Origin of the sequence: Streptomyces sp. NPDC048297 (assembly GCF_043201585.1) — a bacterium.
Classification (GTDB): domain Bacteria; phylum Actinomycetota; class Actinomycetes; order Streptomycetales; family Streptomycetaceae; genus Streptomyces.
In genome coordinates, this window is sequence record NZ_JBICZA010000004.1 from 1 (window position 1) to 57671 (window position 57671).

50 protein-coding genes and 1 pseudogene (1 of these 51 running past the window's edge) are annotated in these 57671 nt (G+C 70.8%); 22 read left to right on the forward strand and 29 right to left on the reverse strand.

All coding sequences use genetic code 11. The annotated features are described in order from the left end of the window. Positions 1-409 (forward strand): transposase (locus tag ACGFYV_RS05170; RefSeq protein WP_393876985.1); only part of this gene is annotated, 409 nt, incomplete at its 5' end. On the opposite strand, the gene ACGFYV_RS05175 is transcribed toward ACGFYV_RS05170, so the two are convergent. After that, a complete protein-coding gene (locus ACGFYV_RS05175) occupies positions 398-586 on the reverse strand; it encodes a hypothetical protein (protein ID WP_393876986.1) in 189 nt (62 codons plus the stop codon). The two genes, ACGFYV_RS05170 and ACGFYV_RS05175, sit on opposite strands and share 12 nt — an antisense overlap. 543 nt (positions 587-1129) lie before the next feature. On the opposite strand from ACGFYV_RS05175, the gene ACGFYV_RS05180 reads away from it, so the two are divergent. The 4 genes from ACGFYV_RS05180 to ACGFYV_RS05195 all read left to right on the forward strand — a co-directional run bounded on the left by ACGFYV_RS05180 (position 1130) and on the right by ACGFYV_RS05195 (position 5842). Next, complete coding sequence (locus ACGFYV_RS05180) at positions 1130-1897, forward strand: STAS/SEC14 domain-containing protein (protein WP_393876987.1); 768 nt, start codon at positions 1130-1132, stop codon at positions 1895-1897. A 354-nt stretch (positions 1898-2251) separates the two neighbouring features. Continuing rightward, on the forward strand, positions 2252-2452 hold the full coding sequence (locus tag ACGFYV_RS05185) for a hypothetical protein (protein WP_393876988.1): 201 nt from the start codon (positions 2252-2254) through the stop codon (positions 2450-2452). 326 nt (positions 2453-2778) lie between these two features. Next, the gene (locus ACGFYV_RS05190; protein WP_393876989.1) at positions 2779-5130 is read left to right on the forward strand and encodes a heavy metal translocating P-type ATPase; all 2352 of its coding nucleotides are present in this window, start codon (positions 2779-2781) and stop codon (positions 5128-5130) included. Positions 5131-5365: 235 nt separating this feature from the next. Continuing rightward, positions 5366-5842: a hypothetical protein gene (locus tag ACGFYV_RS05195; RefSeq protein WP_393877267.1), complete on the forward strand. Its 477-nt coding sequence runs from the start codon at positions 5366-5368 to the stop codon at positions 5840-5842. Between the two features lie 154 nt (positions 5843-5996). Here ACGFYV_RS05195 and ACGFYV_RS05200 read toward each other — a convergent pair whose 3' ends face one another. Continuing rightward, positions 5997-6164, reverse strand: a complete 168-nt coding sequence (locus ACGFYV_RS05200) for a hypothetical protein (protein ID WP_393876990.1) — start codon at positions 6162-6164, stop codon at positions 5997-5999. Positions 6165-6870: 706 nt separating this feature from the next. On the opposite strand from ACGFYV_RS05200, the gene ACGFYV_RS05205 reads away from it, so the two are divergent. Further along, entirely contained in the window at positions 6871-7440 is a 570-nt protein-coding gene (locus ACGFYV_RS05205; RefSeq protein ID WP_393876991.1) for a carbonic anhydrase, read from the forward strand. Positions 7441-7490: 50 nt separating this feature from the next. Here ACGFYV_RS05205 and ACGFYV_RS05210 read toward each other — a convergent pair whose 3' ends face one another. Beyond that, a complete protein-coding gene (locus tag ACGFYV_RS05210) occupies positions 7491-8231 on the reverse strand; it encodes a GNAT family N-acetyltransferase (protein WP_393876992.1) in 741 nt (246 codons plus the stop codon). A 153-nt stretch (positions 8232-8384) separates the two neighbouring features. On the opposite strand from ACGFYV_RS05210, the gene ACGFYV_RS05215 reads away from it, so the two are divergent. Next, positions 8385-8918 carry a GNAT family N-acetyltransferase gene (locus ACGFYV_RS05215; protein WP_393876993.1) on the forward strand — a complete coding sequence of 178 codons (534 nt, stop codon included), beginning with the start codon at positions 8385-8387 and terminating at the stop codon, positions 8916-8918. A 343-nt stretch (positions 8919-9261) separates the two neighbouring features. Here ACGFYV_RS05215 and ACGFYV_RS05220 read toward each other — a convergent pair whose 3' ends face one another. From ACGFYV_RS05220 to ACGFYV_RS05265, 10 genes and pseudogenes are all read right to left on the reverse strand, one after another. Then, complete coding sequence (locus tag ACGFYV_RS05220; RefSeq protein WP_393876994.1) at positions 9262-9465, reverse strand: hypothetical protein; 204 nt, start codon at positions 9463-9465, stop codon at positions 9262-9264. A 12-nt stretch (positions 9466-9477) separates the two neighbouring features. After that, positions 9478-10791 carry an NADH-quinone oxidoreductase subunit C gene (locus ACGFYV_RS05225; protein WP_393876995.1) on the reverse strand — a complete coding sequence of 438 codons (1314 nt, stop codon included), beginning with the start codon at positions 10789-10791 and terminating at the stop codon, positions 9478-9480. A gap of 4 nt (positions 10792-10795) precedes the next feature. Next, positions 10796-12439, reverse strand: coding sequence for a proton-conducting transporter membrane subunit (locus ACGFYV_RS05230; RefSeq protein WP_393876996.1), 1644 nt, complete (start codon positions 12437-12439; stop codon positions 10796-10798). Beyond that, positions 12439-13116 carry a hypothetical protein gene (locus ACGFYV_RS05235; protein ID WP_393876997.1) on the reverse strand — a complete coding sequence of 226 codons (678 nt, stop codon included), beginning with the start codon at positions 13114-13116 and terminating at the stop codon, positions 12439-12441. The genes ACGFYV_RS05230 and ACGFYV_RS05235 overlap by 1 nt, the downstream gene beginning before the upstream one ends. Before the next feature lie 10 nt (positions 13117-13126). Then, positions 13127-13441: a hypothetical protein gene (locus ACGFYV_RS05240; RefSeq protein ID WP_393876998.1), complete on the reverse strand. Its 315-nt coding sequence runs from the start codon at positions 13439-13441 to the stop codon at positions 13127-13129. A gap of 11 nt (positions 13442-13452) precedes the next feature. Next, a complete protein-coding gene (locus ACGFYV_RS05245) occupies positions 13453-14082 on the reverse strand; it encodes a respiratory chain complex I subunit 1 family protein (RefSeq protein ID WP_393876999.1) in 630 nt (209 codons plus the stop codon). Continuing rightward, a complete protein-coding gene (locus ACGFYV_RS05250; protein ID WP_393877000.1) occupies positions 14082-14774 on the reverse strand; it encodes a hypothetical protein in 693 nt (230 codons plus the stop codon). Before ACGFYV_RS05250 ends, ACGFYV_RS05245 begins: the two co-directional genes overlap by 1 nt. Then, positions 14690-16114: a proton-conducting transporter membrane subunit gene (locus tag ACGFYV_RS05255; RefSeq protein ID WP_393877001.1), complete on the reverse strand. Its 1425-nt coding sequence runs from the start codon at positions 16112-16114 to the stop codon at positions 14690-14692. The genes ACGFYV_RS05250 and ACGFYV_RS05255 overlap by 85 nt, the downstream gene beginning before the upstream one ends. Next, positions 16111-16589 (reverse strand): annotated as a pseudogene (locus ACGFYV_RS05260) (NADH-quinone oxidoreductase subunit B family protein). Before ACGFYV_RS05260 ends, ACGFYV_RS05255 begins: the two are co-directional and overlap by 4 nt. Positions 16590-16935: 346 nt before the next feature. Next, positions 16936-17154, reverse strand: coding sequence for a hypothetical protein (locus ACGFYV_RS05265; protein WP_393877002.1), 219 nt, complete (start codon positions 17152-17154; stop codon positions 16936-16938). A gap of 90 nt (positions 17155-17244) precedes the next feature. Here ACGFYV_RS05265 and ACGFYV_RS05270 point away from each other — a divergent pair, with 90 nt between their 5' ends. Both ACGFYV_RS05270 and ACGFYV_RS05275 read left to right on the forward strand, forming a co-directional pair. After that, positions 17245-17487: a hypothetical protein gene (locus ACGFYV_RS05270; protein ID WP_393877003.1), complete on the forward strand. Its 243-nt coding sequence runs from the start codon at positions 17245-17247 to the stop codon at positions 17485-17487. A gap of 157 nt (positions 17488-17644) precedes the next feature. Beyond that, positions 17645-19138 (forward strand): MFS transporter, encoded by a 1494-nt coding sequence (locus ACGFYV_RS05275; RefSeq protein WP_393877004.1) that lies wholly within the window; start codon positions 17645-17647, stop codon positions 19136-19138. A gap of 17 nt (positions 19139-19155) precedes the next feature. Here ACGFYV_RS05275 and ACGFYV_RS05280 read toward each other — a convergent pair whose 3' ends face one another. The 4 genes from ACGFYV_RS05280 to ACGFYV_RS05295 form a co-directional block, all read right to left on the reverse strand. Next, positions 19156-19419, reverse strand: a complete 264-nt coding sequence (locus tag ACGFYV_RS05280; protein WP_393877005.1) for a hypothetical protein — start codon at positions 19417-19419, stop codon at positions 19156-19158. 104 nt (positions 19420-19523) lie between these two features. Continuing rightward, positions 19524-19982, reverse strand: coding sequence for a DUF6461 domain-containing protein (locus ACGFYV_RS05285; protein ID WP_393877006.1), 459 nt, complete (start codon positions 19980-19982; stop codon positions 19524-19526). A 225-nt stretch (positions 19983-20207) separates the two neighbouring features. Continuing rightward, positions 20208-21236 carry an amidohydrolase family protein gene (locus ACGFYV_RS05290; RefSeq protein ID WP_393877007.1) on the reverse strand — a complete coding sequence of 343 codons (1029 nt, stop codon included), beginning with the start codon at positions 21234-21236 and terminating at the stop codon, positions 20208-20210. A gap of 52 nt (positions 21237-21288) precedes the next feature. Beyond that, a complete protein-coding gene (locus ACGFYV_RS05295) occupies positions 21289-22911 on the reverse strand; it encodes an FAD-dependent oxidoreductase (protein ID WP_393877008.1) in 1623 nt (540 codons plus the stop codon). 263 nt (positions 22912-23174) lie between these two features. On the opposite strand from ACGFYV_RS05295, the gene ACGFYV_RS05300 reads away from it, so the two are divergent. After that, positions 23175-24479, forward strand: coding sequence for a cytochrome P450 (locus ACGFYV_RS05300; protein WP_393877009.1), 1305 nt, complete (start codon positions 23175-23177; stop codon positions 24477-24479). A gap of 75 nt (positions 24480-24554) precedes the next feature. Here the strand turns inward: ACGFYV_RS05300 and ACGFYV_RS05305 are convergent, their stop codons facing one another. Then, a complete protein-coding gene (locus tag ACGFYV_RS05305; protein ID WP_393877010.1) occupies positions 24555-25850 on the reverse strand; it encodes a PucR family transcriptional regulator in 1296 nt (431 codons plus the stop codon). 268 nt (positions 25851-26118) lie between these two features. Between ACGFYV_RS05305 and ACGFYV_RS05310 the strand changes: the two genes are divergently transcribed. The 3 genes from ACGFYV_RS05310 to ACGFYV_RS05320 all read left to right on the forward strand — a co-directional run bounded on the left by ACGFYV_RS05310 (position 26119) and on the right by ACGFYV_RS05320 (position 31021). Then, positions 26119-27573, forward strand: coding sequence for a class I adenylate-forming enzyme family protein (locus tag ACGFYV_RS05310; protein WP_393877011.1), 1455 nt, complete (start codon positions 26119-26121; stop codon positions 27571-27573). A gap of 108 nt (positions 27574-27681) precedes the next feature. Continuing rightward, entirely contained in the window at positions 27682-29508 is a 1827-nt protein-coding gene (locus tag ACGFYV_RS05315) for a DUF3556 domain-containing protein (protein ID WP_393877012.1), read from the forward strand. A 28-nt stretch (positions 29509-29536) separates the two neighbouring features. Further along, positions 29537-31021 (forward strand): phytoene desaturase family protein, encoded by a 1485-nt coding sequence (locus ACGFYV_RS05320; protein WP_393877013.1) that lies wholly within the window; start codon positions 29537-29539, stop codon positions 31019-31021. Between the two features lie 53 nt (positions 31022-31074). Here ACGFYV_RS05320 and ACGFYV_RS05325 read toward each other — a convergent pair whose 3' ends face one another. Continuing rightward, the gene (locus ACGFYV_RS05325) at positions 31075-32034 is read right to left on the reverse strand and encodes a G1 family glutamic endopeptidase (protein ID WP_393877014.1); all 960 of its coding nucleotides are present in this window, start codon (positions 32032-32034) and stop codon (positions 31075-31077) included. Between the two features lie 381 nt (positions 32035-32415). On the opposite strand from ACGFYV_RS05325, the gene ACGFYV_RS05330 reads away from it, so the two are divergent. Together ACGFYV_RS05330 and ACGFYV_RS05335 are read left to right on the forward strand one after the other, a co-directional pair. Beyond that, positions 32416-33045, forward strand: a complete 630-nt coding sequence (locus tag ACGFYV_RS05330; protein WP_393877015.1) for a DUF3887 domain-containing protein — start codon at positions 32416-32418, stop codon at positions 33043-33045. Positions 33046-33204: 159 nt separating this feature from the next. Continuing rightward, a complete protein-coding gene (locus ACGFYV_RS05335; RefSeq protein WP_393877268.1) occupies positions 33205-33858 on the forward strand; it encodes a DNA alkylation repair protein in 654 nt (217 codons plus the stop codon). Positions 33859-33908: 50 nt separating this feature from the next. On the opposite strand, the gene ACGFYV_RS05340 is transcribed toward ACGFYV_RS05335, so the two are convergent. After that, positions 33909-35021, reverse strand: coding sequence for an ABC transporter substrate-binding protein (locus tag ACGFYV_RS05340; RefSeq protein WP_393877016.1), 1113 nt, complete (start codon positions 35019-35021; stop codon positions 33909-33911). Positions 35022-35270: 249 nt separating this feature from the next. Next, positions 35271-36515: a GNAT family N-acetyltransferase gene (locus tag ACGFYV_RS05345; RefSeq protein ID WP_393877017.1), complete on the reverse strand. Its 1245-nt coding sequence runs from the start codon at positions 36513-36515 to the stop codon at positions 35271-35273. 202 nt (positions 36516-36717) lie between these two features. Here ACGFYV_RS05345 and ACGFYV_RS05350 point away from each other — a divergent pair, with 202 nt between their 5' ends. The 5 genes from ACGFYV_RS05350 (at position 36718) to ACGFYV_RS05370 (ending at position 45140) form a co-directional block, all read left to right on the forward strand. Continuing rightward, a complete protein-coding gene (locus ACGFYV_RS05350) occupies positions 36718-37383 on the forward strand; it encodes a nitroreductase (protein WP_393877018.1) in 666 nt (221 codons plus the stop codon). A 103-nt stretch (positions 37384-37486) separates the two neighbouring features. Further along, on the forward strand, positions 37487-39382 hold the full coding sequence (locus tag ACGFYV_RS05355; protein ID WP_393877019.1) for a hypothetical protein: 1896 nt from the start codon (positions 37487-37489) through the stop codon (positions 39380-39382). Further along, entirely contained in the window at positions 39379-42540 is a 3162-nt protein-coding gene (locus ACGFYV_RS05360) for an ATP-binding protein (RefSeq protein ID WP_393877020.1), read from the forward strand. The genes ACGFYV_RS05355 and ACGFYV_RS05360 overlap by 4 nt, the downstream gene beginning before the upstream one ends. A 257-nt stretch (positions 42541-42797) precedes the next feature. Then, positions 42798-44861: a C2 family cysteine protease gene (locus ACGFYV_RS05365; protein WP_393877021.1), complete on the forward strand. Its 2064-nt coding sequence runs from the start codon at positions 42798-42800 to the stop codon at positions 44859-44861. 9 nt (positions 44862-44870) lie between these two features. Next, entirely contained in the window at positions 44871-45140 is a 270-nt protein-coding gene (locus tag ACGFYV_RS05370) for a DUF6406 domain-containing protein (RefSeq protein ID WP_393877022.1), read from the forward strand. A 108-nt stretch (positions 45141-45248) separates the two neighbouring features. On the opposite strand, the gene ACGFYV_RS05375 is transcribed toward ACGFYV_RS05370, so the two are convergent. After that, a complete protein-coding gene (locus tag ACGFYV_RS05375; RefSeq protein WP_393877023.1) occupies positions 45249-46262 on the reverse strand; it encodes a metallophosphoesterase family protein in 1014 nt (337 codons plus the stop codon). A 259-nt stretch (positions 46263-46521) separates the two neighbouring features. Continuing rightward, positions 46522-48528, reverse strand: coding sequence for a DUF4157 domain-containing protein (locus tag ACGFYV_RS05380; protein ID WP_393877269.1), 2007 nt, complete (start codon positions 48526-48528; stop codon positions 46522-46524). Between the two features lie 646 nt (positions 48529-49174). Between ACGFYV_RS05380 and ACGFYV_RS05385 the strand changes: the two genes are divergently transcribed. Continuing rightward, the gene (locus ACGFYV_RS05385; RefSeq protein WP_393877024.1) at positions 49175-50149 is read left to right on the forward strand and encodes an SGNH/GDSL hydrolase family protein; all 975 of its coding nucleotides are present in this window, start codon (positions 49175-49177) and stop codon (positions 50147-50149) included. Positions 50150-50297: 148 nt separating this feature from the next. Here ACGFYV_RS05385 and ACGFYV_RS05390 read toward each other — a convergent pair whose 3' ends face one another. From ACGFYV_RS05390 to ACGFYV_RS05400, 3 genes are all read right to left on the reverse strand, one after another. Next, positions 50298-53021, reverse strand: a complete 2724-nt coding sequence (locus ACGFYV_RS05390) for a M4 family metallopeptidase (protein ID WP_393877025.1) — start codon at positions 53019-53021, stop codon at positions 50298-50300. A gap of 149 nt (positions 53022-53170) precedes the next feature. Further along, on the reverse strand, positions 53171-54445 hold the full coding sequence (locus ACGFYV_RS05395; RefSeq protein WP_393877026.1) for a hypothetical protein: 1275 nt from the start codon (positions 54443-54445) through the stop codon (positions 53171-53173). Between the two features lie 269 nt (positions 54446-54714). After that, positions 54715-55161, reverse strand: a complete 447-nt coding sequence (locus ACGFYV_RS05400) for a hypothetical protein (RefSeq protein WP_393877027.1) — start codon at positions 55159-55161, stop codon at positions 54715-54717. A 101-nt stretch (positions 55162-55262) separates the two neighbouring features. Between ACGFYV_RS05400 and sigJ the strand changes: the two genes are divergently transcribed. After that, the gene (gene sigJ, locus ACGFYV_RS05405; RefSeq protein ID WP_393877028.1) at positions 55263-56180 is read left to right on the forward strand and encodes an RNA polymerase sigma factor SigJ; all 918 of its coding nucleotides are present in this window, start codon (positions 55263-55265) and stop codon (positions 56178-56180) included. On the opposite strand, the gene ACGFYV_RS05410 is transcribed toward sigJ, so the two are convergent. The 3 genes from ACGFYV_RS05410 to ACGFYV_RS05420 all read right to left on the reverse strand — a co-directional run. Next, positions 56177-57124, reverse strand: a complete 948-nt coding sequence (locus ACGFYV_RS05410) for a rod shape-determining protein (RefSeq protein ID WP_393877029.1) — start codon at positions 57122-57124, stop codon at positions 56177-56179. The genes sigJ and ACGFYV_RS05410 overlap by 4 nt on opposite strands. Further along, positions 57121-57495: a TraR/DksA family transcriptional regulator gene (locus tag ACGFYV_RS05415; RefSeq protein WP_393877030.1), complete on the reverse strand. Its 375-nt coding sequence runs from the start codon at positions 57493-57495 to the stop codon at positions 57121-57123. The genes ACGFYV_RS05410 and ACGFYV_RS05415 overlap by 4 nt, the downstream gene beginning before the upstream one ends. Positions 57496-57586: 91 nt before the next feature. Beyond that, positions 57587-57671 carry the 3' portion of a TraR/DksA family transcriptional regulator gene (locus tag ACGFYV_RS05420; RefSeq protein WP_393877031.1) on the reverse strand. 230 nt of this gene lie beyond the right edge of the window, so 85 of the gene's 315 nt are visible here — the last part of the coding sequence; its start codon lies off the right edge, out of view; the stop codon is at positions 57587-57589.

Consider the following 57671-nt stretch of genomic DNA (forward strand, 5'->3'; position numbering starts at 1 on the left):
CGGCTCCCTGCACCGCAGACATCGGGCCGAGGAGTTCAAGAAGTTCCTGATCAAGCTCGACAAAGAGGTGCCTGCCACCCTGGACGTTCACCTCATCTGCGACAACTACGCCACCCACAAGACCCCCGCGATCAAGAAGTGGCTGCTGGCCCACCCCCGGTTCCATCTGCACTTCACACCGACCGGCTCGTCCTGGCCGAACCTCGTCGAGCGATGGTTCGCCGAACCGACCGACAAGCAGATACGGCGAGGCGTCCACCGGACCGTCCAAGCCCTGGAAAAGGACATCCGCAGCTGGATCGCCGCCTGGAACACCGACCCGAAGCCCTACGTCTGGACGAAGACCGCGGACGAGATCCTCGAACGCCTCGCCAGTTATCTGAACAGAATTCCCGACTCAGAACACTAGCATCCGTGGGTTCAGGGCGACCCGCGCGCCCTTCTTGTGACCCCACGGACTGGTCTTGGCCAGGTGCTCGTTGGCGGTGTCGACCAGGTTCTGCCGCGGGAGAGAGGCGCGGTCGCTGCCGCTCGCATGCGCACCCGCGTAGGTGATCCCCTTGTCGTTCAGAATGGCACGGGCCAACCGCGCCGACTCACTGGCCGGCTTCGGCGGGGCGTGGTGCCTTGCCGGCGTTCCGTGCTGCCCAGGGCCGGTGTCAGCTCCTGCGACGGCCCCAGTGGTGAGGGCAAAGGCGGCGGCTGTCACGGCGACTGCTGCGGCAGAGAGACGGTTGATTCGCACGGATTCTGACTCCTCCGGGTGGCGGATCTCGCCCCCAGAGAAGATCAGGACGGTCCTGCGATCCTCAAGGAGCGGAGGCGTCCTCCACTTGATCGAATGAGTTCCTCGTCAACCCGGTGCGCCGTTGCTTGGGCCAGAGGGGTGGGCACCGATCCACAGATATGCGGGTTCGGCCGGCTCCCTGCACGTCTCCGGCGTCCTCACCGCCGCCGCGCTCGTCAGGTCGGTACCGGCGATGTGGGGACCTTGCGGCGCATGGAAAGGGCGCGGTCGCGGAGAACTCGGCATCTTGTCACGATGGGATTCACGATGGGACGGCAGGGAGGGATGGCAGGAAAGCAGCGGTCTGAGTTGAGTTGATCTTGACAGTGAGAGGGGAACGGCATGCTGGAGAGAGCCCAGGACGTGCCCCCCGGGATCGACGCGATCAAGGCGATCGGCACGGTGACGAAGGACGACTACAAGGCGGTGATCGAACCGCTCATCGACGAAGCACGAAAGGAAGGCCGCCGCATCCGGCTCCTGTCGGAGATCGGCCCGGAGTTCCGGTCGTTCACCCCGGCCGCCGGGTGGGAGGATCTCAAGGTCGGGATCGGTGCCATGCGCCTGTTCGAGGGATGCGCGGTCGTCACCGACACCGGCTGGATCCGGGAGTCGACCGGGCTCACGAGCTTCCTGATGCCCTTTCCCGTACGCGTCTTCGGCGGCGAGGAGCGTGAGGAGGCCCTGCGCTGGCTCGTCTCCCTGCCCGAGGGGCCCGGCGTGTCCCACCAGCTCCTACCGGAGTCCAAGGTTCTCGTGGTCGAGGTCGAACTGCCCCTGCGCGCACAGGACTTCGACGCACTGGCGCATACCGCTGACAGCTGGCTCGCCACCCATGACACCCTGGCCGGTGTCGTGGTGCACGCGCGCGCCTTCCCAGGGTGGGAGAACATCGCAAGCCTGCTCCGGCATGTGCGCTTCGTCCGCGACCATCATCGAGTGGTCGGGAGGATCGCGCTGGCGGTCGACAGCAGGCTCGCCGGACTCGTGCCTCGCTTCGCGAACCACTTCGTCCAGGCAGAAGTACGGCAGTTCGGGTACGACGAACTCGACGACGCCGTCGCCTGGGCCTCGCATCCGCCCGACCGTAACCCCGCCGGTACGGATTGATGCGGCGGCCCACCACGGCCCCGGCGAACTGCCCGGCGCATGCCGGGCGCAGGTGAGGCGGCGGCGCGCACAGTTCGCCGGTCTCTTCGCGGCGACGCCGCTCGCCGCCTCCGCGTTCACCCTCCTCGCTTGCGCACCGGTACGGTTTCGGCATCCGGCCACGCTCCGACCGGCCGTGGTGGTCGTGCCTCGGCCCTTGGTGACGCCGAACGCGGGCACCGGTTTCACGCCGAGGGACTCCGCCGATGGTCCGGCCGTCCCTCGTGAGAGCCGATCGGCCCCGGTGTGCCGCACCGTTCGGAAGGGATGCTGGGTGAATCAGGGCCGTGGCCCGCGGACGGACGGAGGGGATCGATGAGCAAGCGCAAGCGGGCCGGGCGGGTGGCCGAACACGCCGACGGCGGCGCCCGGTTGCCGTCGCGGATCGCGGCCGCGCGGCCGACGGGCGGCTCGGCCCGTTGGAGTGCCCGCGGCACGGCCGGCGACTGGCTGCTGCTCCCCGGCGGCACATGGCGGCGCGTCGAGACGATCCGCGTGCAGACCCTGTTCGGCTGAAGTCGGGACGCGTCCCGTGGAGTGCCCGCTCTCACGCTACGGATGGCACGGTCGTCGTTCGGGGATCTTCGGTTGTGGTTCCCGGGGCGTCGTGGTCCTCGGGGGTACGGCAGCTCAGCTGCTCGGTCAAGCGGGGCTGAGCGGGTACGCGCGCGTCGGCGAGACGGAGAGGGGTACCCGGGCCGCGACCTCTGCTGTTCGGCACTGGCGGCAGGACCGTTCGTCCCCTGGCACGGGCCCGATCCACCGGGATGTGCCCGATCCACCGGGATGTGACGGACGGGAGCCGGGCCCCGGACAGCGGTGTCGGACGAACAGAAGGGGACATGAACCGTTCCGCCTTCGCCTCACAGCTCCGCTCCGTGACCGGAGCGCTCGCCCCGTCACGGCTGGAGTCCGCGCTCCTGGCCGTCACGGCAACGTCCCTGATCACAGGAGGTGCCGCCTGGCTCGCGGGCGACCACGGCCTCGCCGACCTCCTCTGGGGCCTGGGCACCCTGTCGGCGGTCCCACCCGCGGTGGGCTGGGTGGTCGCCGCTCTCCGCCACGGTCGTACGGGTGTCGACCTGATCGCGGTTCTCGCTCTCGGCGGCACTCTCGCCGTCCACGCATACCTGGCCGGTGCGCTCATCGCGCTGATGCTGGCCACCGGCCGCACCCTTGAGGCGGCGGCCCAGCGCCGGGCCTCGCACGATCTCCGTGCCCTGCTGGAGCATGCGCCCCGCTCGGCGCGCCGCCGGACAGCGGGCGGCGTCGCCACGATCGCGCTGGCCGACATCGCCGTGGGTGACCTGCTCGTCGTGAGTCCGGGCGAGGTCGTCCCGGTCGACGGGCGGGTGGAGGGCGACGCCGTGGCCGGTCTCGACGAGTCCGCGCTCACCGGCGAGTCCCTGATCGTCGAGCGTGCGGCGGGCGAGCCCGTCCGCAGTGGGGTGGTCAACGCCGGCGGTGCCTTCGAATTGCGGGCCACGGCGACCGAGCGGGACAGCACGTACGCCGGCATCGTGCGGCTGGCCCGGCAGGCGGGGGCCGAGTCCGCGCCCGTGGTGCGGCTGGCCGACCGCTGCGCGGCCTGGTTCGTTCCGCTCACCCTGGCAGTGGCGGGACTGACCTGGCTGCTCAGTGGCTCGGCGGTACGTGCGGTCGCCGTGCTGGTGGTCGCCACCCCGTGTCCCCTGCTGCTGGCCGCGCCGGTGGCCATCGTCTCCGGGATCTCCCGCGCCTCACGCCTGGGCGTCGTCATGCGCGACGGTGGAGCCCTGGAGAATCTGGGCCGGGCCCGTACTCTGCTGCTCGACAAGACCGGCACCCTGACCCGTGGCCGCCCCCGTGTCCTCGACGTGGCCGGCGCGCCGGGGTGGCAGCCGTCGGAGGTGCTGAGGCTGGCCGCGTCGCTGGACCAGTACTCGCCCCACGTCCTGGCCGAGGCGATCGTCGACACCGCGCGCAGACGGAAACTGGAGCTGTCGCTCCCCTCCCATGTCACCGAGGAACCCGGCCGGGGTGCCTCGGGCACGGTGGACGGGCGCCGGGTGTCCGTCGGCCGCTTCGGCGGGTGCGGGGCCGGGTCCGGGTCCGGCGCCCGCCAGGCCTGGGCGAGGGCAGCGGACAACCGCGCGCTTCTCGACGGCGCCGCCGTGGCCTGGCTGACCGTCGACGGCAGCCCGGTGGGTGCCGTGCTCCTGCGGGATCCCCTGCGCCACGACGCCCCACGCACCCTGCGCCATCTGCGGGCGGCCGGCATCGAACGGCTCCTGATGCTCACCGGCGACCGCCCGGAACCGGCCCACGAGGTGGGCGCCGTCCTCGGTCTGGACGACGTCCGCGCCGGGCTCGACCCGGCCGGAAAGGTCGCCGTCGTCCGGGCCGAACGCGAACGCGCGGTCACGGTCATGGTGGGCGACGGCGTGAACGACGCCCCCGCGCTGGCCGCCGCGGACGTCGGTGTGGCGATGGGCGCGCGCGGCTCCACCGCCGCGTCGCAGGCCGCGGACATCGTGCTGACCACCGATCGCGTGGACCGGCTCGCCGACGCCGTCCTCATCGCCGTACGGGCGCGGCGGATCGCCGTGCAGAGTGCCCTGGGCGGGATGGCGATGTCGCTGGCCGCGATGGGCGCCGCCGCCTTCGGCCTGCTGCCGCCCGCCGCCGGCGCCGTGCTCCAGGAGGCCATCGACGTCGCTGTCATCCTCAACGCGCTGCGCGCGCTGCGCGTGGACCAGGCCATGCGGCCGGCGCTGACACCCGCCGCCGAGGCGCTCGTCCACCGCTTCGCGGCGGAACACGACGACCTCCAGGACGTGCTCGAAGCGGTGCACAGCGCGGCCGACCGCCTCTCCGACGGTCCCGGCCCACATGCTCTCGCGGCCGTCGAGGAGGCGCACCGACTGCTCACCGAGCGCCTGCTCCCCCACGAGTACGCCGAGGAGCACGAGCTCTACCCCGCTCTCGCCGCCGCCCTCGGCGGCCCGGAGGCCACGGCCACCATGAGCCGGGCCCACACCGAGATCGAGCGCCTCTCCCGCCGCATCGCCACCCACCTGGAACTGGCCCGCGACGATGGCGCCCTCTCAGCCGGCCAGCTCGACGATCTGCGCTCCTGCCTGTACGGACTGCACACCGTCCTCCGCCTGCACTTCACACAGGAGGAGGAGAGCTACTTCTCGCTGGCCCAGTGAGCGCCACCTGCCGGGCTTGCTGCCGACGGCGCTCCTCAGGGAGGGGCGGCCAGCCCGGTGCAGTGCCCGGTCAGCCCCGGTGAGGCTTTGTCCACCCCTCCGGACGCCGGAGGCGACCGTCCTCCCGGTCCCACCGAGGTCTGGCCCCTCCTGCCAGGGCGTGTGCCGGAAGTCCTCTAGGTTGGCTGACGTGACTGGGCGGGGGCGGAGTTATCGATATGTCGGACCGGTCGAGCTGAAGGCTGCGGTCCTGCCTGGTGACGGCGGGCGTCGGGTCGGCTCGGCGGCTGACTTCGATGGCTGGATCGTGGAGCAATCGGCGGCGGAGCTGGTCGAACCGTTCATCTTCGTGGTCGGAATGGATGGTGTGCTCCGGCTGGCGCCGCGCCGAAGCGAGCACGTGGCCTGTGCTGGCGGAGACATGGTTCTGGGTGCCGACGAGATCAGCTTCATGCACGAGGCGGACCGGTGGACGGTGAGCGGGGTCAGCAATCAGTCCACCGGGTACTGCCCGGACGTCGGCTCCTGGCCGGAGGTCGCCTGTGCTTTGGACGCTGTTGGGCTTCGGCGGCCTTCCGGCTTCAGCCACGAGGTTGTTTTCCGGCGGTGTCCCGGCTGCCAGGAGCACAACATCGTGCGCGAGGACGACTTCGTCTGCGTGTTCTGTGGCAGCGATCTGCCCGCGACGTGGAACGTGGATCCCACCCCGTGACGGCCGAGGGTCAGTCACTCGTTGATGGCAGCGACGAGGACGGTGGCCTTGTAGCGGACGGCGAGTTTGTCGTAGCGCGTGGGGGCAGCACGGTGTCTCTCCCTGATCGCCTACGACCACTGATCACATCGGAATGACTCGTCAAGGCCGGCTGTCAGGTCTTGCGGTTGTGCCAGATCGCCGCGACCGGCGCGAGGACACGCTGAGCGACGCGGACGGCGACGCCCTCGAAGGTCCGGCCGCCGTGCTGTTCCAGGTAGAGCCGTAGCCCCGCGACGAGAAAAGGCGTCCCCCTCGCCAGTTCGCAGACGTTCTCACCCACGTCAATGTCCACCTGCGGCCGGGCGACAAGTTCGTCCAGGAGACGATCTACGCCCCAGATGGGGCCTGGTGCTGGCACCAGACCACAAACTGCGGTTCGTACGTCAGGGGCCCGGCCTACCGCTGCTACAGGGGTGCTCACGTGTACAGGGACTGGCTTCCGGTCGCCCTGTCGACAGGAAAGAAGGGGTACGTGGCGCGTCACTGCGTGATCGGCACCTTTGAGTAGGTTTCCACGTCGCGCGAACTGCTGATCGTCGCCGCGACGGTACAGCTCGTACAGAGGTTCCATGCCGCCCGAGAATTCCCAGTCCGGCACCGCTCCGGAGCGCCCGAGCCGACACACCCACCCGGTTGCACTGTCCCCTGGAACGTCCCTCAGTACCCGCCCGAACCCGCCTGTGGGCCGTCCGTGGCAACGTGACGCCCGCCCGCTTGCGCCTGCTCCGCGCCATCCCCACCACACTGAACAATTTCCCTGGTCAAGACACAGGGACGGGTCTGAGCGGGATCTAGGGGAACGACCGATGGACAGAGCAGGACGTCTGGATCGTAGAGCGCTGATCGCCGGCGGGCTCGCGGGCGCCACCGCCGCGCTCACGGGGTGCTCGTCGGCGGCGCGGGTCTCTCCGTCGGCGGCCACGACCGCAGCCGCAGCCACCGCTTCGCCTCGCCCGACCACACCCTCCGCGGCATTCACGAGACTGATGGAAGGCAACGCGCGCTGGGTGAGCGGAGACCTTCAACACCCGGACCGGGATCCGAACCGGCGTGAGTTCGTGGCCCAGGAACAAGAACCTTTCGGGTCGATCCTCTCGTGCATCGACTCCCGGGTTGCGCCTGAACTCCTCTTCGACACCGGGCTGGGCGACCTCTACGTGATGCGCACAGGTGGGGAGGCGGTCGGCCCGGTGGTCACCGGTTCCGTCGAGTACGGGCCCATGACCAGTGGCACCCCGCTCATCGTGGTCCTCGGGCATCAGCGCTGCGGCGCCGTCAAGGCGGCGTACACGTCCCTGCGTGACGGCAAACCCCTGCCCGGAAACCTGCAGGCGATCGTCGAGGCTCTGCGGCCGGCCTACCATCAGGCAGCCCGGGAAGCCGGCACGGACCCGGTCGAGACCATGGCCCGCGCCCAGGTCACGTTGACCGCCGCCCACCTGCGTTCCAACGCAGCCCTCGCACCCCTCGTGAGAAAGGGCGCCCTCGCCGTGGTCGGCGCCTACTATTCGCTCGTCACCGGCAAGGTGGAAATCCTCGGCGGCGCGCCTTCCTGAACCGGCGGGACGGGACCCGTGAAGGCGCCGGCGGAAGTGCCACCAGGCCTTCAGTGGTCCGTGACACGGGCGGCTGCCGCGGGGCGCCATGACAGGCCAAAGCCGCGGTAGAGGTGGACGGCGGCGGTGTTCCAGCTGTCCACAATCAACGCGGCCACGCCGTGCTCGGCGACGAGGCTGTCCAGGACGAAGCCGCACACGCCCGCGCCGATGCCACGCCCGCGTGCCTGTTGGGCGGTGGCGACGCCGGCCAGGAATCCGACGTGCGGTGCGCTCCAGGCGTCGGCGGCGCAGGCCAGCAGTGCTCCGGACTCGTCACGAGCGCCTGCCCAGCGGCGCACGCCCGACCGGCCGGGGCGGGCATAGGAGTCGGGAAACGCCTCATCCAGCAGTGCGGCGATGTCGGCACGATCCGACGCGGTCAGCCACGTGGCCGCGCCGCAGCGGCCCGTGGCCGTGTCGATCTGCATCCATCCGAAGGCATCGACGAACTCCAGTGCTGGAACCCGGGTCACGAGGTCACGGATCAGCTTCTCGTCACCGATGGGGCGGAACGTGGGACCGATCTGCGGCAGCACCGCACGGACCAGGACCGAGGCGTCCTCGGCAGGGCCGGTGAGGGCAAGCCGGTCGCGGCAGGACAGCCCCGGTGCCGCCACTGCCGTGGCCTCGCCCACGGAAAAAACACGCGTGCCGTGGGTCAGATCCGCGGCGGCCCACAGCAGCAACGCAACATCGCCCGCTGCGCTACGGACGTTACTCACGGAATGCAGCTCGCGCAGGTCGGCCATGAACGCAGGGTAGTCGCAGGGTAGTTGACGCGACGGTCAGTCGGACAGCGCTGTGTGCGGTGCGGGCGGCCTGGCGCCTTGCGGTTCCCGAATGGCAGCGCGAGCGAGTGCCGGATTACTGATCAAGCCCTCGCCTTCGGCACAATGGCCCGCATGACCGAGATCCGCACGCCCCGCCTCCTCCTCCGCGACTGGCACGACGACGACCTCGTGCCGATGGCGGACATCAACGCGGACCCGAGGGTCATGCGCTGGATCGACGACGGCTCGGTGCGCGACCTGGACAGCACCGCCGAGGACATCGAGCGGTGGGAGGAGGAGTGGGACGAGGAGGGCTTCGGGCTCTTCGCCGTCGAGCTGCTGGCCTCCGGCGAACTGATCGGCTTCACGGGACTGTCCGTGCCGGAGTTCCTGCCGGAGGTGATGCCCGCCGTGGCGCTCACCTGGCGGATCGGCTCACAGTTCTGGGGCCAGGGATACGCGTCCGAAGCCGCCCACGCCACACTGGAGTTCGCCCTCCAGGACCGCGGTCTGGACCGCGTCATCACCATCAACCGGGTGGGTGACAACGCCTCCGAGAACGTCATCCGCAAGCTCGGCATGGTGCCCGAACGGATGACGGAACACCCGGTGCACGGCTACCCGCTGCACGTTCACGCCATCGATCTCACCGAGTTCCAGGCATGAACCAGCCGAACCACTGACCGTACGACGTGGCGACGTGGCGACGTGGCGACGTGGCGACGTCACCCGCAGCGGACAGCCGCGAACTCCTGTTGCGCAGAGGTCAGCTCTCCCGTATGTGTCCTGAGGAGTCACACAGTCGATCGGCGCATCCTGTCGGAGCTGCTTGCCGGGCGCCAGAACCTCCCGAGGTGCTCTGGCCGCGGGGAGCCGAGCACAGAGCCTGGCACAGCGCCAAACGCAGAGCCGAGCAGAGAGACGAGCGCGGAGCCGAACACGGGGCCGGCGGTGCCGGATACCGACCGGCGGAGTGTTGAGGCAGGCGCCGGGGGCGGGCAGCCCTGGTTCAGAGGTCGTTGCCCGCGTAGGAGAGATTGAAGCTTTTGTTGGTCAGCGGGAAGTCCGGGACGATCGTGTCGGCCAGGGCGACGGGCAGGGCGGGCCAGTTGAAGAAGGACGGGTCGACGGGTTTGCCCCGGGCCAGGGTGCCGTCGGCGGCAAGTTCGACGCGGGTGGCGATGGTGCCGCGCCAGCCCTCAACCAGCCCCACCCCACTGCCGACTTACCCGCCCGGCGTGGGTGAGGGCGCCAGAACGGCGCGCGGGGCGGTGAGGCCGTCGGCCAGGTGCTCGATGAGGGCGAGGGAGGTGTCGATCTCCTCGGCCAGGTGCTCGATGAGGGCGAGGGAGGTGTCGATCTCCTCGGCGCGGACCAGGAATCGGGCGAGTACGTCGCCGCTGGTGTGCACGGGGACGTCGAGTTGTGTGCCGTACTCGGTGAACGGGTGGGCGATGCGGGCGTCGTTCGCCATGCCGCTGGCGCGGGCGACGTAGCCAAGACAGCCGATCTCCCGAGCGGCGCGGGTCTTCAGGATGGCCGTGCCGGTGAAGCGGTCGCGCACGGTGGAGTGGCCGAGGGCGAGGCCGGTGATCTCGCGGACGTCCTCGCCGATCGCCTTCAGGCGTCGTCCATCGGGTACGGACCGGAGCGCGGCGCCGCCCGGGACGACGCCGCCGCGCAGCAGCCGGTGGCCGGTGGTCTCCCGGTTGAGGCGCAGGAGTTGTTCGCGGATGCGCTGGGCGTGGGCGTGGGCGTTGAGGATGCCGTGTCCGACGTCGTTGCAGAGCATGCCGAGGTCGGCGACGTGGTTGTGGATCCGCTCCAGCTCCAGCAGGAGGGCGCGGGCGCGCCGGGCCTCGGCGGGTACGTCGGTACCGGTGGCCTCTTCGACGGCCAGGCAGTAGGCCAGGGCGTGGCCGACGGCCGTGTCGCCGCTGATGCGTTCGGCCAGCGGCAGTCCGGCGGCGACCGTGCGGCCCTGGAAGAGCTTCTCGATGCCTTTGTGTACGAACCAGAGGCGGGCCTTGAGTTTGAGGATGGTCTCGCCGACGACGGAGAACCGGAAGTGGCCGGGTTCGATGAGCCCCGCGTGGACGGGTCCGACCGGGATCTCGTGGACGCCGTCGCCCTCGACTTCCAGGAAGGGGTACGGACCCTCTTGTTCGCCGAAGGGCGGCGGGGGTCCGGCGTCCGGGTGCATGGGGTACCAGCCGCGGGGCCAGTGGAAGTGCCGTACGAGGCGATGGGGCAGCGGGTGGCCGAGGGGCACGATGCCGAACAGGTCTCGCATCTCGCGCTCGAATCTGCCTGCGGGGAAGGAGAGTTGGGCCAGCGTCGGCAGTTCGGGCCGGTCGGGGTCGAGGTGGACGTGCAGTTCGGTGCGGGTGTCGGGTGGGCCGGCGACGAACAGGTACACCACGCGGATGGCGTGCTCGTCGTGGTGGGCGGCGATCAGGGCGAGGCGGTGTCCGGTGGTCAGCAGTTTCTCGACGCGCCGTGGCAGTTCGGCGGTACCGGTCTCGTGCGTGGTACGCATGGCGTCAGTGGCCTCCGATCGCCTGGGCGGCGGTGTGCAGCAGGTCGGTGAGCGGGCCGAGGCCGACTCCCAGGGCGGCGCAGGCGGTCAGGCCCAGGGTGAGCGGCCAGACGGCGGCGGTCTCGCGCCCAATGGCGAGGGCGGAGGCGGGTGCGGGTGCAAAGGCGGGTGCGGGGGCGGGGCCGAGCAGCATGCGGGCCGTGCGGGCGGCGAGCGCGGCGAAGGCGACGAGCACCAGGAGCAGGGCCCCGGACGTGGCCCATGCCAGCCCGGTTCCGGCGGTGAAACCGGCGCGGGCGATGCCGAGTTCGGAGGCGAAGAGGCTGAACGGCGGGAAGGCCATGAGCGCCACCACCGCGAACCCGAACACTCCGCCCGGCCAGGGCGCTCGGGCGAGCAGTCCTCGGACGCGGCCGATCCTGCTGGTGCCGGTCAGGTGGAGGATGCGGCCCGAGGCGCAGAAGGCGGCCGACTTGGCGAGTCCGTGGCCGGCGATGTGCAGCAGCGCGGCGGACAGGGCCGGCGGGCTGCCGATCGCCGCGCCGAGGGCGATCAGGCTCATGTGCTCCATGGAGGAGTAGGCCAGCATCCGTTTGTAGTCGCGCTGGGCGAGCAGCGGCCCGGCGGCGAGGGCGAGGGTGAGCAGGGCGATCCCGGTGAGCAGGACCCGGGTGAAGTCGGCGCCCAGGGCGGCGTCGGCGATGAGCCGGTAGCGCAGGATCGCGGCGAAGGCGACGGAGAGCAGGACGCCGGACATGAGGGCGGAGACGGGTGCGGGGGCCTGGCTGTGGGCGTCGGGCAGCCAGGCGTGCAACGGGATCAGGCCGGCCTTGGCGCCGAAGCCGAGGATCACGAGCGTGATGCCGAGCCGGGTGACCGCCGGGTCGAGCTGGTCGGCGCGAGCGACCAGGGTGGGCCAGTCCAGCGCCCACGCCTCGGCGATGCCGGCCTGCCGGGCGGCGTAGTAGATGAGGACGGTGCCCAGGAAGGCCAGGCCGATTCCCGCGGAGCAGATCACCACGTACTTCCAGGCGGCTTCGACGGAGGTGCGGGTGCGGCGGTGTCCGACGAGGAAGGCGGTGACGATGGTGGTGGCCTCGATGGCGACCCACAGGACACCGAGGTTCGCGGTCACCACGGCCAGGCACATCGCGGCGAGGAAGGCCTGCACGAGCACGTGGTAGCGCCACACGGTGGTGCCGCTCGCCCGCCCGGCGGCGCGCTCACCGGCCAGGTACGCCGGGGCCGCCCCGCAGGCGATGAACGCGACGGCACCGATGACGAGCAGCATCCAGCCGGTCAGGGCGTCGGCGCGCAGCAGCCCCGAACAGGCGGAGACAGGGCCGTCGTCGAGGACCCGTGCCGCCAGCACGCTCCCGCACACGAGGATCGCCACGGGCGAGATCAGCCCCGCCCAGTCGGCCGGATTCCGCCGCGGGACCGGCGAGGGTTCCGCAACGGACTCCGGAGGGAGGGGCGTCCGGGCGCTCGACGCGGGCCGATCGTGTGCGTGTGTCCGGGCGTGCGGTGCTCGTCCCGCGGTCAGCGCGTACCCGGCCGCGACGACCAGCGGCGCGGCGGCGGGAGCGGCCAGAAGCAGCGTGGGGTTCATGAGCAGCATGGAGTTCATCAGCAGCGTGGAGTTCATCAGTCGTGCAGCTCCCGCAGGTCGTCGATGTCGGTCGTGCCGAACGCCTCCCGCACGCGTGTGGTGAGGATCTGCAGCACCAGCACCGCGAGCAACACATCGAAGGAGACGCCGAGTTCGACGATCAGCGGCACTCCGGAGGTGGACAGGAAGGCGGTGGCGGTGATGCCGTTGTCCAGCAGCAGGAAGCCGACCACCTGGGCCGGCGCGTGCCTGCGGGTGACCAGCACGAAGAAGCCGATCAGGACGACGGCCAGGCCCACCGGCAGGGCGCGGGTGGCCGGCGTCGGGTTCAGCTCGGTCAGCGGCCGGGCCACCACGTAGGCGAGCAGGGTCAGCAGGGCCGCGGTGAGCAGGGAGGCGGCGATGTTGACCAGCGGCCGGGTCTCGCGGACCTCCTCGCCGCCGCGGTCGGCGGCGAGCACGGTCAGCGCGCGCCGGATCAGGTACGGCAGCAGGCCCGCCCGCAGCGCGCCCACGGCGAGGCCCACGGCGATCAGGTCCCACCTGTCGTCGTGCGCGCCGAGCAGGACGGCGACGGCTGCCAGGGCGACGCCCTGGAGGGCGAACACCCGGACGATCGCGGTGAGTTCGCGCCGCCAGAGCACGAGCACGGCGGCCAGCAGGAAGGCGCCGCAGGCCAGGTCGAGGAGCTGGGTGTAGAGGCCGTCGCTCATGAGGCTCCGTTCATGAGGCTCTGTTGAGGAAGTACGAGGAGATCACCGCGAGCAGCGCCAGCAGGAAGGAACCGGCGAGCAGTTCGGGGACGCGGAGCAGCCGGATCTTGGCCCAGAACACCTCGGCCGCCGCCAGCACGGCTCCCAGTACGGCCGCTTTCACCGCGAACAGCGCCAGTGCCACGAGCAGGGCGGCCCAGGAGCCGCCGGTGGCGATGCCCCACGGCACGAACAGCGAGGACAGCAGCCCGAGCAGCAGGGTCAGCCGCATCTGCGCGCCGAGTTCGACGAGCGCGAGATCGGGTCCGGCGTACTCCAGGACCATCGCCTCGTGGATCAGGCCAGTTCGAGGTGGGTCGAGGGGTTGTCGACCGGGATCCGGCCGGTCTCCGCGAGCACCGCCACCGCGAGCGCGGCCACCGCCAGCAGCCCGGCCGGGGAGGCGAGGCGGGCCGGGGAGTGGACGGCACCGGAGACGATCGCGGGCATGTTGGTCGTCCCGACCGGTATCGACAGGGCGAACACCGAAAGCAGCAGGGCCGGCTCGACCAGGGAGGCGACGGTCATCTCCCGCGAGGCGCCCATCCCGCCGAACGCCGTACCGGAGTCCAGGCCCGCCAGAGCGAGGGCGAGCGTGCCGAGCGAGATCAGGGCGACCACAACGATCAGGTCCGCGTGCCCGCTCACCGGGGTGTCGGTGGACAGCAGCGGCACCAGCGCGGCGGCCACCACGGTGGTGCCGACCAGCAGTGCGGGGGCGATGCGGAAGGCGGGGCCCGTGCCCACCGGCGTGATGGGCTCCTTGCGCAGGAGTTTGCGCGTGTCCCGCCAGGGCTGGAGCACTCCGGCCCCGGCCCGCCCCTCCAGCCGGGCCCGCACCTGCCGCATCCACCCGGTCAGCAGCGGCGCGCCCGCCGCGACGACCACGACCTGGCCGACGACGGCCACGTATCCGATGGTGTTCATCACCAGCCCACCGCCAGAGCCGACAAGAGGACGACCAGCCCGGCGAAGCCGTAGCCGAGATACAGGTGCACGCTGCCGCCCGCGAGCCGGCGGGCCGCCTGCCCGGCCGAGGCCAGTGCCCGCAACACCGGCTCGTACAGGCGGTGTTCGATGCGGTCGGGCACCCGGCGCTGGAAGCGGACCCGTTCCACCAGGTACGCCGACTCGCGCACCGGAGTGACGTCCACGTCCTGCTCCGGGGCGAGGACGTCGTCGAAGACGCGTTGCAGCGGCTCGGCGAACGAGGTCGCCGTGTACGCCATGCGCGGCGCCGGAGCCCCTCCCCCGCAGTCCCACAGGCGGGCGTTCGCGCGGCGCCCGCGGCGGGCGTGGAGCCGGGGCAGGGCGGTGGCGAGCACGAGTGCGGCGGTGAGGGCGGCCACCACCCACAGCGGGGACAGCGACGCGGAGATGTCCGCGAGCCGTACCTTCAGGCCGCCGTCGGTGACCGCCCCGCTGCCCGGCAGTCCGACCGCGCTGACGGCCCGGTCGAGACTGCGGCCCAGCAGTCCGGGCACCACGGCGAGCGCCACGACGCCGACGGCGAGCAGGCCCATCCCGGCGAGCATCAGCGGCGGCGACTCCCGTGCGCCGGCGGCCCGCCGGTCGCGCGGCCGGGCGAAGAAGCCGACGCCGAGGGCCTTGACGAACACGGCCGCGCGATGCCCGCCGACAGCGCGATCAGGGCCACCGACAGGGGAAGGACGACGGCGACCGCGACGCCGGGCACCTTCAGTCCGTGGATGAGGGACTGGAGGAGCAGCCACTCGCTGATGAAGCCGTTGCCGGGGGGCAGTGCCACCGCGCCGAGCGCGGCCAGCGCGAACAGCCCGGCGGTGAGGGGCATCCGGGCCCGCAGCCCGCCGAGGCGGTCCAGGTCGCGCAGGCCGGTCGCGTGCAGCACCGATCCGGCCGCGCAGAACAACAGGGCTTTGAACGCGGCATGGTTGACCACGTGCAGCAGCGCCGCCGCCAGGGCCAGCGCGGCCAGTGGCGCGTCCCCGTAGGAGGCGAACGGTCCGCACGCTCCGACGCCGATGAGGACCAGGCCCATGTTCTCGCCGGTCGAGTAGGCCAGCAGCCGTTTCAGGTCGGAGGCCATCGCGGCCTGGAGGATGCCGTAGACGGCGCTGGCGTCGCCGACGGCCAGCAGGCCGAGCCACCACCACGCCGGGCCGCCGCCGAGCAGGTCGAGTCCGGTGCGGACGAGGCCGTAGACGCCGAGGTTGACCATCGCGGCGCTCATCAGTGCCGAGACGGGGCTGGGGGCCTCGGGGTGGGCCCTGGGCAGCCAGGCGTGCAGGGGCACGGCGCCCGCCTTCGAGGCGAACGCCGGTGCCACGAGGACGAAGACGATTCCGCGCACGGTCGGCGACATGTGGTGCGCGCCCGCCCGCAGCGCGGCGAAGGTCTCCCCGCCGGCCCGCGCGGCGAACAGCGCGAACCCGGCGAGCAGCAGGACCAGTCCGAGGTGGGTCATCACGGCGTACCAGACGCCTGCCTGCCGGACCGGGGCGCGTTCGCGGTGTTCGGCGAGCACCAGCAGCAGCGAGCCGAGCGCCATCAGTTCCCACAGCAGCAGGAACGTGGACACCGACGCGGCCACGGGGACCAGCAGCAGGCTGAGCGCGAACAGCGGCAGAACCGTCTGCGCCGTCCGGGAGCCGAGCCCGTGCGCGCCGTGTCCGGACGCGTATCCGATGCCGTACACGGCGACGGCGGCCACGACGGCACCGGCCGCCGCCATGAACCATCCCGCCAGCGCGTCCACCGCCACATGCGCCCCGGCCAGTGGCACCAGCCCGGGGTACGCGGCGGCCCACCGGCCCCCGCCCAGTGCGGCCACTCCCGCCACGGCACCCGCCGCGCCGACGCCGGCGGCCAGCGCCCCGACGACCGGGATCCGCGCACGGTACGGCAGCACCAGCCCGGCCACCGCACCCGCTCCGCCCAGCCCGGTGGCCGTCGCGAGGGCGGCTGCAATCGCGCTCACCGTCCGGTCACCCTCCTGAGCGCCGCCACGATCGCCTCGGGCTCCGGCGGGCATCCCGGCACCGTCAGATCCACCGGTACGACGTCGCCGACCGGGCCCTCGACGCCGTGACCGCCGGCGAAGTCCCCGCAGTCGATCGCGCAGTCCCCGACCGAACCAGCTTCGGTTCGCCCATCGCGGCGACGGTACGGCGCAGGGGTTCGGCCATGTTCCGGGTCACCGGTCCGGTGACCAGCGCGACGTCCGCGTGCCGGGGTGAGGCCACCAGCCGGGCGCCGTACCGCTCGGCGTCGTACACCGGGTTGAACGCCGCGGCGATCTCGATCTCGCAGCCGTTGCAGGACCCCGCGTCCACGCAGCGCGCCTGAACCGAACCACCGAACTCCCGTGCCCGTGGCGGAGGTTCGCCCTCCGGGCGTGGCGGTGCGGGTTCGGCGACCCGACCGGTGGTCCGGATCTTGCGCAACAGGCCCATGTGTCTCTCCCGGCTGCTGATGAGGACTTCCGCAGGTCACCAACAAGGTGACCACCGGCTGGAGTTACGACGCTTTTCCTGCGTTTTGCCGAATTTCAGGAGACTTTGCCCCCCGGAGTCGGTCGAGGTCGAGGGGTTCCCCGCGGTCGGAAGGGAAGGCGATCGCCCTCCGGGACCGCCTCCCGGGGGACGATCGCCGTCCAGGGCCGTCGCCGCGGCGCCGGCTTCCCCTCTCCGCCCGGCCGCCCGCGGGGCCGGGCGGAGAGGGGGCCGTGAGGCGACCGTCTCCCGGTTTAGCGAGGCTGTCCAAAACCCCGGGAGACGATCGCCGTCCGATGGGCCGTCTCTACGACGGCGGTTTCCCTTCCGGCCTGGCCGCTTTCCGACCGGCCGGCAACCGCGTCTGCCCGGCCGGCGCGCCGGACAGGATCCCGACCCCGGGCAGCGTCTCCGCGACCGCGTGCTCGCGCTCCCGCTCGCTCAGCAGTTCCACGGCACGGATGCGGACCGGGTGGCCGAGAGTCGTGAAGAACTCGGCCTTCAGCTGGTACAGCGGCGCACTCACCGTGCCGTCCCCTCCACGCCACGGGACGGCCCGTCCGGCCGGTCCACTCGGCATCGCACCCACTCACCCACCCGTCAGGAACATGCAGCGGTGCTGACCTCAGTAATTGCTAACATTAGCAACTCGGTAGGCCGCGAGGGAGGTTCGCGGCGACGCCTCGATGGTCAGGCTGTCCCTCGGCCGGCTCGGCGCCCGGCCGGCGTCCGGCACGTCATCGGCGTCGCGCCGGACGCGCGACTGAGCGAGGACGACAACGACGAGAGCGAGAAGAACAACGACGAGAGCGAGAAGGGCAGCGCCGGGATCGACACCCCGGGCGACCAGATCTCGTAGGGCGCCGATACCCGTACGGACGAGCACGGCAGGATCGTCAGGGGGCCGGTCAGGGCGTCGAAAGATCTTCGGCCTCACCGGGGCCTGGGCTCACGGCCGGGCTTCGGGACGTGATTCTGCGGTGGTGAGACACACCGCGGCTGCTTAGCGTGATCGCATGACCACCGAACACGCCCGGCCCGCCCCCGACGACCGGAGGTGGAAGGCGCTCGCGGTCTGTCTGACAGCGGGCTTCGTCTCGCTGCTCGACACCTCGATCGTGAACGTCGCCCTGCCCTCGATGGAGCGCGGGCTCGGCGCGTCGGAGGCCGCACAGTCCTGGGCCGTCTCCGGGTACGCCCTCGCCTTCGGGCTCACCCTGGCGTCGGCGGGACGGCTGGGCGACATGCGCGGACGCCGCCAGGCCCTCCTCTTCGGACTCGCGGTGTTCACGCTGGCCTCGGTGGCCTGCGGACTGGCGCCCACCGCGTCCTGGCTGGTGCTGTTCCGGCTCGTCCAGGGCGCCGCGGCCGGGGTGGTCGCCCCGCAGACGTCGGGGCTGATCCAGCAGATGTTCCAGGGCCCCGAACGGGCCAAGGCGTTCGGCCTGCACGGAAGTGTCGTCGCCTTCTCGACAGCGGTGGGTCCGCTCGCGGGCGGACTGCTGATCCACGCCTTCGGTGCCGAGAACGGATGGCGCTGGGTGTTCTTCGTCAACCTGCCCATCGGCGCGGCCGCGTTCGTCGCGGGGCTCCGGTTCCTCCCCCGGCTCGCGCCGACAGCGGCACGGCACGAGGAGTTCGACCTCCTCGGCGTGCTGCTCCTCGGATCGGGAGTGCTCGCGCTGATGCTGCCCCTCGTGCAGGAGCAGCAGTGGCAGGGGCGGGAGAAGTGGGCGCTGCTGCCGTTGGCCGCCCTGCTGCTGGGCGCGTTCTGGAAGTGGGAGCGACGCCAGGGACGCCTCGGGCGGGCCCCTGTCGTCGACCTGGAGCTGTTCGGGCTGCGTTCCTTCACGCTCGGCGCCCTGGTCAGCCTCACCTACTTCGCGGGGCTCACCACCGTCTTCTTCGTGTTCACCCTGTTCCTGCAGAACTCGGTCGGCTACAGCGCCCTGGCCGCGGGCGTCACGGCCCTGCCCTTCGCGGTCTCGTCGGCGATCGGCGCCGCGCTCGGGGGCCGGCTGGTGCTCCGTCACGGCCGCAGGCTCGTCGTCATCGGACTGAGCATGGTGGCGCTCGGCCTGCTCGGCATCGTCGCGGCGGTCCAACTGGTACCGGGGCGGCAGGTGGGATGGGCCACCGTCCTGCCGATGATCGTCGGAGGAATCGGCTCGGGCCTCACGGTCTCGCCCAACACGACGCTCACGCTCACCCTCGTACCCGTCCGGCGTGCGGGTGCGGCCGGGGGTGTGCTGCAGACCGGGCAGCGCATCGGCTCGGCGGCGGGGCTCGCGGTGGTCGGCGCGGTGTACTTCGCGCACCTCGCCAACCACGGGTCCCCGGCCACCGCCGTCCAGCTCGCGCTGCTCACCGCGGTGGCCGGCATCCTCGTGTCCCTCGCCTTCGCGGTCACCGACCTGCGGAGCCGCCGCACCCAGCCCGACGCGGGGCGGTCGGCGGAAGCCGTCGAGCAGGGTGCGGGCGGAAGCGGGGCCGGCGAGAAGGTCGGCTGAGGGGGCCGGGCCCCACGTCAGCTCCCGGAGGAGCGGGGCCCCCGACGCACATCGAGCAGGACGAGCGCGATCTTCACCGCGGTCGAGATCGTCAGGGCCTGCATGAACGGCATGCCCAGCAGCCACAGGGCCAGCATCATGACCGTCAGGACCACGAACGTCGGCAGCAGATGCGCCCGCTCGGCTACGTGGCGCAGGAGCCCGGCTCTGCCGCCCGGCCGTACCGCCGCCGCCTTGTCGGCCGGTTGAACACGGCGTTCTTCTTCGTCGACCTGCGACACGGGCCGCCCCTTCCTGAGAATCCCCGGAATCCTCTCCTGACAGCGAGCCTAGGCAGGGGCGGCCCAGCATGGCAGCACCGCTGCCGCTTCGCAACCCAGTTGGTCTACGGCCCTTCGACGGTCTGCTCTTTCGAAGGGTGCGGGGCGATGCCGTGGATGGCCTCCCACAGGGGATTTCGGCCGCTGACGCGAAGGGTGCGGGGGTTGCCCGGCTCGAACGACTCGGCGTCGTGGCCGTCGGCGAAGCGGCGGATGTTCGTCATGCCGTCCGCGGAGAAGAACAGGACCGTCTCCGATCCTGACGAGAGCCGGGCGAGGACGGCCGGTTTGAATCCCTCAGGCAGGCCGCTTTCGTGGCAGAACGTCCACTCGTCCAGTTGACCGGTGCGCAGAACGACGCCCGCATCAGGTGGAAACGCTGACCGCGCTTGCTGCACGGTCAGGTACTGGGCACCGCCCTGATCCACTCCGTAGGCGCCGAGGACCTCCGTGACGGGCTTGCCGCGTGTGAGGGTGAGACAGGCTACGTCCTCGCGCGCCCACCATGTGTCTTCGGGGCCCACGCCGCCTCCTCCGCCGACGGCGTGAAGAACTTCCGCAACTCCCGTTGCGAGATCAGCCTCTTGAACCTCGGGTACGCCGTCCGCTCCAGCGACGCCACACCAACCGCCACACTATTACGACTATCTCCCCCAAAGCCCCCTGAAGCGCTGAGGCCCTGAGGCGTCCCACCTCATACGTGTTCCCTGGCATCGCCCACGGAGTGGACGGCACCAGGGAACCGGGATTCAGACGCGCGCGAGGGCGGGCAGGAGCCGCAGGGCGTTGCCGTGGTTGATGGCGGTGCGCTCGCGGTCGCCGAGGGCGGGGTCGCCGTCGAGGGCCGGGGCCGTCAGTTCGCTGACCACGCGGGCGGGGGTGGGCGGCCAGTCGCTGCCGTACAGGAGCCGGGAGGAGCCGGCCGTGGCGAGGAGCGTGGGGGTGGCCGACGGCGACATGGGGCCGGCCGTGTCGTAGTAGAAGCGGTGCAGGTAGTCGCGGACGCGGGCGGGATCGACGCGGGGTGTGAGGTCGTTGCCGAAGATCTCGATCCGGCTCGCGATGTAGGGGAGGTAGCCGCCGCCGTGGGGAAGGACGAAGGTGATCCGCGGGTAGCGGTCCAGGGTCCCGTTCATGATCAGGCTCAGTGCGGCGCGGGTCGTGTCCATGAGGAAGTCGCACACGAAGGGCGGTACGCCCTGCGGGCCGCCGGAGGTGCCCACCTGCATGGGGTGCGTGCTGACGACGGCGGCGCGCTCGTCGAGTTCCGCCATGATCGGGTCGAGCCGGGGGTCTCCCAGGTAGGTTTCCCCCACGCTGGTGCGTGTGCTGACGCCCACCGCGCCGAGCCGGTCGAGGCCCTGGGCGACCGACCAGCGGGAGAGTTCGGCGTCGTCGAGGAAGACGGGCGTGAAGAAGGCGAAGCGCCCGGGGTGGCTGCGGGCGAGGTCGCCCGCGGCTTCGAGGGCGACCTTCGTGCTCTCCTTGCGCATCGCCGGTTCCGTGAGGCGTCCCAGCATGGCGACGGTGAGCACGCTGGTATGGATGCCCACCCGGTCCATCAGGTCCAGGGCGGTGGCCTCGTCCCACCGGGTCCACGGCGGCAGGCCGGCGCGGGTCACGACTCCCTTGCTCTCGGCCCACCGGACCCACTGCGGTGCGGTGTAGTGGTGGTGGACGTCTATTCGTCCATGGCGGGAGTCGCCGGCCCCGTCGGCGGCATGGCCGCGTATCTCGCCCGGGTCCTGCAACTGGGTCGTGTCGGCTGCGTGAGGCACGGAGGGCTCCTTGCGGTCGGTCGGGGTTGTGGAGGCGGCGAAGTGGGACGGTTCAGCGGCCGAGGACGCCTTCGAGAACCTGCGTCAGGTCGTTCTCGGGGCTCGCGGGGATGTCGTCGCAGCGCCAGGCGACGAACCCGTCGGGCCGGACGAGCACGGCGCCGCGCGGCGTGACGCCGTGCACGGCGGCCCAGTCCGCGCCGCCGGTGTCGAGGTCGAACGGGGAACCGGAGCCGAGGGTGTACGACTCGACCGGGACGCCGAGCTTGTCGGCGGCGGCGCGGGCGGCGGCCGGCCACGGCCCGTCGGGAAGCCCGGAGAGCAGCACGAAGGTCTGCTCGTACAGGTCGACGGTGGACTTCTCGGCGCCGTCGTGCGTCACCGCCATGTGCGGGGCGCGGGAGCCGGGGTCCCCGTGCAGCCGCAGCGACTCCGGAATGACCGGTGCGGCCGTGTCGGCGCCGGACACGGCCGTGGACATGTAGCGGTAGCCGAGGGACACGGTCATCAGGTCCGTGCTCTTGCCGGGGTCCTGGGCGGCGGCGTAGCCCGGGTGCTGTTCGCGCGAGGCCTGCTCGATGGCCCGCGCGATGGTGGCCAGGGCGACCGGGCGCCGTTCGCTCTCGTAGGTGTCCAGCAGGTCCTTGCCCGCCCAGCCACGGAGTACGGCGGTGAGCTTCCAGGCCAGGTTGTGGGCGTCCTGGATGCCCGTGTTCGATCCGAAGGCGCCGGTGGGGGGCATCTCGTGGGCCGAGTCGCCCATCAGGAACACCCGGCCGTCGCGGTACCGGTCGGCGACCCGGTCGGCGGCGTGCCAGGGTGCCCGGCCCGTGACCTCGACGTCGAGGTCGCGCACGCCGGCGGCGGCCCTGATGTGGTCGGCGATGCGCGTGTCGGTGAAGGACTCCAGCGTCTGTCCGCGCTCCGGGAACCACGGGACGTGGAAGACCCACTTCTCCTCGTTGTCGACGGGCAGCAGGACCCCTTCGCCCTCGTCCCCGTTGAGGTAGCAGACGAGGAAGTTCTGGTCGCGCACCACCTCGCGCAGACGCTTGCTCCGGAACGTGACGCTGACGTTGTGGAACAGGTCGCCGCCGCCGCTCTGCCCGATGCCGAGCCGCTCGCGCACGGGGCTGCGCGGTCCGTCGGCCGCGAGCAGGTACTCGGTGTGCACCGTGTACGTCCGGCCGCTCTCCCGGTCGCGCAGTTCGCAGGCGACCGCGTCCGCGCTCTGCGTGAAGGAGACCAGTTCGGTGCCGAAGCGCACGTCGCCGCCGAGTCTGCGGGCGTGGGCGAGCAGGACGGGTTCCAGGTCGTTCTGACTGCACGCGCAGCGCCGGGTGGAGCAGGTGTCCGCCTCCGGGGGCCGGCCGGTGATCCGCGCCGAGAGCCACTTGATCTCCCCGGTCGACAGGTTGTCCGTCTGGAGGATCCCGTGGTTGCGGGACAGGGTGGCCGCCGCCTTCCGGATGTCCGGTTCGAGGCCTGCGGTGCGGAACAGTTCCATCGTCCGCATGTTGTTGCCCCGCCCGCGGGGGTGGTCGGAGGTGGCCGCGTGGCGTTCCGCGACCAGATGGTCCACGCCCAGCCGTCCCAGGAACACCGACGCGGACAGTCCGACGAGCGAACCACCCACGATCAGTACCGGCACCCTTTGCCCGTCACGTTTGTCCACGGCCCGTCCTCCTCCAGGAAATCAGCGGTAGTTCGGGCAGCGTCCAGCATGAGCGGCGGCCCTGTTTCCGAAGCTTCCACAAGGTCCCGGAGTCGGCAATCGATTCCTCCCCCGTACGGCCCACTTACCGCACCGCTTTCGTATGGGGCCCGTGGCATTGCGCAGCGGTCGGGTGAACCGCGTTTTCCCCTCTCTTGGGGCGTCAATGGATTTCAGCGTTCCAGCGGACCCGTGTTTGCCCGGGAAGAGAAGAAGGGCCGTCGATGACGCAGATGCAAGAGCAGGAGACCGCCGACGCGACAGCCCAGGCCGTGGATGCGGCGTCCCGCGGCTGCCCGGTCTACCGGTCGAACCCGCACCCCCTCTACCGGCATCTGCGTGACAACGCGCCCGTGAGCCGGCTCACCCCGCCGCACGGTGTGGAGACCTACCTCGTCACGCGCTTCGAGGACGCCAAGGCCGCGCTGGCCGACCCTCGGATCAGCAAGGACATGTACGCGGCCATCGACGCCTACCGGTCCATCTTCGGCGACTCCTCCATCGCCCTGGACGACAACATGCTGTTCGCCGACCCGCCGAAGCACTCACGGCTGCGCCGGATCGTGAACCGCGCCTTCATCCCGCGCCGTATCGAGGCCCTGCGTCCGCGGATCCAGGAGATCACCGACAACCTGCTGGACCGGTGCACCACCCTGGAGCCTGTCGACCTGCTGTCGTCCTTTGCCTTTCCGCTCCCGCTTCAGGTGATCTGTGAACTCATCGGAGTTCCGGAGAGCGAGCGGGAGGACGTCCAGAAATGGTGCAGTGTCGTCGCCCGTACGGGATTCAGCAAAGAGGACAAGGCCCGTCTGGCCGAGGCCGAGAACACTCTGCGGGAATACTTCGAGGTTCTCATCGCCCGTAAGAGGAAGTCCCCGGAGGACGACCTGCTGAGCGTTCTCATCCAGACGCGGGACGAGCAGGAATCGCTGAACGACGGCGAGTTGCTTTCCACGCTGTGGGTGCTGCTCTTCGCGGGGCACAAGACGACCGCTTACCTCATCGGCAACGCCGTCTACACGCTGCTCACGCATCCGGAGCAACTGGAGCGGGTCATCGCCTCGCCGGAACTCCTCCCGAACGCGATCGAGGAGGTCATCCGCTTCGAGGGGTCGGTGGAGAACGCGACGTTCCGCCACGCGCTGGAGGACATCACCATCGCGGGAACCCGCATCCCCAAGGGCGCGTTGGTGCAGATCGCCGTCACGTCGGCGAACCGGGACCCGGCCGAGTTCGAGTCGCCCGACACCTTCGACATCACGCGGCCCGGCCTGCAGAGCAGCCATCTCGGCTTCGGGACGGGCCCGCACTACTGCCTCGGTGCGCCGCTGGCCCGGATGGAGATGCAGATCGCTCTGGCCACGTTCTTCCGCCGCTTCCCGAACGCCTCGCTGGCCTTCCCGGTGGCGGACACGGAGTGGCTGAAGGTCCCGTTCCCCGCGTTCCGCGGCCTGACCAAGCTGCCCATCGTGCTGGATCCGTCGAAGGCCATCGACGACTGGGCGTCCGGCCTTCCGGGCGCCGAGTAGGCCCCTGGGGGCAGCCGTTGCCCAACCCCTGACATCGCAACCGGTCGGGCGGCACCGTCGTGCCGCCCGACCTGGTCAACCCGATGACTCCCGGCCGCCGTTGTGGTCGAAGGTGCTGGTCGGCGCGGTCGCGGTCCGGGGTCGGTCGCGCCACAGCAGGGCTCGGGCCAGGAGGGCTACTTCGAGGTCCAGTCGGCCCTCGGTCAAGGAGCGGCCGAGCAGTTCCTCGGCCTTGCGAACGCGGTAGTGCACGGTGTTCTTGTGCAGGTGCAGCCGCGTCGCGGCCTGGGTGTAGCTGCCTCCTGACGCGAGGAACACCCGTACTGTGTCGCGTAGTTGACGATGTCCGGGCGCGTCGGACGCGAGGTCGCCGAGGGTGCGTGCGACCCAGTGTTCGAGGTCGTCGGACTTCTCGGTGAGCAGTGCGGCGACCGCGACGTCGTCGAAGGCCAGGACTCTGAGATCGCGGTTCTGCGCCGCCTCGGCGACCGCCTGGGCCCGGACGGCCTCGCGCAGTGAGCCGCGGAAGCCGCCGAGGCCGGGTGCCTGGGCGCCGAGCGCGACGCGTACCCCGGCGCCGAGACCGGCCACGCGCTCGTGCAGCCGGTCCAGGTCCAGGTGGTCCGGGCGCTGATGCCGTACCCAGACCCACATGGTGCGTTCGTCGTTGAGCAGCGTCAGCGGTGGTCCCGAGCCGGAGACGTCCTGGATCAGGCGGGCGGCGACGTCGAGGTGCTCCGCCGCGCAGGGCTCCTCCGCGGGCAGCCAGGCGACGGCGGCGGTGTGCCAGCCGGTCAGGGGGATGCCGAGGAGATGGCGGGCTTCCGCCTCGGACATGTTCTCCGAGTCGAGGACGAGGCGGATCTGCGCGGCCCGAGCGGCTCCGATGCGGCTGTTCCACAGCCGCCGTTCTGTCTCGTAGATGTCGATCAGGCCTTCGATGACCCGGTCGATGTAGCTGTTGGCACGCCGGGAGAGCTCCGCGACGGCGGCGAGCGCCTCGTGCGTCGGCACGTCGCCGCTGCGGTTCATGGCCGCGATGCCCCACTGCGTGAACCGGTTCTCACCGAGCCGGTACGCCCGTAGCAGCGCCTCCAGGGACAAAGAGTGCTGGGCGAAGCGCCGGGCGTACTCCGCCGCGGCGGCCGGCACGGAGATCTGCTCGACCGGAATGGAGTGCATCAGCAGATCGACGATCGCCACCAGGTTGGACGACGTACTGGCCACCATGAGTTCGCGCACCGCGTCGTCGTGCCGGAACTCCGGGATGACCTCGACGAACCAGTCGGTCATCTCCCTGGTCAGGGCGGGGAGATCCGCGTCGAGGGCACGCGCGACATCGGCCACGAGAGCATCGACGGATCTGGACATGCCGCGCACCGTAGCAGGCACGTCACCGGTGCGGCAGAGGACGGCGATCGCCTCAGCGCAACGCCCTGTCGTTGCGCCATGAACGTACGGCGCACAGCTCGCCCGGCGTCATGGCGTTGTGACGGCGGCACAACGCGTGTCTGCGGCTTCGGTCTTCCGGCCCATGGTTCGTGGGAGCCCGTGTTTCTACCGTCCTTCGTGGCAGCGCCGGTCGAGCCGCGCAGTGACGTACGGCGTGCCGGGAGCCGCACACGAGAGGACGCCGTCGATGCACCTTGCCCTTCTGCCCGAGGAACGCGCCGGCCGGGATGCGCTCGGGCCCTGCCTGGCCGATGACACCGTGTCGCTGGACAACGCCGCCTTCGCCGAGCGGGTGCGCGCCGCCGCAGCCGTGCTGCGGGCGCGGGGGGTGGGGCCCGGGGATGTCGTGGCGGTCGTGCTGCCCAATCGGATCGAGCTGGTCGTCGTGCTGTTCGCGGCCTGGCGGTTGGGGGCCGCGGTCACTCCCGTCAATCCGGCGCTGACCGCCGACGAGGCGGGTTTCCAGATCCGTGATGCCGGCGCGCGGGTGGTGGTCGGCGACGCCGGTTCGGAACTGGTCACTGTGGATGTGGTGGCTCTCGCACCGGAGGCGGGCGGGACCGGGTCGGGAGCCGGCCCCGCCGAGTTCGACGACGCGGCGTTGGCGCTGCTGATCTACACCAGTGGCACCACCGGCCGGCCGAAGGGTGTCATGCTGGACCACGCCAACGTCGGCGCGATGGTGGAGATGGTCGTCGCCGGTCTTGGTCTCGGCCCTGGGGATCACAGCCTGCTTGTCCTGCCGTTGTTCCACGTCAACGGGATCGTGGTGAGCGTCCTGTCCCCGCTGCGCGCGGGCGGACGGGCGACCGTCGCGGGGCGGTTCCGGCCGGCGACGTTCTTCGACACGGTGGAGCGGGTGCGGCCCACCTACTTCTCGGCCGTGCCGGCGATCTACGCGATGCTCAGCGGGCTGCCCGACCCCGTTCGTCCCGACACGTCGTCGCTGCGTCTGGCCGTCTGCGGGGCGGCGCCGATGCCCGTCGAGCTCCTCTCGCGCTTCGAGCAGCGCTTCGGCGTGCCGGTCGTCGAGGGCTACGGGCTGTCGGAAGGCACCTGCGCTTCGACGCTCAACCCGGTCACCGGCCCGCGCAAGCCCGGCACGGTCGGCCGGCCGCTGCCCGGCCAGCAGGTCGCGCTGATGGACGCGCACGGCCGGTTCGTCTCCGACGGCCCCGGCGAGGTCGTGATCAAGGGGCCGAACGTGATGCGCGGTTACCTCAACCGGCCGCAGGAGAGCGCGACCGCGGTCGTCGACGGCTGGCTCCACACCGGTGACGTCGGGCGGTTCGACGACGACGGCTGCCTCGTCCTCGTCGACCGCATCAAGGACATGATCATCCGGGGAGGCGAGAACCTGTACCCGAAGGAGATCGAGAACGCGCTGCACGCGCACCCGGAGGTCCTTGAAGCCGCCGTGATCGGTGCGCCCGATCCGGTCCTCGGCGAGGTGCCGGTCGCCACCGTCGCGCTCTACCCGGGCGCACGGGTCACCGCCGGCGAACTCGTCGCACACTGCCGCGAGCGGCTGGCGAAGATCAAGGTACCGGCCCGGCTCACCATCGTCGACGCGCTGCCGAAGAATCCCGTCGGGAAGATCGACAAACCGGCGCTGCGGCGCGAGTTGGCGACCGACGGCTGACCGCCCCGACGCGCAACCGCACATCCACCGCTCAGGCCGCGAGGCGACACGGCACGACGTCGGCACGCGGATTCCCCCTGCCCGAAACGTACTGAAGGGACGTCAGCAATGGGCTTCAAGACAGGGGACTTTCCCCCGGTCGAACCGGAGACTTTCCTCGACAAGCCACTGTTCGAGCGGACGAAGGCGCTGGCCCTGCACTGGGTGGAGTACGGCTTCGGTTCGCCCAAGATGATCCACACCGTCTACGTCGTCAAGCTGCTGGTCCTGTACGTCGTCGGCGGTGTCCTGGCGGCGACGGCGACGTCCGGGGCGGGCCCGTTCTGGGACGTGGCCGGATGGTGGAACGAGCCGATCGTCTATCAGAAACTCGTGCTGTGGACCGTCCTTCTCGAGGCCGTCGGCCTGGCCGGCTCCTGGGGGCCGCTCGCCGGCAAGTTCAAGCCGATGACCGGCGGGATCCTCTTCTGGGCGCGGCCGGGCACCATCCGGCTGCGGCCGTGGAAGCGGGTGCCCTTCACCGCCGGTGACACCCGCGCCGTCGGCGATGTGCTGCTGTACCTCGCGTTCTTGGCGACCGTGCTGGCGGCGATCGTCATCCCAGGGGTGCACAGCGACTCACTGTCGGCGGCGCTGCCGGACAACACCACCGGGCTGGTGGACCCGGCCCTGCTGTACGCGCCGATCGCCCTGTACGTGCTGGGCGGTCTGCGGGACAAGACGGTCTTCCTCGGCGCCCGGGGTGAGCAGTACCTGCCCGCGCTGGTGTTCTTCGCGTTTCTGCCGTTCGTGGACATGGTCATCGCGGCGAAGCTGCTCATCGTCTGTGTCTGGGTCGGCGCGGGCGTCTCCAAGTTCGGACGGCACTTCACCAACGTCGTCCCGCCGATGGTGTCCAACAGCCCGAGTCTGCCGGGCCGTTGGGTCAAGCGGGCGCACTACCGCGGCTTCCCCGAGGACATCCGCCCCTCGGCCCTGGCGGGTTTCATGGCGCATGCCGGCGGCACCACGGTGGAGATCGTCACCCCGCTGGTGCTCCTGTTCTCCACCAGCCGCTGGCTGACGGTGGCCGGCGTGGTGCTGATGGTGGTGTTCCACCTGTTCATCACCTCGACGTTCCCGCTGGCGGTGCCGCTGGAGTGGAACGTCCTGTTCGGCTACCTGGCGGTGTTCCTCTTCCTCGGCTTCCCGGCCGGGGACGGCTACGGTGTCACCGACATGTCCTCGCTCTGGCTGACGGCCGTCATCGCCGCCGGGCTGCTGTTCTTCCCGGTGCTGGGCAACCTGCGTCCCGATCTGGTGTCCTTCCTGCCGTCGATGCGGCAGTACGCCGGCAACTGGGCCTCGGCGTTGTGGGCGTTCGCCCCGGGCGCGGAGACCAAACTCAACTCCCTGCCCCACCGGCCCGCGAGGAACCAGATCGACCAGCTCGCGGCGCTGGGGTACGAGCCGGCGATCGCCGAGATCACCATGCAGCAGACGATCGCCTGGCGCTCGATGCACAGCCAGGGACGCGGGCTGTTCTCCGTGCTGGCCAGGAGCCTTCCCGACCTGGAGTCCCGCACGGTGCGCGAAGCGGAGTTCGGCTGCAACTCACTCATCGGGTTCAACTTCGGCGACGGGCACCTGCACGACGAGGACCTCATCCGGGCCGTGCAGACACGCGTCGGGTTCGCGCCCGGCGAGTGGATCGTGGTCTGGGTCGAATCCCAGGCCATCCACTCCAAGGTGCAGCACTACAAGGTGATCGACGCCGCCCTCGGGGTCGTCGAGCGTGGCCACTGGAGGGTGGCCGACGCCGTCGAGGCGCAGCCCTGGCTGCCCGACGGACCGATCCCGCTGACCGTCACCTTCCGCCGCGACCGGCATGACGCGAGCACGGTCGCCGGCCACCGCGACGGCCAGGACGGCGCTGCCCTGGATACCCTCGCGTGAGCGACGTCCGCGAGAGAAGGGAACGGCCATGAGCACCGCGACGGTGGTGGGCAGCGGCCCCAACGGGCTCACCGCGGCGGCCGTCCTGGCCCGGTCCGGCGTCGACGTCACCGTGCTGGAGGCGGCCGACGAGATCGGCGGCGGCACCCGCACCGTCGAGGCGATCGTGCCCGGCCTGCTGCACGACCACTGCTCGGCGGTGCACCCGATGGCCGTCGGCTCACCGGTCCTGAACGATCTCGCGCTGGAGCGCCACGGGCTGCGCTGGCGACTGCCGGACATCGACTGCGTGCACCCGCTCGACGACGGCACCGCCGGTGTCCTGCACCGCTCCGTGGCCGAGACCGCCGCCGGGCTCGGCCGGGACGGACGACGCTGGCGCGCGCTGTTCGAGCGGCCCGCGCGAGGTTACGACGCCCTCGGCGAGGACATCCTCGGGCCGCTGCTGCGCCCGCCGCGGCACCCGCTGCGGCTGGCCCGCTTCGGAGCGCCGACCCTGCTGCCCGCGACGACGCTCGCCCGGTTCTTCGACACGGAGCAGGCGCGGGCGGCCTGGCTGGGCGTGGCCGCACACGCCTTCCGGCCGCTGGGCGGCCCCCTCTCCTCGGCCATCGGCCTCGGCATCCTCACGGCCGGGCACCGGCACGGCTGGGCTGTCGCCCAGGGCGGCTCAGGGGCCATCAGCGACGCACTGGCCTCGTCCCTGCTCGAACACGGCGGGAAGATCGAAACCGGTGTGCGCGTGCGGTCGGCCGCGCAACTGCCGCCCTCGGACGTCGTGGTGTGGGACGTGGCGCCGACCGTGCTCGCCGACATCCTCGGCGACCGGCTTCCGCCGCGCGTCCTGCGGGCGTACCGCCGCTTTCGTTACGGCCCCGCCGCCTTCAAGGTCGACTTCGCCGTGCAGGGCGGTGTGCCCTGGCGGTCCGAGGCGGCGCGCCGTGCCGGGACCGTTCACCTCGCCGGCCCGGCCGCGGAGATCGCCGCGGCCGAACGGGCCGTCCACGAAGGACGGATGCCAAGGCGGCCCTTCGTCCTGGTCGGGCAGCAGTACCTGGCCGACCCGACCCGCTCCGTCGGCGACGTCCACCCGCTCTGGGCCTACGCCCACGTCCCGTACGGCTACGACGGCGACGCCACCGAGGCGATCACCGCCCAGATCGAACGGTTCGCCCCGGGCTTCCGGGAACGGGTGATCGGCATTTCGGCCGAGTCCCCGCAGGCATTCGCCGACACCAATCCCAACTTCGTCGGCGGCAACATCCTCACCGGCGACAAGTCCGTCCGGCAGTTGGTGTTCGGACCGCGCACCACGCTCCAGCCCTACGACACCGGCCTGCCGGGCCACTTCCTCTGCTCGGCAGCCACCCCACCGGGCCCCGGCGCCCACGGCATGTGCGGCGCCCACGCCGCGGCCCGCGCGCTGCGCCACCTGCGGGGCGGGCGGACACGCGGGACCGAGCGTCGGACGTTCCCGGCTGATGCTTCAGGGGCGGGCCGTGAATCGCCGTGAACGGTCAGATACCTCCGTTGCGGGAGTACAGGCGGGAGCGGGGTTGGGCAAGGTCAGTACCGAGGCGGGTACGGGTTGCCCGGGTGCGGGTACACGTTGCCGGGCCGCGGGTACGGGTTGACGGGCTGCGGATACACGTTGCCCGGCTGGGGGTTCGGGTTGACCGGCTGCGGACGCACGTTACCCGGCTGAGGGTTCGGGTTGACCGGCTGCGGAAACACGTTGCCCGACTGCGGGTTTGAGTCACCCGGCTGAGGGGTCGAGGTACCTGGCTGCGGGTTCGAGGCACCCGACTGAGCGTTGGAGTCGCTCGGCTCTATGGTGAACGATCCGTCTTGCAGCGGCCCCGGCGCATAGCCGCCACTGGTCAGCGCCTGCGGTGCCAGCGCATCCATCGACCCTCCGTCCACGGTGACTTTCGTGAAACGCACGCTGTCGAGTTCCGGATAGGCCTGGTTGGGCGATTCGATGACCGCCTCCGCGCTGACGTTCTCCGCCTGGAGCGTCTTTTTGACCTGCTTGGTCCAGCCCTTGGTGTTGTTGGTCAGGGCCATCGTGTAGCCACCCGCGCCGTCGGAGGTGACCGACGCGGTGATGCTGTCTCCCTCGGAGACCGGGTCCTGCCAGTACACCGGTGAGGCCGGATACATCTCGTACCAAGCGGTGTTCACCGGGGAACCGCTGGAGCAGTCGGTCTGCACCCCGACCTGCTCCACCGTGCGTGATCCCCAGCCGTCCAGCCCGACCCAGGGGGCGAACACTTCGTTGTGGGAACGGCAGACGACATGCGGCTGGGTCCACGTGCCGGTGATTTTGGTGAAGCTGCCCTGGGTCACGTAGCCGCCCCAGTTCGAGTCGCCTGACTGGTACCGGGCCGTGGGTTCGAACCGCAGGGTCGGCATGGCGGTGGCTGCGGAGGCCGCCGGGGAAAGTGCTGTCGCAGCGAGGACCAGTCCTGCTGCCGCGCATGCGGCCGGGGTGCGCCGTACGGTGCCTGCGCTGCTTATTCGCATCACGATGACCGGTCTCCTTGCAAGATGTGGAACTGAAGGCGGATGAGAGGGGACCGTCCGTCCGCGAGACGTCGTACTGCCGACCTCCGTGGGCCCGGCGACGACTTGCTGGGATATTTCATCCCACTGATAGCGATGACAAGTGCTTTGTGATGGTCCTCACCACGTCGCTTCGACAACCCGCCACCGGGGAGCCGATGGGCGTTTTAAGAGATTTGGAATCGTTTCTATGCATTGCGACCGACCGCAAGAACCGCCATTTCGGACATAAATGGGCCGACAAGTCCTCTTGATCCTCAAAAACCCATCGATCGTCGTTCGTCGCCCGTCAGCCGTAAAGGATTCCTTGACGCCCTGGACGCGTAAAGGCACCCTTTACACGTGGTCGATTCCCCGCGGACTCTCGCCGCCTTGAGCGGGCTGCTGGCCGAGCAGGCCTCACTCCTGGGCCAGGCGGCAAGTGACCCCTTGACGTCGCCGGCCCACCTCGACATGGTCCGGCGCGCTCAGCGCGTCGACGACCTGGCGGAGCAGGTGTTCAGGCTGTGCGTGCAGCAGTGCCGGGACGCCGGCCACACCTGGCAGGAGATCGGGGACCTGCTCGGGGTCACCCGTCAGGCCGCCTTCCAACGGTTCGGCAAGCCGATCGATCCCAGAACGGGAGAACCCATGGACAAGACAGTGCACATGACAGACGCGGCGGAACGCGCCATCACGATCGTCACGGCCGTCCTCGAAGGCCGCATGGACGAAGCCAGGCAGTCCTTCAACGCCCAGGTCCTGGAGGCGTTCACCGATGAGGTTCGAGGCGACGCCTTGGCCACGGTCGCCGGCCTGGTCGGCGCGTTCGAGGGCTTCGGCGAGGGCGAGCCGTTCGTCCGTCGCATCGGAGACCACACGGTGGTCGACATCCCGCTGCGCTACGAGGCCGGCGACATGAAGGCCCGGGTCGCCTTCGACACCGACGGGAAGGTCGCCGGATTCTTCGTCCTCGCCCCCGAGACACCGTGACGCAGGGGAAAGGCACGGCGAGGGGTACGCGGTTCGTGGCACCACGCGGCGCGATCAGTCGGGCGGCCGGCCTTTCGTCGTAGGGTGAATGCCGCACGTGAGAGACGGGAGGCCGAGGTGGCCGGGACGACACCGACCCAGACGACGCTCGCCGAGGTGATGGCCGAGCTGGCCGGGCTGGACGACCCGAAGATCCGAGCGGTGAACGAGAGACACGGTGACGATCACGGTGTGAACCTCACCAAGCTGCGGGCGCTGGCGAAGCGGCTGAAGACGCAGCAGGAACTCGCGTGCCGGCTCTGGGAGACCGGTGACTCGGCGGCCCGGCTGCTGGCGATCCTGATCTGCCGCCCGAAGGCGTTCGGGCGTGACGAGCTGGACGTCATGCTGCGTGAGGCGCGCGCCCCCAAGGTGCACGACTGGCTCGTCACCTACGTGGTGAAGAAGAGCCCGCACCGCGAGGAGCTGCGTCCGGGCTGGTTCGCCGACCCGGACCCGGTCGTCGCGAGTGCCGGCTGGGCGCTGACCACCGAGCGCGTGGCGAAGTCGCCCGAGGGCCTCGACCTGGCCGGGCTGCTCGACCTCATCGAGGCCGGGATGAAGGACGCTCCGGATCGTCTGCAGTGGGCCATGAACCACTGCCTGGCCCAGATCGGGATCGAGCACGCCGAGTACCGCACGCGTGCGCTCGAGATCGGTGAACGCCTTGAGGTACTCAAGGACTACCCGACCTCCCCCGGCTGCACGTCCCCGTTCGCGCCCGTCTGGATCACCGAGATGGTCCGCAGACAGGACGACAAGGCGACGTCCTGACGGGCGCGTGCGCCTTTCTCGTCGGTAGGCAGTCGCGCATCCGTGCTCTCTCAGCCGGTGTGAAGGATCCGAAAGCGATCGGGGTCCGCCGGATCTCGGTCAACCACTTGGACCGGCGCCCAGGCCCACTGCCACACACTGATGCCCGGCATGCGGGAGAACCGGATCTGCCCGCGGGTGCCTTCGACGCCGATGAGCGGCCAGGACACGGCCGTGGGCGCCCGGTCCGTGCCGCGTGAGCGGAGCGCATGCGCGAGGACGGCGACCGTGTCGTACCCCTCGAAGGCAACGAACGAGGGCGCCGCGCCCAGCCCTTCGCGGAGTGTCTTCTCCACGCGGGCACCGAGTGGGCTGAGGTGCTCGGGCAGGTAGCGCAAGAACGGGATCGCGGCACCGTCGCCGCCCAGCGATGCCGCCCATTCGGCGAACTCCGGTTGCCCTGCCGGAGCGCCGATCAGGACGTCGGCGAGGCGCTGGTCGCTGCGGACGGACCTGACGATCGGCACCGCCGGCTCCGGGTGGCCGACCAGAAGGAGGAGGGCTGTCGCGCGATGGGCGACCAGTTCGTCGCACACGGCCGTGGGGGTGAGCGCGCGCATGTCGAGTTCGATGACGGTGCCGCCGCGTGGGGCGAGGTGGTCGCGCAGGATGCGGGTCCCGGATGCCCAGTACACGCTCGGGTCCACCGCCACGGCGATACGACTGTGGCCCGCCCCAAGGAGGAAGTCCGCGTAGATCCGCCAGCCGTGGGACTGCGCCGGGGCAACGCGCGCGACCCGTTCCGTCGGCTGATCGGTGAGCGCGTCGAGAACCGCCGACGAGCAGAGGAAGGGCAGGCCGAGGGCGTCGGCCCTGGCGGCAGCGGCGCGAGCGACGACGCTGTGGTACTCCCCCACCACGGCAGCGACGCCCAGGTGAGCCAGTTCGTCCACGGCCTCCGCGGCCTTCTGCGGGTCGGCCGCCGTGTCTCGCACCACCAGTTCGAGTGGTCTTCCGGCGATCCCGCCGCCGTCATTGACGTCGTGAACGGCAAGTTCGAGTCCGGCGAGCAAGTGCCGGCCCGCCTCGACCCAGCCAGGCCGCGTCAGCGGAGCGAGAGCGCCGATCCGGACGGCTGATCCCTCAGCCCGTTCCGTTCCAGGTGACGATGGTGGCGTGTTCATCCCTTGGCATCTCCCGGGCGACGGTCCAGTTCCAGCCCGCCTCTGTCGGACGGTGGCAAGGCCCGGTCGTACGCGTTCAACTCGCCTCGCCGTGGCGGACGCACCTGAGTGATCATGACGGACATTGCATCCACGTCCATCACCGACAGGCAAGTCATTATTCGTTCGCCGAGGTGCCGGTCGGGTCGGTCCCGACTCCTCGTCATGCTCCCGGTGTTGCGCGCCCGCACCGGGTCGGCGAGCGCGCGGTCAGAACCAGTGCAGGCAGTGCGGGGGCCGCTCGGCGCCGAAGAGGGCGTCGGCGAGGGCGGCGGCGCCCGCGCGGTGGGCCCGGATGTGTCCGGCGCGCACCAGCGTGCTCGGGGCGGTGCCGCCGAGGTAGACCGAGCCGAGGTCGCTGACGTCCAGGGACAGGTCGGGCTCCCGGTCGGTCGGGACGCAGTCGGCCTTGCCGTCCTGGACGGTCAATAGGTAGCGGCCGTGCTCCCCGAGGAACGGGTCGTCGACGTCGAGGACGAGTTCCCCGTCCATGAACCAGCCGCGCGCGGTGAGCGCGCGCGGGATGTCCAGCAGCCGCACCCAGAGCCAGTCGGTGTCGTTCGTCACCTGGCCGGCGCGGAAGTCCGCGAGCTGCCAGCGCAGCGGGTGGCCGGGCGGGACGTGCTTGAAGACGACCTCGGTGACGAGGTCGTGTCCGAGCACGAAGCGGGCCAGGGCCGTGAAGACGGCGTCGTCGGCCGCGACGGTCTCGTCGACCGTCAGGGTTTTGGGCGCGTCGGCCACGTAGCTGAGGTACCCGTCCGGGACGCCGTCGGCGTCACGGTGGACGGCGACGTAGCGTGGCGCCCGCGCGACCGGGGGCTGCCCCGCGCCCGAGGCCCACCAGCGGTGCGGCCGGGACAACGCGCCAGGTTGTGTTCGGCGGTAGCGGTCGTAGACCTCTTCCAGGAGTTCGCCGCAGTCGGCGCGCCGCATCAGCTCGATCGAGCCGGGGTCCGGGACGACGTCCGGTACGGCCACCGGGGAGCCGGCCGTACCGCGCGCCCGGGGGAGGGCGAGAGCGGCCCGGTGGCGCGGCACCGTCAGCCGACTCGTGTAGGTCGCCGGTCCGTAGCCGAACCTGCGGTAGATCACGGCCTCGGAGGCCAGCAGCACGGAGAGGAACTCCCCGCGCGCCCGCAGGTCGGTGAGCTGATGCCGCATCATGGCGGTGAGCACGCCCTGGCGTCGGTGCGAGGGCAGAACGCCGACGGCGGTGACCCCGGCGGCCGGGGCGAGGATCTCACCGGGCAGAGTCAGCTCGAAGGAGTAGGCACCCGCGGTGCCGACGGGCCGTCCGTCCGCTGTCACGGCGAGCAGGTTGCGGTCCATTTCGAGTGCCGCCCACCAGGGCCCGCCATCCTCGGTCGGGGCGTCCCGGAAGAGCCCGAACGGGGCGAGGAGTGTGTCGACGAAGACGTCGAAGTCCTGGTCGGTCGTAGGACGGATCTCCATGACTGCCGCTGCCTCCCCGAGAAACCGCACCACGACTCGTGGTGCCCCGGCACAGTGCAGCGTCGCCCCGTGACCACGTCAACCGAATTACTGCCAGGGGTTCGACGTGCGGTCCGGATCACCTCTTGTCCCCTGTGCGTGCCGAAGACGATAGAGATGTGGTTGTCATCGACGAGCAGGCGGGCAGAGGGGACGGGAAGACGTGGACGTGTACGAAGCCGTGGACAGTCGACGGGCGGTGCGGGCGTTCAGCGATCGGCCGGTGTCCAAGGACGTGCTCGAACGAGTGCTGGCCGCGGCGACGCGGGCGCCGTCGAGCGGGAACCTCCAGCCATGGCACGTGTACGCCGTGACCGGTGAACCGCTGGCCGAACTGAAGAGGCGCGCGACGGCCAGGGCACGGGCGGGGGACCCTGGTGACGAGCGGGAGTATCCGATGTACCCGGCCGAACTCGACTCGCCCTATCTGGACCGCTTTTCCGGCGCGGCCGCCCAGCGGTACAAGGCGCTGGGAATCGATCGCGACGATCCCGACCGGCCCATGAAGATCGCCGCCCTCAACTCGGACGCGTTCGGAGCGCCGGTCGTCCTGTTCTGCTACCTCGACGGGGCGATGGGGCCCGGACAGTGGGGGGACGCGGGGATGTACCTGCAGACGGTCATGCTGTTGCTGAGGGCGGAAGGGTTGCACAGCTGCCCGCAGGTGATGTGGACGATGTATCGCAGGACCGTCAGCGAGATCGTCGGAGCCGACGACCAACTCGTGCTGTTCTGCGGTGTCTCGGTGGGATTCGAGAAGGAAGACGTGCCACGGCTGCGTACCGGCCGGGCGGACATGACGGAAACGGTGACCTTCATCGGAGTATAGGCATCCGGACAATCCACGATCGATATCAGACATAAGGGTCGCAGCCCCGGAGGAAAACCCACCCCGCTGCTCCACCATGCTCCAACACGGAACGGGGGCGTGGATGAGCACTGCCGAAAAGGCTGCGGGCGGAGCCGGAACAGAACTCGTGGAGGCCGTCTTCGGTGGAGTGGAGCGCTGGGGCTGGGAGTTCGTCCAGCCCCCGGAGCCACCGCCCCACCCGGATGCCGACCGGCCGCCCGTCTACCTGGAGCCGGCCGACACCGAGGTGCGGCAGATGCGGGAGCGGGCCATGGAGGGGCGGAAGACCTCCGGCTGCGGCTGCATCACCTTCTTGCTGGCGCTGTGCGGCTTCATCGTCGCCGGTGCGGGGCCGAGCGGCGTCTTCGCGGCGGGACTTGTCGTCGTCGTGGTCGTCGTCCTGTGGGCCGCCAACTCCCCCAACGCCCGGCTGCGCGCCGCCCAGCGCCGCTTCGAGGACGCACGGGAGCGGGCACGTGCCAACCACCGCAGCAGTACGGCCGCCTGGCAGAAAAGGCTCGCCGCGCACCGGGCGGAGCATCTGCGGCGGAACGAGAAACTCGACGTCTGGTTCCCGCTGGTACCGGCCTCACGCCCCAGCCGGATCGACGTGTTCGGCGGGACGGCCAACGGCTGGGCCAGCCTGCTCGCCACCGTCGGCGGGCCACTGCTCGCCGCCGGCCGCCCCCTGGTCGTCCTCGACCTCACCCAGCAGACCGTGGCCCTCGAACTGGCCGGACTCGCCCTGCAACGCGACGTCGCCGTGCGGCACGTCGCGATGCCCGGCGCGCTGGCCGGCGCCGACCTGAGCGCGGAGTTCACACCCGACGAACTGGCCGAGGTCGTCGCGGAGGCGCTCGCGACCATGCGGCCGCCGGGCACCGATGTGGACCTGCACAGCATCGACGTGGACGTGGTCCGCACCGTGGCGGGCCTCCTCGAAGGCCGCGTCGACTTCGTCCGGCTCGCCGCCGGACTCCGCGTCCTGCTCCGCATGTACGACGTGGCGCCCGACGGATCCGGCCCGCTCAGCCCCGCCGAGGTCGAGTCCCTCACGCAGGCCATCGACCTCGTCGGGCACACCGAGCGCGTGCACAACGAACTCCGCTATGTGCGCGCCCAGATGGAACTGCTGGCACGGGCCGAGCAGGCGGATCCGGCGGAGCGGACAGGCCTCGAACAGTCGCCGGGTCCTGCGGTCGCCGACTGGTGGCGGCCCGGGACGCTGACCGTCGTCACCACCGAGGACGTCATCCACCGTCGCAAGGACCTCACCGACCGCCTCGTGTTCTTCCGACTTCTGCACACGCTGCGCAGACAGAACCTCACCCCCGCCGACGCCACCCTCGTGGTGGCGGGAGCCGACCACCTCGGACGCGACGCCCTGGAGGCGATGGCCCGCCAGGCCCGCACGGCAGGCCTGCGCCTCGTGCTGCTGCTGGAGCATCTGCGCGAGGGTACGTCGCAGGTGGCCGGCGGCTCGGACAGCGCGACCGTGTTCATGCGCATGGGCAATGGTGAAGAGGCGAGGGCCGCCGCGCAGTTCATCGGGCAGGAGCACAAGTTCGTCGTCAACCAGGTGACCCGGCAGGTCGGGGAGACGCTCACCGAGGGACGCTCCGACAGCTACACGTACCAGCGGGGCACGTCCGACACCCGAGGGTTCAACAGCGGCGGCTCCTCGGGCGGCGGCGGGGGAAGCAACTGGGGACGCTCGTCGTCGTTCGCCACCTCGCTCTCGCGCAGCTGGCAGGAGTCGACCAACTCGTCCACGGCCAGCTCGGTCACCGACGGCGAGACCAGCAGCCGGGTCTACGAGTTCGCCGTCGAACCCACGCAGCTCCAGGCGTTGCCCGTGACCGGTCTGATCCTGGTCGAGGCCGCGCCCGGCGGACGACGGGTGGTGTTCGGGGACTGCAATCCCGGGATCAACTTCATGCCGCGCCTCTCCGACCGACCTCGGGCGAGCCTGACGTGAGCCGGGCCCCCGATCTGGGCGCGTACCGTTTCCACCGGCTGCTCACCATCCCGCGCAGGCCTGCGGACGAACGGGCCCAGGACGGTGCGCACGACCGTACGCCGGCCCAGCTCATGGCCGCGGTGACGGCCGCGCACGCGGTCCTGTCCCACCGGGGCGCGGCGGAACGCGCCGGTGCCGTGGCAGCACCTTCGGTTGGCGCGGCGGGTCCGGCGGGGCCAACAGCTCAGGCAGGCGCGCCGGGCGTCGCGGTGGCCTGGGTACGGCCCGGCCGCCATCAGCCCCTGCACTTCCTCGTCGGGGGCGCGCCCTTCTTCCCGCCGGCCGGCGAGGACCCGCCCGGTCCGGACGGCGAGCGGCCGGTGCGCTACCCGCCCGGGGCCACGGCGCGCGACGTCCCCGCGGACGAGGTCCTGCGGCTGCTGAAGGATCTGCCGTACTGGGTGCCCTGTCCGGGCGTGCACGACCCGCTGCGCCTGGCCGAGGACGGCCGGGCGCGTCCGACCGAGCGGCGCGCGTCGTTCGACGACGCGGTGGCCCACCTGCCCGACCCGTTCGCCTGGTTGGTGCTTGCCGAGCCGTTGCCGTACGAGTGGTTGGAGCGCGAGCGTACGGCTCTGGGCGTGGCGCTCCCCCGATTACGTCAGCGGGAGAACTCCGAGGCCGATCGCATCGCGGCGGAACGGGCCGAGGCCCGCTACCGGGAACTGACGCGCGCCGTGTCGACCGGCCTGTGGAACGTACGCGTCCTGGTCGGCGCCGCCGCACCCGACACCGCGCATGCCTCGGCGGCGCTGCTGTGCGGGGCGGGGGACCTGGACGACCTGCCGTACGTCCTGGTGCCGGGGCGGCGTACGGTGCCGCTGGCCGAGGCGTTGGCGGACGGCACCCCGGTCCCCGCCGTGCCGGCCACCGCCGTCCGGGCCACCGCCGTCCAGGTACCCGCCGCCACAGTCCCCGACGCCACGGGCTCATCCGCCACGGGCTCATCCGCGAACGCGGCTGTCGTCGGGGCGTCGTTCACCGCTCCCGCCGAACTCGTCGCCGCCCTCGCCCGGCCTCCCGAGCGGGAACTCCCGGGTGTCGAGACGATCACGCCGAACCGCTTCGACGTCAGTTCCGACAACCCGGACGCCGCCGCGGACGGCTTCTTCGTCGGCGGCATCCTCGACGAGTCCCTCGCCATCACCGGCACCCTGCACGTCTCACGGGACACCCTCAACCGGCACGCGTTCGTCTGCGGCGCCACCGGGTCCGGCAAGTCCCAGACCGTACGGAGCCTGCTCACCGCTCTGTCCACGCACGAACGTCCCGTGCCGTGGCTGGCCGTCGAACCCGCGAAGGCGGAGTACGCGCGGATGGCCGGGCGACTGGCCGCGGCGCCCGCCGACCCCGACCGGGCGCGCCGGGCGCGCCACGTGACCGTCATCCGGCCGGGCGAGGTGGACGCGGCGCCGGCCTCCCTGAACCCTCTCGCCCCGGAGCCCGGCTTTCCGCTGCAGAGTCATGTGGATCTGGTACGGGCCCTGTTCCTCGCCGCGTTCGAGGGGCACGAGCCCTTCCCCCAGGTGCTGGCCCGTGCCCTGACCCAGTGCTACACGCTGGCGGGCTGGGATCTCGTCACCGGGCAGCCGCGCCCGCCGCACAAGCCGAAGTACGTGCTCACCGAGCCGGACGAACCCCGCACCGCGCACTACCCGACCCTCGCGGACCTCCAGGTGACCGCCCGGCAGGTGGTCGAGACGATCGGGTACGGACGGGAGATCACGGCCGACGTCCGCGGCTTCGTCGACGTGCGCATCGGCTCACTGCGGGAGGGCACGCCCGGCCGCTTCTTCGAGGGCGGCCACCCCCTGGACATCGCCGGACTGCTGGCCGGAAACGTCGTACTCGAACTGGAATCCATCACGAACGACCAGGACAAGGCGTTCCTGATCGGAGCGGTGCTCATCCGCGTCGTGGAGCATCTTCGCGTCCACCACGGCTCCGGCGGGGGCCGGTTGCGGCACATCATGGTGGTCGAGGAGGCGCACCGGCTGCTGAAGAACGTGGCGGACGGGCCTGCGGCCGCCGCCGTCGAGCTGTTCGCCTCGCTGCTCGCCGAAATCCGCGCGTACGGCGAGGGCGTGGTCATCGTCGAGCAGATCCCCAGCAAGATCCTGCCCGACGTGATCAAGAACAGCGCGCTGAAGGTCATGCACCGGCTGCCCGCCGAGGACGACCGACGGGCGGTCGGCGCCACCATGAACCTCCAGCCCGAGCAGAGCGAGAGCGTGGTCTCCCTGCGGCCCGGCCGCGCGGCCGTGGCCGCCGACGGCATGGACCGGCCGGTCCTGACCGCCGTCCCGCACGGCGAGGCGGCGGAATCCGCGCAGGACGCGTCCAACTCCCCACCACTGCTGGGCAGTCGAAGCCCGCTGTGCGGGGGGCCGTGCCGTCGGAGCCCCTGCACCCTGCGCACCATGAACGACGCCCTGCACCGATCCCGGTCCCCTCTGGTCGTCCTCTGGGTGGAGGCGGCGGCCTGCGCCCAGGCCATGGCGATGCACGCCCCGGGGCCGTCGGCAACCGTCCGGGACACCCTGCGGGCCCTGTCCGAACGCGAACTGGACTGCGTCCTCGTCTACGCCGTCGAACACGCCGTCGCCGCCCGTGAAGCGCTCATGTGCGACGAGGTGGACCCGGACGACTTCGCCGGGCGCCTGCACACCGTCCTGGCGGCGGCACTTCACGGCACATCTCCGCCGTCGGCGGACCGACGCCGCTACGCCTACGCCAACTACCGCTTCTGGGACGTGATGGGAGTCATCCACGCGGCCCGCCGGGACCGTCCCGAAGGCCCCCACGTGTACGACGAGAAACTCACGGCGCAGTGGGCCTCGCGCGGGCTCGTCCTGACCGGGACGTCCGGGGACGACCACCGTCTCCAGATCCGCGCACTGCCCGGCTACGGCCCGAACCGCGCCCACGCCAGGGTCGGTGACGTGACGCGCAGCGGGCTGCGGGACGCGGTGGTCGCCATGACGGGAGGCACGACGGAGGAGCAGGTCGGACGCGCGCTCGCCCTGGCCTGTGCGGCCGGGCCGAGGCTGGAGGCGGTGGTGGACGAGACGGCTCAGCGCATCGCCCGCGAGTGCCAAGGGGAGGCCCGGACATGACGGACAGCCTCGGTGCCATGGACGCACCCCCGCCGCCTCCTCCCCCACCACCACCGCCGACGGAAGCGCGCGGCCTCCAGGAGGGGGACAGACGCGATCCTCTGCCCGAGAGCGGGGAAACGGAGGGAGCGGAAGGAAGGGAAGGAACGGAAGGAACGGAGGGAACGGAGGAAGCCGGCGTCGGGTCGGCGGGCGAGGTGTCAGGGAGGCCTGACGCCCAGGACGCGGGCGTCCCGGGGGCCCGGGACTCCGGCGACATGTCCGGTGCGGACGACGTCGTCGCCGGCCCGCAGGACGGCACCGCCGACACGGGCACCGATGGTCCCAAGGACGCCCCTGGGCCGGTCGCCGAAGGGGATGTCGACCCGGACGCTCGTCATGCGCCCGATGGAGCACAGGACAACTGGGGCCAGGACGATCCGCCTGGGCCCGACGGCACGGATCGCCCGGAAACTCCCGACAGTCCTGACGGTCCTGACCACCCCGAGAACCCCGAGAACCCCGAGAACCCCGAGAGCCCCGAGAGCCCCGAGAGCCCCGAGAGCCCCGAGAGCCCCGAGAGCCCCGACAAGCCTGATCGACCCGACGAGCCTGATCGCCCTGTTGAGGACCGCACGGTGGATCCGCCGGCCGAACCCGAGCCGCCTCAGCAGAGGCCGGACAAGCCGGAGCCGGCCACTCCGACCGCGCCGGACACCCATGCGGCTGCGGATGACAAGCAGACCGTCCCGGACGAAGGCCAGGACCAGAGCCAGGGCCAGGATCAGGGCCAGGACCACGCACCCGTACCGAACCCGGAGTCCTCACGCCCTCCCGACCAGAAGCCGGTCCCTGCCCAGCCCTCGGAGCCCCGGCCGGCGGAGCCGCTGCCCACGACCCCCGATCCCGCCGCCCCGGCAGTTCCCCGTGTCGGCGAGTCGAGGCCCCTTGAAGAGCCCACCTCCCCCGACCGGCAGGCCGCCCAGCAGCCGTCGGCCGACCCGACCCACCCGAACGGACCGACCGACAGTCCGTCCACAGAGCCGACGAACAACACGGGCGGCGACGACCTGTCCCACTCCATGGACGAACTCGGCGAATCCACCGCCGCGATGGCGGAGTTGGCGGGCAAGGCCGCGGAGAAGGTGGCCGACGCCGTCGCCGGCCTGGCCGCACGTGTCGGGAACGAGAGGGCTGAAGCATCCGCGGAGGCGGACTTCACCGCACAGGTCGAATCCGACGTCACCGCCTTCGACCGCACTCGGACGCCGGAGGAGCCACGGGAGGAAGGTGAACCGCGTGCCGAGGGAGAGTCCACCCCGGTACCCATGGAATCGGCTGAACAGTACGAGCAGTACTGGTCGGACTCAGGTGAGGGTGAAGCGGACCGGACAGAGGCCGCTCCCGAGGCCCAGGAGATCTCCGCGACGATCGAGCGCCCGGCCATTGAGTACATGTTCGACGAACACGCCGCAGCCGTCACATACGGAGACCCCATCGGGGAACTCGGCACCCCCCTGTTCAATACCGAGATCGGGCGGGCACAGGTGGCCCAGGGCGACCTGGGCGACTGCGGAAGCATCGCCGTCATCGCGGCGATCGCGGAGGCGCGCCCGAACAGCATCATGGAAAACATCAAGGAAAATCCGGACGGCACATATTCCTTCACCGCTTACGAGGCGCACGAGGACGGAAACGGGTATGTGCCGGGCGATCCTATGGAAATGACCATCACCGCGGACCTTCCAGTGCTCCAGGAAAACCTTGAGGTCGCGTACGCGCCGGTCCGGGAAGAGGCGTGGCCGGCCCTCATGGAAAAGGCCGCAGCCGGTATCGACGCAACGTGGTCGGACGAGCGCCGGGCCCAGTGGGAACACGACTGGCCGATCGCGAAGGCCGGACGGCTCGCCTCCGACAAAACTCTCGTACCGGAGGACTTGGAGGGACCCACACCGACGGGGTACGAACGGCTCAATCAGGGTGCGAACTCTTACGACCAGGCAGAACTGCTTACTCAGTTCTCGGGTGAGGCAAGCGAAGTCGTCACCTTCCCCCAGGGAGAAGAGGCGGGGCAGAAGCTGGAACAGCAGATCCACGACAAGCTCGCCGAAGGAAAGCCCGTCATCGTCGGTACACGGGAACTGGACGAGGAGAGCGGCGAGAGCGAATTCCCGAAGAAACTGATCGCCAGACACGCCTACGAGGTCCTGGCCTTCGAGGACGGAGAAGTCCGTCTGCACAACCCGTGGCATGTGACTCACCCGGAGACCCTGACCACGGATGAATTCATGGAATACTTTCAACCCAAGGGTGACGCCGGAGATTACGTCACGCTCCGTTAGGGGAAGTGGATGCCAGACATCAGTCGCGAGTTCATCATCCGCGGGGGTCGAATGCTCAACACGTCCTTCGGCTCCGTCGGCGGCATGGCGGCGATTCCGGCGAAGGACGGCGAGCCCGCCAAGGCGAAACTGTCCATCTCGTTGCCGGGCAGCGAGAGCGAGATCAAGAAGATCCCGCTGGGCGGCACGTTCACTCTGGCCAACGGCACTTGGACCGTTGCCGAGATCACCGGCGCCGGGACCAACCACTGGTACGTACTGGTCCGCCGGGTCGACTGACATGGCCCGTGGGGAGCGAGAAGAGGGAGGCCGGCTTCCGCCGTGCGCGCGAAGCCGGCCTCCTCGTCTTGTCAGATCACGAATGTTCGGGTCACCAAGGTGCGTACGTCAGATCGCCGTGTGCAGCGGGATCGTGACCTGCTTCAGCCACGCACCCGTGGCGAAGTCACGTGCCTTCACCATGATCTGGTCGCGGTACACCTCGACCTGGAGTCCCTGGTTGAACTGGCCGGGGACGACGACCTCGCCACCCTTGCCGTCGTCCGTCCAGCCGGTCTGGATGGCGCCGGTGTTGATCACGTTGAAGCCGTCGAAGTTCGCCGTGCCGGGGACGACGCGGCGCACGTACCAGTCGGACAGGTTCAGGTCCCAGTGGGTGTGGCCGCAGAAGAGGAACACGTCGCGGTGGCGGCCGAGGATGCCCAGCAGACGGTCGGACTGGAGGTAGTCCCGCATGTACAGCTTGTTGTGGCTGCCCGAGACCGTGTTCGGCAGCGGGTGATGCGTGATGACCATGACCGGCTTGCGCTTCGCCTCCCAGTGGCGGAGCCGCTCCTCCAGCCAGGTGAACTGGGTGTCGCTCATCCACACTTCGTCCCACAGGGTCGCGTCGTGGTAGTGCATGTACTTCTCGGTGCCGATCATGAGCACCGGTATCCCGCCGAAGGACTGCTCGGCATAGACCGTGTTCCGGCCGGCGAAGTTGTAGAAGCTACGGAAGAGCGAGTCCTCGGTGGTGCCGTTCGGCCAGGTCGCCTGCGCCAACTGGTCCGGGGTGGCCCACTTCGGCACGTAGAACTCGTGGTTGCCGATCGCCCAGGCCGCCTTCGGCAGGGTGTGCCGGCCGAAGGCCTCCTTCACCGCCGCGTATTCGAAGTCGTAGCCGCGGGGCGTGATGTCCCCGGCGATCGCGATCCCGGTGCTGTCCGGGTTGCTGCTGCTGAGGTCCGCCAGCGCCACGTCCAGGTCGGAGAGATCACCCTGAATGTCGCTGATGACGTTGAACTTGGTGACGAGTTTGGGATGCGGCATGCGGGCCGAGGAGGCGTACGCGGGTACCTGGGATACCGCGCCGAGGGCAACCGCACCGGCGGCGGTGGTCAGAAGTGACCTGCGATCCACGGGTCGATCCTTTCGGGATGAGCGGAGTGCGGGCGGCCCGGAGTCGACCGGACGCCTGCTGTCGCACCGAGTGTTCGGTCCAGACCCGTTAGAAATACGTGACCTTCCAGGCGATGCCATGAGGGGCGCGTGACCGCCTGATGAACGTCTTCCGCCACGAAACTCGCCTCACCGGTCGCCGGTCAGCAGCCATCAGTCAACGGCCAGCGGCCAGCGCTCAGCGGCCAGCGGCCAGCGGCCAGCAGCGGAGCCGAGTGGCCTACTGCTGCCCCTTCTGGTAGCGCAACGACTGCTGGGCGTTGAGCCGTTCGACGAGTGTGAAGACGGCGACGGCCAGCGGCGTCAGTTCCGCCGTCGCGATGTGGTCCTTCATACGGCGCAGCTCGGCGACGATCGCCTCCTGGTCGCCCTGCGGGCCGACGAGGTTCTGCTGCGTGCCGAGGGCGCCGAGCGACTTGTGAACGGCTCGCGCACCGGGCTCGTCGTCCACCGTTCCCCGCTCGTCCGCGGTCAGATGTTCCCAGTTCTTGAGAAGGTCGGAGCCGGACGGAATGGCGCGCAGCCAGGCGTCCCGGGTGAGCGCGACGATGGTCCGGGTACGGTCGTTGGCCTGCCCTCGCTCGACCGAGTTGCCGAAGACCCGCTCGCCGCCGCGGCCGGTCATGCCGGCCGCCTGCAGAACGAGCGCGACGAAAGCGTCGGGGTTCTCCTGGAAGTGGTCCGCCAGGTTCGGCGGCAACAGACTGAAGGAGTGGGCGAAGTCGGTGCGGGCCATCAGGGCCCCGGCGATCGACTTGGCGTTGGCGCCCGCCTCGTCGAGCTTCTGCCCCTGGATCAGATAGGCGGCGAGGTGCGTGACGAGGCCCGTGAGCGCTTTGATGTCGGCCCTCGACGGCTGCAGGGCGGCCCTCGGCAGCAGCGCGGCGATCGCCGCCTCGGCACCGGCCTTCGCCGCGGGAAGTTCTCCGAGACCGCCCGCCGACAGGTCGGTGGACGCCTGCCTGCGGCTATGGACCCGCCCCGACCCCAGCAGCGGCACCCGCTCCAGCATGCTCATCGGCCTGCGGTTCTCGAGGTAGTCGACGAGTTTGGGCAGGCGCTCCAGACGCGCCCCGAGCGTCGCCTGCGGAGCGAAGTTCAGAGGGTTTCCGTCCGGGTAGATCCGCAGGCGCGGCTGGGGGGTCCCGCCGCCTGCGGTCACGTCCTCGGAGGGGATGTACGGATAGCCCCGGCGGCCGTCGAGATAGCGGGCCATGGCGGTCACGTTGTCCATGACCGTCCTGACCTCCGCGAGCGAGGTGAGCGGGTCGGTGATCCACTCGAGGTTGGAGCCGCCGGTGGGGCTGGCGTCCGCCGTCAGGTCGAACTTGTCGCCCCTGACGACGAGTCCGTCGACACGGCCCTTGCCGAGGTTCTCGCCGGCCAGTGGCTCCTCGGGCACCTGCCCTCTGACCATCAGCGTCGCCACCAGGCCCTGGCGCTCGGAGTCGGTCACCGCGAGTTCTCCGAGGCGCTGCGCGCCGGCCGTGCTCAACTGGCCGTCCCCGTCGAACCACTTGGCACGAAGCGCCGCACCACCGTCCCTGCGCAGCTGGTCCCGCTCCTGCTGCGAGAGCCGTCCGTGGTACGGGGAGTAGGGGGAAAGGAAGATCTCCAGGATTCCGGCGTCGATCAACTGCTGCCGTCCACGGGAACGCTGTTCGCGGACTTCCTCCGAGTTGTCCTCCATCCTGCGCACGTTCCACTGCGCCTCGAACTCGAACCCGACGGCGCGCTGCACGGCCGGCGTCCCTGCCTCGCCTGTCACCGGCGCGGAACGGGAGATCGTGCCGGCCGGTTCCGTGCGCCCGTCGTCCTCCTCGCGGTCCGCGGACGGCAGGGGCGCGGCCATGACCCGCTTCGCGTTCGCCTCGGCCGCCCGCTCGAAGCGGTCGGACGGGTCGCTCACCCGCAGTCCGTCACCGCTGTCGGTACCGGCGACGGGGCCCTGCCGCTGCTGGACGACATGCGTCAACTCGTGGGCGAGGGTGTGCTTGTCGGCGCCTCCCGGGCCGATGACGACGTTCTCTCCCGAGGTGTACGCGCGGGCGCCCAGCTCCTGCGCCGAGCGGCGGGCGGCCGGCCCTGTGTGCACCCGCACGCCGGAGAAATCCGCACCGAGCCGGGCCTCCATCTCGGCACGCAGCGGCGCCTCCAGCGCGTGGCCCGCCGAACGGAGCACGGAGTGCGCGTGATCCTCGTCGTGGCCGTGCCGCCTGGAGAGCATCGCGGTCACGGCCTGGTTCCCGACAGTGCGCTGCAGGGCGAGGATTTGCTGTGGTGAGAACGCCCCCGGTGCGGGCACGGCGCCGGCACCATCGGACGAGTTCTGGGCCAAGCGGTGGGGCGCGGCGGGCGCGGAGTGCCGTGTCGACCGCTCCGGTTCACGGCGATCCCGGCCGGGCTCCTGAACGCGCATGGCATCTCCGGTGCTTGCGATCGTTCCGACAGCGGGCTCCGCGCTCCAGCATCAGGGCCCGCAGGGCATCGCGGCAGATCCCCGGGGGAAACGCGCGGGCAGAGTTCTTGCCCTGTCCTGCTTCTCACCGAGCCAGAGCCGGACGGCCGGGTTCAGCGAGGTGGAACGGCATCGAGTGATCGCGAACAGGACATCCGGCGTTGTGCCGCACCTCGGGCCATAGCCAGGCGCGTTGACCGGGCTCTCTTCCTCGCCACTCACGATCGGGCGGGGCCTGCCGAGGAACGATCACAGGTGATCGGCGTGCCGAACCCGTTCGCGCAGAACGTGCATGACGTGCTCGGCGTACACCCCCAGACCCTATGGACTGCGACTGTCCGTATTGGATCTAGCACGCAACGCAATCATCTCCGTACGGTCAAAGCGACACCCAAACCGTATCCATGGAGGATTCGTGGCACGTCTCCGCACTCGTCTGGCCATGCTGGGCTCGGCCGCCGCGCTCGCCGCGGGCGCCCTCGCTCCGCTCCAACTCGCCGGGGCGGAACCGGCCGCCGCTGCAAGCAGGCAGTGGGTCGCCCTGGGCGACTCCTACACCGCCGGGGTCGTCCCGGCCGCAGGCGACGTCTTCGAAGTCCCCCGCGACGGCTGCGAGCGAACCGACCAGTCCTACCCCCAGGTCATCGACCGCGACCTCGGCTCGCTCTTCGACCTGACCAACGTCAGCTGCGGCGCCGCCACGATCGAGGACGTCACCTTCAGAGCGCAGGAGCCGATCGGCCGTCACCTGCCGCCCTTCTCCGAGGACCCGGACTACCCGTTCCCGGCCGTGCCTCCCCAGTCCGCCGCGGTGGGCCCGGGTACCGATGTGATCACCATCGGCGTGGGCGGCAACACCCTCGGGTTCGCCGGCATCCTCTTCCAGTGCCTGCAACTGGGCGCGGGCAGCGGCGGCGTGGGCACGCCGTGCAAGGACGAACTGGCCGCGGACATCCCCGGCCGGCTGGCCAAGGTGAGCAGGGACTACGACGAGATGCTCACCGTGCTCCACGAGCGCGCCCCGCACGCGAAGATCCTGTCCGTCGGCTACCCCACGGTCGTCCCCCAGGACACCTCCACGTGCCGGTACAACGACCTGGCGCAGTTCGGCCCGATCACCCAGGGCGACCTGGACTGGCTGCGCCAGGACGTCCTGGAACCCCTCAACCAGGCCATCGAGAAGTCGGCCGGCACCCACACCGACGCCTCCTACGTCAACCTCTACGACTCGTCCCGGAACCACAGCGTCTGCGATGCCGGCAAGTGGGTGGAAGGCGTCTTCACCCGCGTCCCTGACCAGCCGGCCCTGGTGCACCCCAACGCCCGGGGCCACCGAAACGCCGCCGACCATGTCGCGGCGGCCATGCTGCAGGCCATCGGCGTGGGCTGACCCACCTGCTGCGGTCCCTCGACGAGTTGCCTCCGGTACGCCTGCCGGGGGCAACTCGGAGTCCCTGCTGACGAGCGGATCGAGTCCCGGGCGCGGGCGGCCACCGGTGGAAGAGGTGGCCGCCCGCAGGGTCGTACGGTCGCCGGAGTCAGGCGCAGGTGCTCGCGAACATCTCGCGGGTCACGACGTCGGTCGCGGCGGCGGTGGTGTCCAGCCAGACGACTCGCCGGCCGTCGCCGAGGGACGGGGCCAGCTGCGAGCCGGAGGAGCAGGAGACGCGGCTGAAGTCGTTCAGACCGGCCAGCAGCTCGGAGGTCTTGGCGACCTTCACCTTGGGGGTCCCGTCCCAGGCGCCGAGGGCGCCCCAGATGGTGTACGTCGAGTACGCCAGGTAGGTGTCGTTCACGGAGAACTGGGCGACGTAGAGGCTCGTCGGGAAGCGAAGGTCCGCCATCCGGGTCACGTCGCCGGCCGGCGTCGAGCCCACGGTGGTGCTCGGGATCAGGAAGCCGCCCGTCACGCGGTAGAAGACACGGTCCGAGGTGAGCTGGATGTCCGAGATGTAGTTGAACAGGAAGCCACCGATCCGCTTGTTCTGCGTCGTGCCTGCGGCGATGTCGTGGACGTAGAGGTACGTGCCGTCTCCGCCGGCCCAGGCGATGGTGCCGTTCTTCATGGCCAGGTGCGAGGCCTTGGTGCCCGGCTCGGGCGTCACGTCGACCGTGGTGCCGTCGGCCTTGCGGAGCATGACGTCCTGCTCGCCGTCCGGGGTGGTGCTGATGTAGGCGACGGCGCCGTTCTCGGTGACCGGCTCCGTCTCGTCCGCGCCCGGCTCGTCGACCAGCTTCTTGATCTCGCCCTGGCCCTTGTCTCCGACCTGGTAGACGCCGATGCCGTCGGCGGTGATCCGGGTGAAGGCGACGCGCTCGTCGTCCAGGGACGGGTCGATCAAGTAGGCGCCCTGCTGGGCGAGTTCGTGGTCAAAGTGACCGTTCCGCTTGCTGAACCGGCCGACCGTGATGCCGAACGCGGCGCCGCCCTGGTCCCAGGCGATGCCGTCCCCGTGGCCGATGGCGTAGACGTCGCCGTCGACCTGGGCGGCCTGCTCGTCCACGCCGCCGTAGACCTCGTAGGCGGGCAGGACGTCGGCGCCGATGGTGGTGCCGTCGTGCGTGCCGCCCTTCTGCTCCCAGCCCTGCTCGATGCCGTGGTCGTCGAAGGCCTTGGCGATCGCGGCGAGGTCGGTCGTGGAGACCTTCATGGACTTCGCGGCGAGGGTGACGGCGTTGCGCATGTCGGTGAAGCCGGACAGCGGGGTGAGGTAGTTCTCGGCGGCGCGGTAGATGATCCGGTCCGCGAGCTTGGTGTCGATGCTCTTGCGCATGTCCCACAGCGCGCCGCCGACGATGGTGGAGTTGGTGTGCACTCCGCCGTTGTCGTAGTCGAGCGTGACGGGGATGTAGTCCTTCTGCGCGTCGCGGCCGTCGTTCAGGTCGCGCAGGGCACAGTCCTCAAGGGGCTTCGTACCGTTGCACAGGTACTCGCCGACCAGGCCGGAGGTCGGGTCGCTCATGGCGATGCCCTTGTCGGCGGTCTCCATGGCGTTGCCGAAGTAGTCGGATATCGCCTCGTTGAGGGCGCCCGACTGGTTGAGGTAGACGAGCCCGGCGGCGTGCTCGGTGACGCCGTGCGTCATCTCGTGGCCGACCACGTCCAGGCCCACCGACAGCGGCACGCCGTTCATGTGGCCGTACACCATCTTGGAGCCGTCCCAGAAGGCGTTGGCGTAGTCCTTGCCGTTGCTGGCGACGTTGACGACGGAGTGGATGCTGCCGCCCTTGCCGTCGATGCCGTCGCGGCCGAGCTGGTCCTTCAAGTACTCGTAGACCTTGGAGGCGTTGACATGGGCATCGACGGCGCCCGAGGTGGTGTTCGCGCCGTCGAAGCGGTCGGTGGAGGACTTCACCAGCGGGACGTCGTCGGTGACCGGGCCGCCCGCGACGAGCGTGTAGTTCTTGCGCCGCGCGTCGTAGGTGCGTATCTGGCCGCCGGTCCGCGCGAACATGTCGCGGGTGGAGTCGACCAGGGTGTACGAACCGTCCGCCTCCTGGTTGGCGTTCAGCTTCGCCTCGGTGCCGTCGACGCGCACGCCGGTCCCCGTCACGGGTGCGGGCGCGGAGTCGGCCGCGTCGACGTTGTTGTACGACAGGGCGATGGCGCCGACGGTCGCGTCGACGTACACCTCCTGGCGCACCGGACTGCCGTCGGCGCGGGCGCCGGTCACGGTGAAGTGCCAGGTCAGCTTGCCGCCATGGGAGTTGGGCAGGACGACGAGTCCGTGCGCGGCGCTCTGCGCGCCCTCGACGGTGCCAAGGCGCGGGTCCAGCGCGAACATCCGCTGCTTCGCGGTGGCCTCGGTGACCGTCGGTGTGGTGGAGACGGTGAGGCCGGTGTACAGGGTGCCGGTGGCGGAGAGGACCTTCTGGCCGCCGTCGGCCGGCTCGGTCTGCACCGCGTACGCGGCTCCGAAGACCGGCACCCCCTCGTGCTTCTGCCGGAAGCGGACGGAGGACTCCTTGCCGGCCTTGGTGGTCCTCAGCGTCTGCAGGTCGGAGACCGGGACCTGGTACGTGTCCTGACGGGCCTTGAGGTGTGCGCGGGCCGCCTCGGCGGGAGTTCCCGTGCGGGCGGCGTCGTCCAGGCCCACGGTCATGGCCGGTGCGACCGGTGCCGGGTCGGCGGTCGTGCTCGCGGGCTGCGGTACCTCGGTCTGGGCCCAGGCCGGTGCGGTCAGCAGCGACGCCCCGGTGGCCGCGACGACCGCTGCGGCGGCCAGGGTTCGGCGGAGTGTTCTCGGTCTCGTGGGAAGCACGGGAGCCCTCTCCCTTGTCTACGGATACGTGAACTCGCGGTGATGCGCGGGGTGCGCGGGCCCGTGCATCGGCCTCGATGGTTCGGTACGGCCCGTTCCGTCAACAAGGGGTAAAGCCCGGCGTAATTGTGCCGTGGCGTAAATGCGCCTCAGCTCCGGGCGGATTCCGGGTGACTCGCGGGTGCCTCGTCCAGCCAGCCGGACCGGGCGGCGTGCCACCCCAGTTGGAAGCGCGTGGCGGCCCCGACCCGCGTCATCAGGGCCTGCAGGCGGCGCTGGACGGTGCGGTGGCCCATGCCGAGCTGGCGGGCGATGGCCGCGTCGGTGAGGCCGACGTGCAGAAAGGCGACGATCTGCCGGTCGACGGGGTCGAGTCGGGCCTCACCGGAATCGTCCGCGCCAAGCTCCGTGCCGGGCTCGATGCCAAGTCCGTTGCCGGGCCCGGTGCCATGTCCGGTGCCGGGCCCGGTGCCAAGTCCGTTGCCGGGCCCGGTGCCATGTCCGGTGCCGGGCCCGGTGCCAAGTCCGTTGCCGGGCCCGGTGCCAAGTCCGGTGCCGGGCCCGGTGCCAAGTCCGTTGCCGGGCCCGGTGCCAAGTCCGTTGCCAGGCCCGGTGCCAAGTCCGTTGCCAGGCCCGGTGCCAAGTCCGTTGCCAGGCCCGGTGCCAAGTCCGTTGCCGGGCCCGGTGCCAAGTCCGTTGCCAGGCCCGGTGCCAAGTCCGTTGCCGGGCCCGGTGCCAAGTCCGTTGCTAGGCCCGGTGCCGGGGTCGCGCAGTCGCCAGCCCTTCTCGAAGTACTCGTCGAAGAGCGAGCCGAGCGCGGTGAGCAGCCCCGTGCGGTGCACGACGAGCGCCACGGGTTCGCCCTCGCGCTCCGGGTCGAAGGGCAGCAGCGCGATGCGCCGGTCGACGACGATCAGCTTGACGGGCACCTTGTCGGCGACGACGATGTGCTGGCCTTCGGCCACGTAGGTGGCCATCGCGTGGGCGGTTTCCGGCTGTTCGAGCCAGTCACGCTCGATGACGCTGCGCATGACGACCCCGCGCCGGGACAACTCGTGCTCGACCTCGTCGTGATTCTCCTCGAAGGTGAGCACGGCGGGCACCCGTCGCAGGGGCAGCATGGTGCACACCTCGCGGACGGCCTGGCTCTGCATCAGCAGCAGTCTGTGCCGGATCGCCGCGGCCCCCGTCAGCACCTCGATGGGCGCGCCCGTCGTATGGGCGCGGGCGAAGCGGTGACGCTCGGCGAGGTCGGCGAGGTCGGCGACCAGGGATTCGACGCGGTGCAGGGCGGTGCGACGGGATTCGAGAAGCGGGCCGAGGGCCAGTACCGGCGACGCGGCGCGGTAGCGCGGGGCACTGTCGTCGGTGCGGTCCTCGCTGGCGAGGCCGCGCTCGACCAGGACGTCGAGGGCGCGCGCCACCTCGGGGGGCCGGGCCCGTCGACCGGTCCGCCAGCGCCGACGGATCGCTGTCGGGCCGGTCGACGAGGAGCCGGTAGACGGCGTCCTCCCGCGTGCTCAGGCCCAGCAGGGTGAGCAGGGAGGCGTCCGAGCCCGCGCCGTCGCCGTGCGCGTCGGAACGGCCGAACACCCCGCGCGGGTCCTTGCTGCTCGCCACCGTGTCGCGCCCCTGCCCCTGGCCCTGCTGTCCTGGTACGTCGTTGATGGAGGGGTCAGGGTATCCGCACTCCTTACTCGACCTCGGCGCCGGACCTCGACGCCTCACCTGAGCGCCGGGCCAGTGCCAGCACGCTCAGGCCGAACATCAGGACGCCCAGGGGGAGATGGACCGACGGGACGTGCGCGATGCCGAGGACGACCTGGACCGAGGCGAGGACGAGGAAACCGGTCGCGTGCCAGATGGGACGGGTGGAGCCGCCGCCCGGCTTCCACGCCAGTACCGCCGCGAGCACGTACAGCATCGACGCCCCGTACATCACACGGGCTCCGACACTGTGCAGCGTCTCACCGTAGGAAGCGGTCAGCAGGAGTCCGGCGGAGACGGCCTGCAGGAAGATGGTCAGGGTCTGCAGGGCGATCGCGATCCGCAGGAACGCGGAGGTGCGCTGTGCTTTCGCCGTCGCCGTCGCCGTGTTCGTCGCCGTCGCCGTGTTCTTCGTCGTCACCTGAGTGGCCATGTCACGGTCCCCCATTCCGCCCTCGGGCAGTAGATCGATAAGGTCTCACCAGTCCGACGACGCGGGCGTGCGAAAGGTAAGGCGAGGGGGCGGCCGGAAGCATGAGGACTGTCGGGGCCGGCACGGACGAGATAGCCGGCGAGCGGCGCCAACTGATCAACGTCGCCTATCGGTTGCTCGGCTCGGTGACCGAGGCCGAGGACGCCGTACAGGATGCCTACACCCGCTGGTACGGGCTGCCACGCAGCCGGCAGGCGGAGATCCTGTCCCCCGGCGCCTGGCTGACGACGGTGACCAGCCGCATCTGCCTCGATCTGCTCGGCTCGGCGCGGGCACGCCGTGAACGCTACGTCGGCGCGTGGCTGCCGGAGCCGCTGCCGGACCGCACCGAGTGGGACCACGCTGGCGGCGCCGACCTCACCGGCCCCGCGGACCCCGCCGACCAGATCGTCCTGGACGAGTCGGTGGCCACGGCCTTCCTCGTCGTCCTGGAGTCGATGACACCCGCCGAGCGCGTGGCGTTCGTCCTGCACGACGTCTTCCGGTACCCGTTCGCCGAGATCGCCGAGGTTCTCGGCCGGACTCCCGCGGCCTGCAAGCAGCTGGCGGCCTCCGCCCGGCGGCGGGTGGGCGTCACGCGCACTCCGGTGACGGCGACCGGCCAGGCCGACGTGGTGCGGCACGTCAAAGAGGCGTGGGAGACCAAGGACATCGCGTCCCTTGTCGGTCTCCTCGACCCGGCCGCCGTGATGACCGCCGACGGCGGCGGCGTGGTCGGCACCGTCCTGCGCCCGGTCGAGGGCGGCGCGCGCATCGCCCAGTACATGGTCGCCATCGCCGACAAGGCCCCGGGGCTCGAACTCCTGGAGCGGTCGGTCAACGGTCTGCCGGGGCTGGTGGCCCGGCGTGGCGGCGACGTCATGACCGTGGCGTCGTTCGAGGTCTCCGACGGGAGCGTCACCCGGATCTGGGTGGTCCGCAATCCGGAGAAGCTGCGGCCGTGGACGCCGGAGGGTTAGACCGTTTCCTCCGGTTCGTCGAGCGGGCCGGAATCGAGCGCGCCGTTATCCAGCAGGCCGGAATCGAGCAGGCCGGAATCAAGCGGGCCGGAGGAGACGGCCTGGTCGGAATGGGTGACACGTGAGAGGGTGCCCGCGGCGCAGGGGTGGGTGTGGGCGGCGTGGAGGATTTTGGCCGCGCCTCGGACGGCGGCGGTGTGCGGTGCCGGGACCACGCGGACCGGTGCGTGGAGCCGGCCGGTCAGACGGTAGGTGATCTCGGGGCGAAGGGCCCCTCCGCCGGCCAGGAGGATGCCGCGCTGCATGGCGTCGAGGGTGAGGGAGGTGCGGTCCTGGCGGAGCATCGCGGTCAGCATGGAGGCGACCGCCTCGGCGATCTCCTCCGCGGTGGTCGTCTCCCTCAGGTCGCTGGTGCCCAGGGCGGTGCGGCGCGCGTCGGTGACGGCTCCGTCGTGCAGCAGGACCGCCTCGGTGAGATGGGCACCGACGTCGACGACCATCAGCGGGCGGGTCATGTCCGCGCCGGCGGCCAGCGCGATGCCGCGGGCGCTCGGCACGGTCAGGACGGTGCGTGGCCTGAGCACGTCGACCGCGGCACGTGCCTGGGCGCGGTAGGCGACGCCGTCCAGGACGGGAGCGGTGACGATGACCATGGGGCGGCTGTGTCGGGGCAGACGGTGACCGAGGAGGCGCCGCAGCATGCGCGCGCATCCCGGGGTGTCGATGATGGTGCCGCGCTGGATGGGGTACGCCGCGCCGGGGCCGGGGAAGGTCACGCTCGGCACGTCGACGACGACCCCCTTGCCGGCGACCCATGCGCGGGTGCGGGCGCTGCCCATGTCGAGGGCGACGCCGCAGCAGCGCGGGCACAGCGGCCAGGCACGGTGCCGGGCGGTGGCCGTGGTAGTGCCGGTGGCGGAGCTCTGATGGTGCGTGCCGGTCATCGGATCGTCTCCTTGGCCTGCTGGCAGCGGGTGCAGTAGCGGGCCTGCGGCACGATCGTCAGCCGTTGCAGGTCGATGGGGTGCCGGCACAGGTGGCAGGTGCCGTACGAGCCCTCGTCCATGCGTCGCAGGGCTGCTTCGACGTCGGCGAGGACCATGCGGGCGGAGGCGGCGAGCTTGACGCGGACCTCGATCTGGGCCGCGGCTCGCTGCTGGAGCTGTTCCTCGGCGCGTGCGGTGACCGGTCCGGTGAGCTGGATCAACTGGTCCTGGCGAAACAGGAGTTGCTCATCGAGGTTCGCGCGCAGTGCGGCAAGGTCCTGGGCCGTCAGGTGCGTTGCGCTCGGGCCGGTCGTCTGGTGGTTCACCACGTCACCCCTTTGCGAGGCAGGGCGTATTGAGGGAGGGCGTATTGAGGGAGGGCGTATCGGGGCAGGCGTACAAGGCCGGTGCGAGCGGCGGTCAGGAGGCGGTGCGGCGCTGACAGGAGACGCAGTGGCCGGTGTAGGGAAGGATCTCCAGCCGCTCCGCGGGGATGGGCTTGGCG

What these genes read in the sequence shown, in the direction of transcription:
- sigJ (WP_393877028.1), top strand. Translation starts at nt 55,263, where the DNA reads ATGAGGACTGTCGGGGCCGGCACGGACGAGATAGCCGGCGAGCGGCGC.
- ACGFYV_RS05275 (WP_393877004.1), top strand. Translation starts at nt 17,645, where the DNA reads ATGACCACCGAACACGCCCGGCCCGCCCCCGACGACCGGAGGTGGAAG.
- ACGFYV_RS05240 (WP_393876998.1), bottom strand. Translation starts at nt 13,441, where the DNA reads ATGGTCCTGGAGTACGCCGGACCCGATCTCGCGCTCGTCGAACTCGGC.
- ACGFYV_RS05180 (WP_393876987.1), top strand. Translation starts at nt 1,130, where the DNA reads ATGCTGGAGAGAGCCCAGGACGTGCCCCCCGGGATCGACGCGATCAAG.
- ACGFYV_RS05235 (WP_393876997.1), bottom strand. Translation starts at nt 13,116, where the DNA reads ATGAGCGACGGCCTCTACACCCAGCTCCTCGACCTGGCCTGCGGCGCC.
- ACGFYV_RS05310 (WP_393877011.1), top strand. Translation starts at nt 26,119, where the DNA reads ATGCACCTTGCCCTTCTGCCCGAGGAACGCGCCGGCCGGGATGCGCTC.
- ACGFYV_RS05245 (WP_393876999.1), bottom strand. Translation starts at nt 14,082, where the DNA reads ATGAACACCATCGGATACGTGGCCGTCGTCGGCCAGGTCGTGGTCGTC.
- ACGFYV_RS05380 (WP_393877269.1), bottom strand. Translation starts at nt 48,528, where the DNA reads ATGCTCTCCAGGCGGCACGGCCACGACGAGGATCACGCGCACTCCGTG.
- ACGFYV_RS05345 (WP_393877017.1), bottom strand. Translation starts at nt 36,515, where the DNA reads ATGGAGATCCGTCCTACGACCGACCAGGACTTCGACGTCTTCGTCGAC.
- ACGFYV_RS05325 (WP_393877014.1), bottom strand. Translation starts at nt 32,034, where the DNA reads ATGCGAATAAGCAGCGCAGGCACCGTACGGCGCACCCCGGCCGCATGC.
- ACGFYV_RS05305 (WP_393877010.1), bottom strand. Translation starts at nt 25,850, where the DNA reads ATGTCCAGATCCGTCGATGCTCTCGTGGCCGATGTCGCGCGTGCCCTC.
- ACGFYV_RS05320 (WP_393877013.1), top strand. Translation starts at nt 29,537, where the DNA reads ATGAGCACCGCGACGGTGGTGGGCAGCGGCCCCAACGGGCTCACCGCG.
- ACGFYV_RS05400 (WP_393877027.1), bottom strand. Translation starts at nt 55,161, where the DNA reads ATGGCCACTCAGGTGACGACGAAGAACACGGCGACGGCGACGAACACG.
- ACGFYV_RS05230 (WP_393876996.1), bottom strand. Translation starts at nt 12,439, where the DNA reads ATGAACTCCACGCTGCTGATGAACTCCATGCTGCTCATGAACCCCACG.
- ACGFYV_RS05340 (WP_393877016.1), bottom strand. Translation starts at nt 35,021, where the DNA reads ATGAACACGCCACCATCGTCACCTGGAACGGAACGGGCTGAGGGATCA.
- ACGFYV_RS05205 (WP_393876991.1), top strand. Translation starts at nt 6,871, where the DNA reads ATGGAAGGCAACGCGCGCTGGGTGAGCGGAGACCTTCAACACCCGGAC.
- ACGFYV_RS05300 (WP_393877009.1), top strand. Translation starts at nt 23,175, where the DNA reads ATGACGCAGATGCAAGAGCAGGAGACCGCCGACGCGACAGCCCAGGCC.
- ACGFYV_RS05215 (WP_393876993.1), top strand. Translation starts at nt 8,385, where the DNA reads ATGACCGAGATCCGCACGCCCCGCCTCCTCCTCCGCGACTGGCACGAC.
- ACGFYV_RS05335 (WP_393877268.1), top strand. Translation starts at nt 33,205, where the DNA reads ATGGCCGAGCTGGCCGGGCTGGACGACCCGAAGATCCGAGCGGTGAAC.
- ACGFYV_RS05225 (WP_393876995.1), bottom strand. Translation starts at nt 10,791, where the DNA reads ATGCGTACCACGCACGAGACCGGTACCGCCGAACTGCCACGGCGCGTC.
- ACGFYV_RS05190 (WP_393876989.1), top strand. Translation starts at nt 2,779, where the DNA reads ATGAACCGTTCCGCCTTCGCCTCACAGCTCCGCTCCGTGACCGGAGCG.
- ACGFYV_RS05185 (WP_393876988.1), top strand. Translation starts at nt 2,252, where the DNA reads ATGAGCAAGCGCAAGCGGGCCGGGCGGGTGGCCGAACACGCCGACGGC.
- ACGFYV_RS05365 (WP_393877021.1), top strand. Translation starts at nt 42,798, where the DNA reads ATGTCCGGTGCGGACGACGTCGTCGCCGGCCCGCAGGACGGCACCGCC.
- ACGFYV_RS05410 (WP_393877029.1), bottom strand. Translation starts at nt 57,124, where the DNA reads ATGACCGGCACGCACCATCAGAGCTCCGCCACCGGCACTACCACGGCC.
- ACGFYV_RS05370 (WP_393877022.1), top strand. Translation starts at nt 44,871, where the DNA reads ATGCCAGACATCAGTCGCGAGTTCATCATCCGCGGGGGTCGAATGCTC.
- ACGFYV_RS05355 (WP_393877019.1), top strand. Translation starts at nt 37,487, where the DNA reads ATGAGCACTGCCGAAAAGGCTGCGGGCGGAGCCGGAACAGAACTCGTG.
- ACGFYV_RS05315 (WP_393877012.1), top strand. Translation starts at nt 27,682, where the DNA reads ATGGGCTTCAAGACAGGGGACTTTCCCCCGGTCGAACCGGAGACTTTC.
- ACGFYV_RS05210 (WP_393876992.1), bottom strand. Translation starts at nt 8,231, where the DNA reads ATGGCCGACCTGCGCGAGCTGCATTCCGTGAGTAACGTCCGTAGCGCA.